At 71.5% G+C, this 57,368-nt stretch carries 52 protein-coding genes (1 of these 52 running past the window's edge); 27 read left to right on the top strand and 25 right to left on the bottom strand.

Features of this window, described 5'->3' with window-relative positions:
- Window positions 1–276, top strand: the final stretch of a protein-coding gene (locus ABT001_RS01950; RefSeq protein WP_351270900.1) for an ABC transporter ATP-binding protein. Its footprint begins 441 nt before the window's first position; only the last 276 of its 717 coding nucleotides appear in the window; the start codon falls outside the window, past its left edge; the stop codon is at window positions 274–276.
- Between the two features lie 37 nt (window positions 277–313).
- Here ABT001_RS01950 and ABT001_RS01945 read toward each other — a convergent pair whose 3' ends face one another.
- Entirely contained in the window at window positions 314–2,083 is a 1,770-nt protein-coding gene (locus ABT001_RS01945; RefSeq protein WP_351270898.1) for a glycoside hydrolase family 35 protein, read from the bottom strand.
- A 123-nt stretch (window positions 2,084–2,206) separates the two neighbouring features.
- Between ABT001_RS01945 and ABT001_RS01940 the strand changes: the two genes are divergently transcribed.
- The 11 genes from ABT001_RS01940 to ABT001_RS01890 all read left to right on the top strand — a co-directional run bounded on the left by ABT001_RS01940 (window position 2,207) and on the right by ABT001_RS01890 (window position 13,527).
- On the top strand, window positions 2,207–3,175 hold the full coding sequence (locus tag ABT001_RS01940) for a helix-turn-helix domain-containing protein (protein WP_351270895.1): 969 nt from the start codon (window positions 2,207–2,209) through the stop codon (window positions 3,173–3,175).
- A gap of 74 nt (window positions 3,176–3,249) precedes the next feature.
- On the top strand, window positions 3,250–3,975 hold the full coding sequence (locus tag ABT001_RS01935) for a response regulator transcription factor (RefSeq protein WP_351270892.1): 726 nt from the start codon (window positions 3,250–3,252) through the stop codon (window positions 3,973–3,975).
- A 132-nt stretch (window positions 3,976–4,107) separates the two neighbouring features.
- On the top strand, window positions 4,108–5,337 hold the full coding sequence (locus ABT001_RS01930) for a cytochrome P450 (RefSeq protein ID WP_351270889.1): 1,230 nt from the start codon (window positions 4,108–4,110) through the stop codon (window positions 5,335–5,337).
- 20 nt (window positions 5,338–5,357) lie between these two features.
- Window positions 5,358–5,555, top strand: coding sequence for a ferredoxin (locus tag ABT001_RS01925; protein ID WP_351271527.1), 198 nt, complete (start codon window positions 5,358–5,360; stop codon window positions 5,553–5,555).
- Window positions 5,552–6,697 (top strand): NAD(P)/FAD-dependent oxidoreductase, encoded by a 1,146-nt coding sequence (locus tag ABT001_RS01920; protein WP_351270887.1) that lies wholly within the window; start codon window positions 5,552–5,554, stop codon window positions 6,695–6,697. The genes ABT001_RS01925 and ABT001_RS01920 overlap by 4 nt, the downstream gene beginning before the upstream one ends.
- Window positions 6,694–7,515: an SDR family oxidoreductase gene (locus tag ABT001_RS01915; RefSeq protein WP_351270885.1), complete on the top strand. Its 822-nt coding sequence runs from the start codon at window positions 6,694–6,696 to the stop codon at window positions 7,513–7,515. Before ABT001_RS01920 ends, ABT001_RS01915 begins: the two co-directional genes overlap by 4 nt.
- Window positions 7,516–7,763: 248 nt before the next feature.
- Window positions 7,764–8,987 carry an oxygenase MpaB family protein gene (locus ABT001_RS01910; RefSeq protein ID WP_351270882.1) on the top strand — a complete coding sequence of 408 codons (1,224 nt, stop codon included), beginning with the start codon at window positions 7,764–7,766 and terminating at the stop codon, window positions 8,985–8,987.
- Between the two features lie 207 nt (window positions 8,988–9,194).
- Window positions 9,195–11,501: a molybdopterin cofactor-binding domain-containing protein gene (locus ABT001_RS01905; protein WP_351270879.1), complete on the top strand. Its 2,307-nt coding sequence runs from the start codon at window positions 9,195–9,197 to the stop codon at window positions 11,499–11,501.
- A gap of 14 nt (window positions 11,502–11,515) precedes the next feature.
- A complete protein-coding gene (locus tag ABT001_RS01900) occupies window positions 11,516–11,992 on the top strand; it encodes a (2Fe-2S)-binding protein (protein ID WP_351270876.1) in 477 nt (158 codons plus the stop codon).
- Between the two features lie 136 nt (window positions 11,993–12,128).
- Complete coding sequence (locus ABT001_RS01895) at window positions 12,129–12,965, top strand: alpha/beta fold hydrolase (protein ID WP_351270873.1); 837 nt, start codon at window positions 12,129–12,131, stop codon at window positions 12,963–12,965.
- A 22-nt stretch (window positions 12,966–12,987) separates the two neighbouring features.
- Window positions 12,988–13,527 carry a TetR/AcrR family transcriptional regulator gene (locus tag ABT001_RS01890; protein ID WP_351271524.1) on the top strand — a complete coding sequence of 180 codons (540 nt, stop codon included), beginning with the start codon at window positions 12,988–12,990 and terminating at the stop codon, window positions 13,525–13,527.
- Window positions 13,528–13,566: 39 nt separating this feature from the next.
- On the opposite strand, the gene ABT001_RS01885 is transcribed toward ABT001_RS01890, so the two are convergent.
- The 7 genes from ABT001_RS01885 to ABT001_RS01855 form a co-directional block, all read right to left on the bottom strand.
- Window positions 13,567–14,076: a hypothetical protein gene (locus ABT001_RS01885; protein ID WP_351270870.1), complete on the bottom strand. Its 510-nt coding sequence runs from the start codon at window positions 14,074–14,076 to the stop codon at window positions 13,567–13,569.
- Window positions 14,077–14,095: 19 nt separating this feature from the next.
- The gene (locus ABT001_RS01880) at window positions 14,096–15,166 is read right to left on the bottom strand and encodes a DNA polymerase III subunit beta family protein (RefSeq protein WP_351270869.1); all 1,071 of its coding nucleotides are present in this window, start codon (window positions 15,164–15,166) and stop codon (window positions 14,096–14,098) included.
- 312 nt (window positions 15,167–15,478) lie between these two features.
- Entirely contained in the window at window positions 15,479–16,693 is a 1,215-nt protein-coding gene (gene manD, locus ABT001_RS01875; protein WP_351270866.1) for a D-mannonate dehydratase ManD, read from the bottom strand.
- 42 nt (window positions 16,694–16,735) lie between these two features.
- Window positions 16,736–17,590 carry a carbohydrate ABC transporter permease gene (locus ABT001_RS01870; protein ID WP_351270863.1) on the bottom strand — a complete coding sequence of 285 codons (855 nt, stop codon included), beginning with the start codon at window positions 17,588–17,590 and terminating at the stop codon, window positions 16,736–16,738.
- The gene (locus ABT001_RS01865) at window positions 17,587–18,546 is read right to left on the bottom strand and encodes a carbohydrate ABC transporter permease (RefSeq protein ID WP_351270861.1); all 960 of its coding nucleotides are present in this window, start codon (window positions 18,544–18,546) and stop codon (window positions 17,587–17,589) included. Before ABT001_RS01865 ends, ABT001_RS01870 begins: the two co-directional genes overlap by 4 nt.
- Complete coding sequence (locus tag ABT001_RS01860) at window positions 18,546–19,865, bottom strand: ABC transporter substrate-binding protein (protein ID WP_351270858.1); 1,320 nt, start codon at window positions 19,863–19,865, stop codon at window positions 18,546–18,548. The genes ABT001_RS01865 and ABT001_RS01860 overlap by 1 nt, the downstream gene beginning before the upstream one ends.
- Window positions 19,866–20,102: 237 nt before the next feature.
- A complete protein-coding gene (locus tag ABT001_RS01855) occupies window positions 20,103–20,918 on the bottom strand; it encodes a FadR/GntR family transcriptional regulator (protein WP_351270856.1) in 816 nt (271 codons plus the stop codon).
- A 347-nt stretch (window positions 20,919–21,265) separates the two neighbouring features.
- Here ABT001_RS01855 and ABT001_RS01850 point away from each other — a divergent pair, with 347 nt between their 5' ends.
- Window positions 21,266–24,274, top strand: a complete 3,009-nt coding sequence (locus ABT001_RS01850; RefSeq protein ID WP_351270853.1) for a 3-keto-alpha-glucoside-1,2-lyase-like domain-containing protein — start codon at window positions 21,266–21,268, stop codon at window positions 24,272–24,274.
- 76 nt (window positions 24,275–24,350) lie between these two features.
- On the opposite strand, the gene ABT001_RS01845 is transcribed toward ABT001_RS01850, so the two are convergent.
- The 3 genes from ABT001_RS01845 to ABT001_RS01835 form a co-directional block, all read right to left on the bottom strand.
- A complete protein-coding gene (locus tag ABT001_RS01845; protein WP_351270852.1) occupies window positions 24,351–25,007 on the bottom strand; it encodes a hypothetical protein in 657 nt (218 codons plus the stop codon).
- Window positions 25,008–25,210: 203 nt separating this feature from the next.
- Window positions 25,211–26,554 (bottom strand): MFS transporter, encoded by a 1,344-nt coding sequence (locus ABT001_RS01840; RefSeq protein WP_351270849.1) that lies wholly within the window; start codon window positions 26,552–26,554, stop codon window positions 25,211–25,213.
- Window positions 26,555–26,748: 194 nt separating this feature from the next.
- Complete coding sequence (locus tag ABT001_RS01835; protein ID WP_351270846.1) at window positions 26,749–27,921, bottom strand: 4-hydroxybenzoate 3-monooxygenase; 1,173 nt, start codon at window positions 27,919–27,921, stop codon at window positions 26,749–26,751.
- Window positions 27,922–28,316: 395 nt separating this feature from the next.
- Here ABT001_RS01835 and ABT001_RS01830 point away from each other — a divergent pair, with 395 nt between their 5' ends.
- The 6 genes from ABT001_RS01830 to ABT001_RS01805 all read left to right on the top strand — a co-directional run bounded on the left by ABT001_RS01830 (window position 28,317) and on the right by ABT001_RS01805 (window position 35,464).
- Entirely contained in the window at window positions 28,317–29,609 is a 1,293-nt protein-coding gene (locus ABT001_RS01830; protein ID WP_351270844.1) for a YeeE/YedE family protein, read from the top strand.
- A 75-nt stretch (window positions 29,610–29,684) separates the two neighbouring features.
- Entirely contained in the window at window positions 29,685–30,407 is a 723-nt protein-coding gene (locus ABT001_RS01825) for a response regulator transcription factor (protein WP_351270841.1), read from the top strand.
- Window positions 30,391–32,418, top strand: a complete 2,028-nt coding sequence (locus ABT001_RS01820; RefSeq protein ID WP_351270838.1) for a sensor histidine kinase — start codon at window positions 30,391–30,393, stop codon at window positions 32,416–32,418. Before ABT001_RS01825 ends, ABT001_RS01820 begins: the two co-directional genes overlap by 17 nt.
- Before the next feature lie 101 nt (window positions 32,419–32,519).
- Complete coding sequence (locus tag ABT001_RS01815; RefSeq protein ID WP_351270835.1) at window positions 32,520–32,921, top strand: hypothetical protein; 402 nt, start codon at window positions 32,520–32,522, stop codon at window positions 32,919–32,921.
- A 91-nt stretch (window positions 32,922–33,012) separates the two neighbouring features.
- Entirely contained in the window at window positions 33,013–33,621 is a 609-nt protein-coding gene (locus tag ABT001_RS01810; RefSeq protein WP_351270833.1) for a class F sortase, read from the top strand.
- A 304-nt stretch (window positions 33,622–33,925) separates the two neighbouring features.
- Entirely contained in the window at window positions 33,926–35,464 is a 1,539-nt protein-coding gene (locus ABT001_RS01805) for a glycoside hydrolase family 43 protein (RefSeq protein ID WP_351270830.1), read from the top strand.
- 22 nt (window positions 35,465–35,486) lie between these two features.
- Here ABT001_RS01805 and ABT001_RS01800 read toward each other — a convergent pair whose 3' ends face one another.
- Both ABT001_RS01800 and ABT001_RS01795 read right to left on the bottom strand, forming a co-directional pair.
- Entirely contained in the window at window positions 35,487–35,825 is a 339-nt protein-coding gene (locus tag ABT001_RS01800; protein ID WP_351270827.1) for a GNAT family N-acetyltransferase, read from the bottom strand.
- Window positions 35,822–36,760 carry a pirin family protein gene (locus ABT001_RS01795; RefSeq protein ID WP_351270824.1) on the bottom strand — a complete coding sequence of 313 codons (939 nt, stop codon included), beginning with the start codon at window positions 36,758–36,760 and terminating at the stop codon, window positions 35,822–35,824. The genes ABT001_RS01800 and ABT001_RS01795 overlap by 4 nt, the downstream gene beginning before the upstream one ends.
- 123 nt (window positions 36,761–36,883) lie before the next feature.
- Between ABT001_RS01795 and ABT001_RS01790 the strand changes: the two genes are divergently transcribed.
- From ABT001_RS01790 to ABT001_RS01770, 5 genes are all read left to right on the top strand, one after another.
- A complete protein-coding gene (locus ABT001_RS01790) occupies window positions 36,884–37,372 on the top strand; it encodes a carboxymuconolactone decarboxylase family protein (protein ID WP_351270821.1) in 489 nt (162 codons plus the stop codon).
- A gap of 161 nt (window positions 37,373–37,533) precedes the next feature.
- Window positions 37,534–38,709 carry a polyprenyl synthetase family protein gene (locus ABT001_RS01785; RefSeq protein WP_351270818.1) on the top strand — a complete coding sequence of 392 codons (1,176 nt, stop codon included), beginning with the start codon at window positions 37,534–37,536 and terminating at the stop codon, window positions 38,707–38,709.
- The gene (gene crtI / locus ABT001_RS01780) at window positions 38,706–40,241 is read left to right on the top strand and encodes a phytoene desaturase family protein (RefSeq protein WP_351270816.1); all 1,536 of its coding nucleotides are present in this window, start codon (window positions 38,706–38,708) and stop codon (window positions 40,239–40,241) included. The genes ABT001_RS01785 and crtI overlap by 4 nt, the downstream gene beginning before the upstream one ends.
- Complete coding sequence (locus ABT001_RS01775; protein WP_351270813.1) at window positions 40,238–41,221, top strand: phytoene/squalene synthase family protein; 984 nt, start codon at window positions 40,238–40,240, stop codon at window positions 41,219–41,221. The genes crtI and ABT001_RS01775 overlap by 4 nt, the downstream gene beginning before the upstream one ends.
- Window positions 41,218–42,225 (top strand): DUF5914 domain-containing protein, encoded by a 1,008-nt coding sequence (locus ABT001_RS01770; protein ID WP_351270806.1) that lies wholly within the window; start codon window positions 41,218–41,220, stop codon window positions 42,223–42,225. Before ABT001_RS01775 ends, ABT001_RS01770 begins: the two co-directional genes overlap by 4 nt.
- A gap of 3 nt (window positions 42,226–42,228) precedes the next feature.
- Here ABT001_RS01770 and ABT001_RS01765 read toward each other — a convergent pair whose 3' ends face one another.
- The 6 genes from ABT001_RS01765 to ABT001_RS01740 form a co-directional block, all read right to left on the bottom strand.
- Window positions 42,229–43,791, bottom strand: coding sequence for an FAD-dependent oxidoreductase (locus ABT001_RS01765; RefSeq protein WP_351270803.1), 1,563 nt, complete (start codon window positions 43,789–43,791; stop codon window positions 42,229–42,231).
- The gene (locus ABT001_RS01760) at window positions 43,788–44,522 is read right to left on the bottom strand and encodes a class I SAM-dependent methyltransferase (protein ID WP_351270800.1); all 735 of its coding nucleotides are present in this window, start codon (window positions 44,520–44,522) and stop codon (window positions 43,788–43,790) included. Before ABT001_RS01760 ends, ABT001_RS01765 begins: the two co-directional genes overlap by 4 nt.
- Window positions 44,519–45,727 carry a lycopene cyclase family protein gene (locus ABT001_RS01755; protein ID WP_351270798.1) on the bottom strand — a complete coding sequence of 403 codons (1,209 nt, stop codon included), beginning with the start codon at window positions 45,725–45,727 and terminating at the stop codon, window positions 44,519–44,521. Before ABT001_RS01755 ends, ABT001_RS01760 begins: the two co-directional genes overlap by 4 nt.
- Entirely contained in the window at window positions 45,724–46,989 is a 1,266-nt protein-coding gene (locus tag ABT001_RS01750; RefSeq protein WP_351270795.1) for an NAD(P)/FAD-dependent oxidoreductase, read from the bottom strand. The genes ABT001_RS01755 and ABT001_RS01750 overlap by 4 nt, the downstream gene beginning before the upstream one ends.
- A 142-nt stretch (window positions 46,990–47,131) precedes the next feature.
- Window positions 47,132–47,323: a hypervirulence associated TUDOR domain-containing protein gene (locus tag ABT001_RS01745; RefSeq protein WP_351270793.1), complete on the bottom strand. Its 192-nt coding sequence runs from the start codon at window positions 47,321–47,323 to the stop codon at window positions 47,132–47,134.
- 133 nt (window positions 47,324–47,456) lie between these two features.
- Entirely contained in the window at window positions 47,457–48,974 is a 1,518-nt protein-coding gene (locus ABT001_RS01740) for an alpha/beta hydrolase (protein WP_351270791.1), read from the bottom strand.
- Between the two features lie 91 nt (window positions 48,975–49,065).
- Between ABT001_RS01740 and ABT001_RS01735 the strand changes: the two genes are divergently transcribed.
- Window positions 49,066–50,031, top strand: a complete 966-nt coding sequence (locus ABT001_RS01735) for a MerR family transcriptional regulator (RefSeq protein ID WP_351270789.1) — start codon at window positions 49,066–49,068, stop codon at window positions 50,029–50,031.
- A 24-nt stretch (window positions 50,032–50,055) separates the two neighbouring features.
- On the opposite strand, the gene ABT001_RS01730 is transcribed toward ABT001_RS01735, so the two are convergent.
- The 6 genes from ABT001_RS01730 to ABT001_RS01705 all read right to left on the bottom strand — a co-directional run bounded on the left by ABT001_RS01730 (window position 50,056) and on the right by ABT001_RS01705 (window position 55,533).
- A complete protein-coding gene (locus tag ABT001_RS01730) occupies window positions 50,056–50,484 on the bottom strand; it encodes a GvpU-like protein (protein ID WP_351270787.1) in 429 nt (142 codons plus the stop codon).
- Window positions 50,485–50,653: 169 nt separating this feature from the next.
- A complete protein-coding gene (locus ABT001_RS01725; protein WP_351270785.1) occupies window positions 50,654–51,865 on the bottom strand; it encodes a phospholipase D-like domain-containing protein in 1,212 nt (403 codons plus the stop codon).
- 220 nt (window positions 51,866–52,085) lie between these two features.
- Entirely contained in the window at window positions 52,086–52,622 is a 537-nt protein-coding gene (locus tag ABT001_RS01720) for a cysteine hydrolase family protein (RefSeq protein ID WP_351270782.1), read from the bottom strand.
- 74 nt (window positions 52,623–52,696) lie between these two features.
- A complete protein-coding gene (locus ABT001_RS01715) occupies window positions 52,697–53,068 on the bottom strand; it encodes a VOC family protein (RefSeq protein WP_351270779.1) in 372 nt (123 codons plus the stop codon).
- A gap of 49 nt (window positions 53,069–53,117) precedes the next feature.
- Window positions 53,118–54,605 carry an aminotransferase class I/II-fold pyridoxal phosphate-dependent enzyme gene (locus ABT001_RS01710; RefSeq protein WP_351270776.1) on the bottom strand — a complete coding sequence of 496 codons (1,488 nt, stop codon included), beginning with the start codon at window positions 54,603–54,605 and terminating at the stop codon, window positions 53,118–53,120.
- A 40-nt stretch (window positions 54,606–54,645) separates the two neighbouring features.
- Entirely contained in the window at window positions 54,646–55,533 is an 888-nt protein-coding gene (locus ABT001_RS01705) for an SDR family oxidoreductase (RefSeq protein WP_351270773.1), read from the bottom strand.
- A 153-nt stretch (window positions 55,534–55,686) separates the two neighbouring features.
- On the opposite strand from ABT001_RS01705, the gene ABT001_RS01700 reads away from it, so the two are divergent.
- Window positions 55,687–56,586: a metallophosphoesterase family protein gene (locus tag ABT001_RS01700; RefSeq protein WP_351270770.1), complete on the top strand. Its 900-nt coding sequence runs from the start codon at window positions 55,687–55,689 to the stop codon at window positions 56,584–56,586.
- Window positions 56,583–57,254, top strand: a complete 672-nt coding sequence (locus ABT001_RS01695) for a 4'-phosphopantetheinyl transferase family protein (RefSeq protein WP_351270767.1) — start codon at window positions 56,583–56,585, stop codon at window positions 57,252–57,254. The genes ABT001_RS01700 and ABT001_RS01695 overlap by 4 nt, the downstream gene beginning before the upstream one ends.
- The last annotated feature ends 114 nt before the right edge of the window (window positions 57,255–57,368 follow it).

The following is a 57,368-nucleotide window of genomic DNA, read 5'->3' as shown; positions in this document are numbered from 1 at the left end:
GCCTGCCTCGCCCGTGCACTGGTCCTTCGTCCCCGATGGCTGGTCTGCGACGAAGTGGCCGCCATGCTGGACGCGTCGACGACGGCCGCGCTCGTCGAGGTCATCGAGCACTACCGCACGACGACCGGCGCGGGACTGCTCGCCGTCGGTCACGACCCCGCACTTCTGCGCCGCTGGTGCGACCGCACGGTTCACTGGGAGTCCCTGGCGGCACCGCCCCGACCACCCGAGGACCGCCCCTCGACGCTCGTCCACGACAAGGAGGGCCGGTCCTGACCGGGGGCCGGGCGCACGCGGCTCCGGGCACAGACCCTCAGCCGAGGGCGAGCAGACGGTCGCCGGAGCGCTCCAGCTCCAGGACCCACACCTCGTTCACACCCTCACGCAGCACGGTCCCCGGAACGTGGAGCGACTGCTGGGGCCCCACGTTCCAGTACCGTCCCAGGCAGAAGCCGTTCACCCACACGAATCCGCGCTCCCACCCCGGCAGGGCGACCCCGGCGTCGCCCGCCCCGCGCACGTCGAACGTTCCGCGGAACAGACCTGCGGCTCCCGCTTCCGGGGCGCGGAACGGGACCTCGCCGAGTGCGTCCGTACCCTCGAACGCGTCCAGGGCCAGCCCTCGCGCCCGTACTCCGTGCAGGTACTGCCGCTCGTGCAGCACGCCCCCCGTGATCCCCTTCCGCTCGGCCGTGCGAGGCCCGTAGTTGACCCGCCCCAGCGACTCCACCCACAGCTCCACCGCCGCAGGCCCCGCGACCGGCTCGTCCAGCGCCGTGTACGAGCCCGCCTCGGCCGGGCCGCCGCCCAGCACCCCGGCCCGCACCCCGTCGACGTACACCACCGCCAGGTCCCGGAGTCCGGTCACTCCCAGCGGATACGGGGGACGCGGCCCCGGCACCTCCACCCTGTAGCGGACCACCCCCCGGTCCACCCCCAGCTCCTCGAACGACGGCGGCATCGCCCACTCGGCCTCCGGGCCGCCGAGGGTGTCCATCACATCACCCAGCGGCGCCCATTCCACGAGCTCGGCACGGACCGGACCGGCCGACGCGGCGGGTGGGGCCGGTACGTCGGGCAGAGGGGCACCACCCGCCTGGTACCGCGCGAGGATGTCCCGGAACAGCCGGAACTTCTCCGTCGGGCGGCCGTACTCGTCGACGGGGGCGCCGTAGTCGTACGACGTGACAGTCGGCAGGAGCTCCCCGTCGTGCAGCTCTCCGGCGCGGTTCGCCCCCGACCAGCCGCCGAAGCTCGTGCCGCCGTGCGCCATGTAGATGTTGACGGACGCGCCGCACCGGAGGATCTCCTCCAACGCCGAAGCGGCGTCGGCCGGGGTCCGCACCACCGGCTCCGCACCCCACTGCCCGAACCATCCGCACCAGAACTCCATGCACATCAGCGGCCCGTCCGGACGGTGCCGCCGCAGCGTCTCGAAGGCCTCCAGGGCCCCCGATCCGAAGTTCGCCGTCGCCAGCAGCCCCGGCACCGACCCGCCCGTCAGCATGTGGTCCTCCGGTCCGTCGGAGGTGAACAGCGGTACCGTCAGACCGAGTTCGCGCAGCAGCTCCGCGAGACGGCGCAGATACACCTGGTCGGAGCCGTAACTGCCGTACTCGTTCTCGACCTGCACCATGATCACCGGACCACCCCGGTCGATCTGCCGCCGCACCACCTGCGGCAGCAGCCGCCGGAACCACCGCTCCACCGGCCCGAGGTATTCCGGATCGCGGCTCCGCACCTGATTGCCCAGCGCCCCGGTCAGCCAGTGCGGCAGGCCCCCGTTCTCCCACTCGGCACAGATGTACGGTCCCGGGCGCACGATCGCCCAGAGCCCCGCCGCCTCCGCCGCGTCCAGGAACCGGCCCAGCGCCTCCACGTCCCGGTGGTGCCCCTCCTGCGGCTCGTGCAGATTCCACGGGACGTACGTCTCCACACAGTTCAGCCCCATGGCACGCAGCATCGCCAGTCGGTGCCCCCACTGGGGCTCGTGCACCCGGAAATAGTGCAGCGCACCCGACAACAGCCGCACCGGGCGCCCGTCCAGCTCGAAATCCCGCTCACCCACCGCGAACTCAGCCACGTCTACCTGCCTCTCGGTCCACCCCCACCTCACCCTCTGGCGGTGGCACAGTCCATGGACAAAGATCAGCGTTGTTTGGACACAACGGAGCGCCGGCGATCGGGCGGGGAGGAACAGAAGCGGATGTACCACACCTGGATGCGCTATTTCACGCCCGGCCCGACCCACCACGAGCTGGGCCTGGTCTGCCTCGGAGTCGGTCTCCAGCACGGCACGTTGCCCACCGTCGGACCGCGCACTCTCGACCACCACGTCGCCGTCGTCATCAGCGCGGGCAGCGGGTGGTACCGCCGCCCCGACGGCGGACGCACCACGGTGGCTGCCCCCGCACTGATCTGGCTCGTACCGGGCATCCCGCATCACTACGGTCCCGACCCCGCCACCGGATGGGACGAGGGCTTCGTCGACTTCACCGGCCCGGCCACCGTCCCGTACACCGAGCTCGGCTACATCGAACCCGACCGCCCTGTCGTCCCCCTCGCGGACACCACGTCCGCCAGGGCCGCCGTGAGCCGCATCGCCCGTGCCGCCCGCCGCGGCAATCCACTCCTCGAAGTCGAGACCGGCGCAGCCGTGCACGAACTGCTCGTCGCCCTGCGCCGTGCCCGCGCGGGGACCGGAGCCGATGGGGACCCCGTACTCAGCGCCCTCGCCCGGGACGCCTTCCAGCCCCTGTCCGTCGCCGAACACGCCTCCCGCCACGGCATGACCTCCGCCGAACTGCGCGTCGCGGTACGCCGGGGCGCCGGATGCAGTCCCAAGGAGTACCTCCTCGGAATCCGCCTCGGCCGAGCCAGGGAACTCCTCGCCGCCACCGAGCTTCCCGTCGCCGCCGTGGCCCGCCGCGTCGGGTACGACGACCCCGCCTACTTCTCCCGCCTCTTCACCCGCCGCGTCGGCATGCCCCCCGTCCGTTTCCGTGAGCAGCAGAGCGGGGTGGTGCCCGGCGGCTGGAGTCACCGGATCCCGGACCCCGACCGTCCGCCGACCGTCGACGCCCCGCCGGCGTCGTCCCCTTGCGGGAGCGACGGTGTTCACTCGCCGATGCCCGCGTATCGTGGAGGAGTTCGCCGCTCGGGGGGAAGGGAATGAACTGGCGATGACTCCGTCACCCCGCGCAGCCGGTGTAGTGGGACGTGCCGGCGTCCGGCCGACCCAGACATCCGATGCGAGTGGATGACGTGCGTCCGACCTGTCACGAGGAACGGTCCAGGTACGGCCGTCGCCTGCTCGCGGCGATTCCCGAGCCCGGTCTCCGCCGGTCGCTGGCCGCGCGTCTGGGTTCCTCGGGTTACCTCGTCGAAGCGGTGGGAACCGGCGCTGCCGCCGTGGGGTACCTGGGCGAGCGGCGCTTCGATCTGATCATCGTGGACATGGACATCCCCGACCTGTGGGATCTCGCCCACCATCGGCCCGCCCTGGTCGAGCGGCCACCCATCCTGTGCGTCACCTCGTGCGAGTCGCTGGACCGACTGGTGCCCGAGATCGGCACCGAGGTGGACGACTACGTCACCAAGCCGTGCCGCGTCGCCGAACTGCTCGCGCGTGTCCAGGTCCTCCTGCGGGCGGGAAACGCCGCGCACGGATCGGGGTTGCGCCACGAGGACCTCAGGCTCGACGAGATCGTCTATCAGGCGTGGCGCGGTGAGCGGAGGCTGGACGTGACGGCGGCCGAGTACCGGTTGCTGCGTCATCTACTGCTCAACGCGGGGCAGGTGCTGTCCAAGGAGCAGTTGGCGTGGCAGGTGTGGGGTGAGTCGCGTGCCACCAACACCGTGGAGCGGCTCATGTCCCGGCTTCGGCAGAAGGTCGACAGGACGCGGCCCGCGCTCATTCACACCCGGCGCGGATTCGGTTACTGGCTGGGAGACGAAACAGCCCCCAAGGTGTGACCCGCATCACGTCAGCTTGTTGTCAGGTTGCTGTCCGGAGTCGGTCAGACAGCTCTGTTTGCATGCGCTTGTCGATGTTTCCCGTCGTCCGGGGCCCGTGGTGGCACCGGTGGCGACGAACTGAGGAGGCCCATGTCCGAGACCCTGAAGCCCGCCGACCGTATCCCCGGGTATCCGATGCGGCGGGACCCGCAGTGTCCGTTCGCACCCGCGGCGACGGTGCGTGAGATGACCCGCGACGAGCCGGTGGGCAAGGTCCGGATCTGGGACGGCAGCACACCCTGGTTCATCACCCGGCACGCCGACCAGCGCGCACTGCTGAACGATCCGCGGCTGAGCATCGACGAGAAGCGCGCCGGCTATCCGCACATGACGCGCAGCCGTGCAGCGGGAGCCCCGCATCACCCGGCGCTGATCACCAACACCGACCCGCCCGAGCACACCCGGCTGCGCCGGACCGTCAACGCCCCGTTCATGGTCAAGCGGGTAGAGGCGCTGCGGCCCCGCATCCAGGAAGTCCTGGACGGGCTCATCGACGACATGCTCGCCGGGCCGAACCCGGTCGACCTGGTCCAGGCGATCGGCCTTCCGGTACCCACGCTGGTGATCACCGAGATCCTCGGCGCGCCCTACGAGGATCATGCGTTCTTCCAGACCACCAGTCACGTGCTGATCAGCCACGAGTCCACGCCCGAGCAGGCCCAGGAAGCCGGCGGCGCACTGGGCAACTACCTCGGAGAGCTGTTCGCCAAGAAAATGGCCGAGCCCGGCGACGACGTGATGTCGGAGATGGCGGGACGGGTCAAGGCCGGAGAGATGTCGGCCGAGGAAGCCATCACCATGTCCAGCGCGATCCTCATCGCCGGACACGAGACCAGCGCCAGCATGATCTCGCTGGGCACCCTCGCCCTGCTGCAGAACCCGGACCAGCTCCAACTGCTGCGCGAACGCGGCGACGACCCCAAGTTCGTCGCCAACGCGGTCGAGGAGCTGCTGCGTTACCTGACGATCGTGCACTCCGGGATCCGGCGCATAGCCAACGAGGACATCCCTGTACGGGACAAGGTCATCAAGGCCGGCGACGGGGTCATCTTCGAACTGGCCGGGGCCGACTACGACGCCGAGGAGTTCCCCGACCCCGAGAAGCTGGACCTGACCCGGCCCGCCCGCCGACACCACGCGTTCGGATACGGCGCCCACCAGTGCCTGGGCCAGTCCCTCGCCCGGGTGGAACTCCAGGTCGTCTACGCCACCCTCTACCGGCGCATCCCCACCCTCGCGCTCGCCGTCCCGTTCGAGGAGGTGCCGTTCGCGATGGAAGGCGTCGCCTACGGCCTCAAGTCCCTGCCGGTCACCTGGTGAAGAAAGCAGCAACGATGAGCATGCACATCGAGTTCGACGAGCCCAAGTGTGTCGCCGCGGGACAGTGCGCGATGGTCGCCCCCGACATCTTCGACCAACGCGACGAGGACGGCGTCGCCATCGTTCTCGAGGCCGACCCGGGCCCTGAACACCACGACGAGGTCCGCGAAGCGGCGGCCGTATGCCCCGCGGCGGCCCTCCGCCTGGTCGAACAGTGAACCGCGTCGTCATCGTGGGCGCCTCGGCCGCGGGCCTTGCCGCAGCCGAGACCCTGCGCCGCGAAGGTCATACGGGCACGCTCACCCTGATCGGTGAGGAGTCGGCCACACCGTACGACCGCCCACCGCTGTCCAAACAGATCCTCGCCGGCGCATGGGAGACGGAGCGGCTGTCCCTGCGCACCGAGGAACAGATCGACGAGCTGAAGCTGGACCTGCGGCCCGGCACCGCCGCCACCGGCCTGGACACGGACGCCCGCCTCGTGGACCTGGCCGACGGCGACCAGGTCGGCTACGACGGGCTGATCGTGGCCACCGGGGTCCGCCCACGCCGGCTTCCCGGCAGGGGCGGCCATGTGCTTCGGACCCTGAATGACGCCCTGGGCCTGCGGGAACGGCTCGGCCCCGGGAAGCGGCTCGTCGTGGTCGGCGCCGGATTCCTCGGCGCCGAGGCCGCCGCAGTCGCCCGGGCGCTCGGCTGCGAGGTGACCCTACTCGAACCCGCGCCGGTGCCACTGGCCCACGCCGTGGGGGAACGGGTGGGACGGGTGCTGTCGCAGGCGCACCGCGAACACGGCGTCGATCTGCGCACCGGCGTCGCGGTCACCGAGGTGATCGACGACGGCGTGACGCTCGTGGACGGCACCCGGATCGAGGCCGACGAGGTACTGGTGGCGATCGGCTCCCGGCCCAACACCGAATGGCTGACCGGCAGCGGCCTGGACATCACCGACGGACTGGTCTGCGACCAGTACAGCGAGGCCGCCCCCGGTGTCTACGGCGCCGGGGACGTCGCCCGGTGGCACAACCCGCTCTTCGGCGTCGACATGAGGATCGAGCACCGCACCAACGCCGCCGAGCAGGGCATGGCGGCGGCGCGCAACCTGCTGCACCCGGACGCGCGCAAAGCGTTCGCCCCGGTGCCGTACTTCTGGTCCGACCAGTACGACATGAAGATCCACGCCTACGGCTACCCGCGCGGCCACGACACCGTCGACATCGCCGAAGGCGACCTCGAACAGCGACGGTTCCTGGCGACGTACCGCAAGGAAGGCCGCCTGGTCGGCGCCCTCGCGGTCGGCATGCCCCCCAAAGCCATCCGCCCGTGGCGGCAGGCCCTTCTCGACACGGAGGAACGATGAGAGAACCCGACGTCGTCGTGGTCACGGGCGCGGGAGGCATGGGCCTGGCAATCGCTCGGCGCATCGGCAGCGGCCGGACCGTGATCCTGGCCGATGCCTCCGCCGAAGCCCTCGACCGCGCGGTCACCGCGCTGCGCGCCGAAGGCCACGCCGCCCGAGGGCAGCTCACCGACGTCTCCGACGCCCGGGCCGTGGTCGAACTCGCCGAGGGGGCAGGCGAGAAGGGCCGCGTGACCGCGGTGGTACACACCGCCGGAGTCTCCCCCGCCACCTCCACGGCGCAGAGGATCATGCGGATCGACCTGGCCGGCACCGCGCACGTCATCGACGCCTTCACGACGGTCGCGACCCGCGGCACCTCACTGGTCTGCGTCGCCAGCATGGCCGGACACTACGCGACACTCACCCGTGCGGAGGAGAACGCGCTCGCGACGGCTCCCACCGAGGACCTGCTGACACTCGACGTGGTCACCTCGGTGGGAGACGACCCGATAGCGGCCTACATCATCGCCAAGCGTGCCAACCAGGTCCGTGTGGAGGCCGCAGCCCTGGCGTGGAACCGCCTCGGCGCCCGCATCAACACCATCAGCCCCGGCGTCATTTCCACCCCCATGGCCACGTCCGAAGCGGAAGTCTCCTCGGGCGACCACATGATGGCCATGCTCGACGTCTGCGGCGCCGGCCGCACCGGGACGCCCGGCGAAGTCGCCGAGGTGGCGGCGTTCCTGACCGGACCAGGATCCCTCTACATCACCGGCACCGACCTCCTCATCGACGGCGGGCAGGCCGCCTGGCTGCGCCGGCACCGCCCGCGGTAACGACGTGCGGCCTGCGCGCCGTACGCGTGCGGTCCGGCGTCGGACCCGGACATGGAGACGGCCTCGGAAGGCCCGGGGCCGGTCCGACAGGTTCCGCGATCGTCGCTCCGATTCCGTGAGGGCTCTGGCGTCGAGGTCCCGATTGTGCTCCCCTGGGATACAGAGATGCTCGATCTGTTTCACCGTATCAAAGCGGCGTCGTGGGACCACAGGTCTCCACCGCAGGGCTCGAGGAGGAGTTCAGAACGATGGACGGACTCAGCAGGCGCAAGATGTTGATGACGGGTGGGGCGCTGGGAGCGCTCGGAGCCCTCGGGGCGGCCTCGCCGGCCCAGGCGCGCTCCGTGTGGACCTGGGCGCCGAGCGGTTCGGTGGCGGGGGAGGGGGCGGGGCTCGACCCCGAGTGGGTGTGGGACGACGAGGCCGACCCGGTCCTCGCCGCGGTGATCGAGCGGGGTGAAGTGGCCAAGGTCAACGCGGCGTTGCGGCAGTGGACCCGCAACGACCAGGCCCTCCCGGCCGGTCTCCCCACGGACCTCCGGGACTTCATGGAGCAGGCCCGGAAGATGCCGGCCTGGACGGACAAGGGCAAGCTCGCCGCCGCTGCCAGGTTCACCACGAAGAAGGGGATCTACACCGGTGCCCTGTACGGGCTGGGCAGCGGAATGATGAGCACGGCCATCCCCAGGGAGGCGCGCGCCGTCTACTACTCGAAGGGCGGTGCGGACATGAAGGACCGCATCGCCAAAACCGCCCAACTGGGCTACGACGTCGGTGACCTCGACGCCTATCAGCCTCAGGGCGGGATGGTCGTCACCGCCGTGAAGACACGACTGGTGCACGCGGCGGTCCGTCACCTGCTGCCGCAGTCCCCCGGATGGAACAGGTCCGGCGACGGTCAGACCATCCCGATCAGCCAGGCCGACATGATGGTCACCTGGCACAGCCTGCCCACGTTTGTCATGCGCAAGCTAATCGACTGGAGGGTGCCGATCACCTCGGCGGAGTCGGCGGGGTTTCTGCACGTGTGGCAGGTGACCGCGCACCTGATGGGCATCAGGGACGAGTACATCCCCGCCACCTGGGACGATGCCAACGCCCAGGCCAGGCAGGCACTCGACCCGGTTCTCGCCTCCACCCCCGAGGGCGAGGAACTGACCGACGTACTCCTCGACATCGTCGCCGAACTCGACGCCGGCCTGACCCGACCCCTGATCAACGCCTTCGCCAGGTACACGCTCGGGGACCGGACCGGTGACCTGGTCGGCCTGGACAAGGAACCGTTCTGGCAGCCACTGATCAGCGCCGCCTGGCCGTTGCTGGTGGCCTTCCGTGAGGGGCTGATACCGCTGCCGCTCGTGCCCGCGGGCGCGTGGGCCGTGGAGGAGGCCCTCCGCAAGTTCGTCCTGCTCTTCCTCTCCGAAGGGAGGGGGATCCACCTCGAGATCCCCGACGGCAACCGCCCGTCCTGAGACGCCGTCGACACAGGCGGCATCGGCGGAGCGTGCGGGGTCGTGCCACCGGCGCGGCCCCGCACTGCCGGACCCATGTCTGAAACGAGCTCAGGAGGGGAATTCCCCCTGTTGCCCGTGATCCACACGCTGACATCCATGACTGCTGCGGCAGCACACATCCCGGCGACACCGTCGGTCCGGCGGCCGAGCCGGGGAAGGAGCGCCATGACCGGCACTGATCATGCGGCGGAGCGGGGAGTTGATCCGCGTACCGTCGGGAGGCGTCGGTTCCTCGGATACGTACTGGCTGCTCCCACCCTCATGGCCGCCGCGGAACTCGTCACCGCTCCCGACGCCCGGGCGGACATCCCCTCGCCCGAGATCACGGAACTGATCGACCTCAACGACGTGATGACCGCGGCGGCTCTGCCGACCTCCGGGCTGATCACGGTCGAGGTCCACCACGACGGAACCGTCTCCTTCGCGCTGCCGCGCGCCGAAGTGGGGCAGGGCATCACCACGTCGACGGCCATGCTCATCGCCGAAGAGCTCGACGTGCCGCTGGAGCGGGTACGCGTCACCCTGGCCGACGCGCGGCCGGAGCTGCTGTTCAACCAGCTCACCGGTGCGTCCAACACGACGATCTCGACCTACACCCCGGTCCGGGTCGCCGCGGCCGTCGCCCGCGGCCGCCTGCTCGAAGCCGCGGCCGTCCGGCTCGGGGCTTCCGTCGGTGAGCTGACCCTGAAGGCTGGGGTGGTCACCGGCCCGGCGGGCAGGAGCGTCGGCATCGGCGAACTGTCCGCGAAGGCCGCGGGGGCCCGGACACAGCAGGTGGCCGTCGACCTCAAACCGCGCGAACAGTTCACCGTCATCGGGAAGCCGCACGGCCGCGTCGACGCGCTCGCCGCGGTCACCGGCCGCAAGCAGTTCGCCATGGACCTCGCCGTCCCGGACGCCGAACCGACCATGGTGTGCCGTCCGCCCACGATCAACGGCACGGTGGGGTCGGTGGCCAACATCGCCGAGGTCCGCGGCATGTCGGGTGTCACCGACGTGGTCACGATCTCCACCGGGGTGGCTGTACGCGCGAAGACCTTCGGCCAGTGCATCGACGGGGTGCGCGCGCTGCGCGTGTCCTGGGAGCCGGGCAGCGCGGAGGGCGCGTCCGACGAGACCGTGCTCAAGAGGCTGCGGGCCGCCGAACTGCCGCTCGGGCTGCCACCGCTCACGTCGAGCGTGGAAGGCGACTTCACCTTCTACTTCCGCAGCAACAGCGCGCTGGAGACCAACTGCGCGGTGGCCGACGTGCGGCCCGACCGCGCCGAGATCTGGTCGAGCCTGAAGGCACCGATCGTCGCGAAGGAAGCGATCGCCGCGAAGCTCGGTCTGCCACTCGGCGCGGTCACGGTGCATGTCACCGAAGGGGGCGGCTCCTTCGGCCGGAAGCTCTTCTTCGACGCCGCACTGGAGGCCGTCGAGATCTCACGGAAGATCGGCAAACCGGTCAAGCTCATGTGGCACCGCGCGGACGACTCCCGCCAGGGGCGCGTCCACCCGATGGCCACCTCTCGCGTACGCATCGCCCATCTCGGCAACACCGTCCTCAGCTACAAGCAACGGCACACGAGCGTGTCCACCGACCTCAGCCACGGGCTCGGCGAGATCTTCACCGCCCTGGCCGCGAAGCTGCCCGTGGGCGACATCGGATTCTCCCAGACGTTCTTCCAGCTCTCCCAGTCGATGCCCTACGACTTCGGTGCCAACAGCCGGCTTCTGAGCGAGACCGACAAGAGTTTCAACACGGGCAGCATGCGCAGCGTCTACTCGCCGGACGCCACCTGCGCACGAGAGCTCGTCGTCGACCGGCTCGCCACGAAGCTGGGCAAGGACCCCTACAGGTTCCGGCGGGACTTCCTCCGGGACGACAGGTCCCGGGCGGTGCTGGAGAAGGTCGCCGAGGTGGGGGAGTGGGGTCGTCCGATGCCGGCCGGGACGGCGCAGGGGATCGCGTTCCACAGCGAGTACCACGCCGTCAGCGCGGTGCTGGTGGAGATCGACTGCAGGCCCGAAACGGTCGACCGTCCCATCCGCGACGGTGTGGCAGGACCGCGCGTGACCAGAGCCGTCGCCGCCGTGGACGTCGGCCTCGCGGTCAATCCGCGCGGGCTGGAGGCGCAGATGATGGGCTGTGTCATGGACGGCATCGCCATGACCCTGACATCCAGCCTGCACCTGCGTGACGGACACTTCCTGGAGGCGAGCTGGGACAACTACTTCTACACCCGGCAGTGGAACACGCCGCCCCGGCTGGACATCATCATCATGCCGACCACCACGGGCAAGCCCGGTGGCGCCGGAGAGCTGGGCGTCGCGGCGTCGATGGCCGCGGTCGCCTGCGCCTACGGCCGGGCCACCGGAACCATGCCGACGAGCTTCCCGATCAACCACGGCACACTCTCCTTCGACCCCAAACCGACCGTGCCCCCCATCCCGGACTCGCCCACCGACGGCCTGGACCACGTCCGCTGACGTAAGGAGAAACCGTGCCCGAGCACACATTCCGCCTCAACGGCGAGACGGTCACCGTCGATATCGACGACGACGTGCGCCTCCTGTGGGTGCTGCGTGACGTCCTGGGCGTCACCGGACCGAAGTACGGTTGCGGCATCAACGTCTGCAAGGCGTGCACCAGCCACCTCAACGGCAGGGCGGTCAACCCCTGCGCGATACCGGTGAGTGCCCTCGGGCCGACCGACGAGATCACCACGATCGAAGGCCTCCCGGCCACGGTGGGGGCGGACCTTCATCCGATGCAGCAGGCGTGGATCGATCAGGACGTCGCCCAGTGCGGGTACTGCCAGCCCGGCCAGATCATGGCCGCGGTGGCACTCGTCCGCCGTGTGGCCGAAGAAGGACGGGGGATCACCGACGCCGACCTCGACGGCATCCGCAACATCTGCCGCTGCGGTACCTACGTCCGCATCCGCGAAGCGATCAGGGCAGGCGCCGAGGAGATGTGAGCGGTCCGGGATCCCGGCGGCGGCCGACGGCGGGTGCGGCGCCCGGAACGTGAACGTCCCGGGTGTCGAGTGATTGACAGACAGGGCTAATGTCATTAGCTTATAGCTAACACACTTAGCCAACTTGGGGGCTGTCATGACCGAATACCTCGCCGTCGACGGCGGCACGCTCGCATACGAAGTGACGGGGTCCGGACCGCTGGTGGTCCTCGCGCACGGCATGGGGGACAGCCGGGCCGCCTACCGGGCCGTGATCCCGTCGCTGGTGTCGGCGGGCTACCGGGTCGCCGCGGTCGATCTGCGCGGCTGCGGCGAGTCCGGTGTCGACTGGCCGGACTGGAGCCGCACCGCCGTCGCGGGCGACCTGCTCGCCGTGATCCGCCACCTGGGCGGCCCGGCCGTACTCGTCGGCCACTCGCTCTCCGGCGGAGCCGCCACCATCGCCGCGGCGCAGGAGCCCTCGCTGGTCACCGCCGTCGTCGAACTGGCGCCGTTCACCCGCAAGCAGTCGATCCGCCTCGGTGACCTGCGGGTCGGACGCTACCGGCGCGGAATGCTGCGGCTGCTCGGCGCAGGCGTGTTCGGCAGCGTGCCGCTCTGGCGTTCGTACCTCGACGAGGCCTACCCCGGCGCGAAGCCGGCCGACTGGGCCGAGCGGCTGGGGCGCATCGACACACTGATGCGCGAACCGGGCCGGATGAAGGCCATGCAGGGCATGGGCCGCAGCGCCCCGACCGACGCCGGCGCGCAACTCGGCAACGTGCGCTGCCCGGTGCTGATCGTGATGGGCACGCTCGACCCCGACTGGGCCGACCCGCACGCCGAGGGTTCCGCGATCGTCGACGCCCTGCCGCCCGGCACCGGCCACCTGGAGATGATCAAGGGTGCGGGGCACTATCCGCATGACCAGTTCCCCGACCAGGTGGTGTCCCTCGTGCTGGCCTTCCTCCGGGCGGACGCGGCCCGTGCCTAGGGCGGGCCTGGACCCCACTGCCGTGGTCGCGGCCGGTGCCGCCCTCGCAGACGAGGTCGGCCTCGCCCAGCTGACGATGGGTTCGCTGGCCGCGCGGCTGGGCGTGCGCACCCCCTCGCTCTACAAGCACGTGGGCGGTCAGGAGGACCTCAACCGGCGTATCGCGGCCCTGGCGTTGAGCGAGGCGGCCGAAGCCGTCGGCGGCGCGGTCCAGGGGTACGCCGGCCGTGACGCCCTGGCTGCCGCGGCGCGCGCCTTCCGCACCTTCGTCCTGGAACACCCCGGCCGGTACGCCGCGACACTCGGCGTGGAACCGTCCGGTCCGGACGACCCGCTGGCCACCGCGGGCCAGCGGCTGCTCGACGCCTTCACGGCCGTCCTGCGCGGCTACGAGATCGGGGAACACGACGTGGACCACGCCCTGCGCATGCTCCGCAGCCTCTTCCACGGCTTCGCCACGCTGCAGTCGGCCGGCGGATTCCGGTGGAGAGTCGACATCGACGAGAGCTTCGAGTGGCTGATCGCCTTCGCCGACCGGGGGCTGGGCGCGCTGCGCGGATGAGTGACACGCTCCGCCACGTGCGCAGGCCGGACAGGTGCCTCACCCGGGAGAACCGGGTGCGGACGCCCGCCGTGCACGGTCCCGGCGGGTGATGGCTTCGGCGACCTCTCCGACCGCGGCACGAAGAAGGTCGCCGTAGGAATCCTGCGGCAGGGACGGGGCGTGCGTCCTCGCCGCCTCGATGTGCCCGGTGGCGGCCTCGAAGGAGCCGAGCCGGCGGTAGTCGTCGGCGAGGTTGAGGTGCAGGGAGGGGTAGAAGCCGGCGACGTGCAGGCCGGCATGGTGATCCTGGACGCGCTGCTCGGTCACGGCGTCGGTGGCGTCCAGCGCCCGGATGTCCCAGGCGAGGGCCTGGGCGGGATCCTCGTGGAGGTCCGCCAGGTGGTGAGCGAGTGTGCAGCGGTGCAAAGGGTCGCCGGTGACACCGATCGTGGACCACAGGTCCAGGAGTTCCCGGCGGGCGGCGGGGGCGTCTCCGGATCGGCCCCGGGTGACTGCCCGGCCGATGGCTTCCATGGTCGGGTCGGGGACGGCGGGTGCGGTGGTCATGTGTTCCTCGTCTGCTTTCTCAGGCGGAGTGGCCGGGTCCGACCGGCATGGCCAGGGTGGTGAGATCGCCGCGGTCTGCGGAGCGGATCGTGACGGGCTGGTCATGTCCTCTCAGGTCGAGCATCACGTCGGGGCCGATCGCGGTGCTCACGGCGGGGTAGAGCGTGGTCAGCTCGAAACAGATCCGGAGGGCCGGCCCCGACGAGGTGGCCGGGAGCGGGAGGCCGGGGTGTCCGTCATCGGAGGGCCGGACGGTCATTCCGTCGGCGGAGACGTGCAGCGCGATGCGTCGGCCGGGGTGTTCCTCCATCGCCCGCAGGAACAGATTCTTCGAGACCGTCACACGGGTGGTGACCTCACCCAGCGATGCCAGCATCAGCCGGTGGTCGGGGAACTCCCCGGGCAGCAGTCGGCAGTGCCGGTGCTCCCTCCCGGCCACCCGGAGCCAGATTCCGTGCGGCACCGCTTCGAGGGACACCAGCGCACTGCGGCGGATCTCGGTGACCGCTGCCCGCAGCTCGTCGCCGTCGACCGTACCGGCCCAGGACCGGTCCGGTGGTTCGGCAGGGACCAGGGTGCGGGTGGAGAGCCGGTACCGGTCGGTGGCGGTCAGGGTGAGCGCCTCGCCGCTCGCCTCGACGCGCAGGCCGGCGAGCACCGGCAACCCCGGCTCGTGCGCGGTCGCTGTCAGGACCTGCTCGACCGCGTCCGCCAGCACCGGGCCCTTGAGCGCCGCGATAGGCAGACTCGGCACATCACCGAGCCCGTACTTGATGAGTGCGGCCTTCTGCCGTGCCGCTGCGGCGTCCCCGACGACCTTGGCGACGTGCTCGTCCACCAGCCGGGACGCCTCGACCGCCTCCGCGTCGAGGACGGCCCCGGCCGCGGCGAGGGGCATGGCGATCTCGCGGAGCCGACGCAGCAGAGCGGCCCGGGCCACCTGGTCGGCGTCGTAGTAGCGGTAGCCCGAGACCGGGTCGGTCTCCGCGGGCCGGAGCAGCCCGGAGTCGGCGTAGAACCGCAACGCGCTGGAGGTCAGACCACTGCGTCGGGCGAAATCCCCGATCGGCATCAGTTCGGAATTCGGCACGTCGCCATCATCGGGCTTCAACCAGCTCGAAGGTCAACACCATGAGCGGGTGGCCGCACCGGGCACGGGACCGCGGACGCGGGTCGAGATCGTGAGGGCGGAAGGGGCGTGCACGGTGTACGGCATCGGCCGGACCGGGCCCGATCACGCGCCGAAGCCGTCATCCGGAGCGTCGGTTACGGCAGCGTGGAACACCCACGGTCCTGGCCGGCCGGGGGAGCGGTGCGGCCCGGCACGGGTCTTCCACGACACACGTCATGGAAGACCCGTGGCCCCGGCCCGGGGGAGCGCCGCACGCTCGCCCCGGTGAGATCACCAGTCGTGGACCGTCCCGTCGTGCAGCCGGTTGACCGGGAGGTACGCCGCTTCGTAGGGGTGGGCGGCGGCCAGTTCCTCGTCCAGATCCACCCCGATGCCCGGCGCTTCGCCCGGGTGCAGATAGCCGTTCTCGAAGGTGTACGCGTGGCGGAACACCTCCTCGGTGAGGGGCGTGTGGCCCGAGTACTCCTGGATACCGAAATTGTGTACGGCGAGGTCGAGGTGGACGGCGGCCGCCATGCCGACCGGGGAGATGTCCTCCGGCCCGTGGATCGCGCTCTTGATCTGGTACTGCGCGGCGAAGTCGAAGAGCTTGCGCAGCGGGGTGACCCCTCCGAAGTGCGTGACGGCGGAACGCACGTAGTCGATCAACTGCTCGGTGATCAGGGTCTGGTAGTCGTACACCGTGTTGAAGACCTCGCCGATGGCCAGCGGCGTGGTGGTGTGGTGGCGGACCGTGCGCAGAGCCTCCTGGTTCTCCGCGGGCGTGCAGTCCTCGAGCCAGAAGAGGCGGTAGGGCTCCAGGTCCTTGCCGAGGCGGGCGGCCTGGAGGGGGGTGAGCCGGTGGTGCGCGTCGTGCAGGAGGGGCAGGTCGGGGCCGAACTCGGCGCGTACGGCCTCCAGCACGTCCGGCATGTGACGCAGATAGGCGTCGGTGTCCCAGTCCTCGACCAACGGCCGGACCTGCTGGTGCAGGACGGGGGCGCCGTCGGCGTCCGTGCTCGACACGCCGTAGACAGCCTTCAGTCCCGGGATGCCGGACTGGACGCGGACCGCGGGGTACCCCTCGGCGAGCCGGGCCCGGACCGAATCGAGGAGCTCGGGTATGTCGCGGCCGTTGGCATGGCCGTAGGTGCCCACGCGGTCCCGGCTGGCACCGCCGAGGAGCTGGTAGAGCGGAAGGCCCGCGGCCTTCGCCTTGATGTCCCACAGGGCGACGTCGACGGCGGCGATGGCGGCCATCGTCACCGGTCCGCGCCGCCAGTAGGCGCCTCGGTAGAGGTACTGCCAGGTGTCCTCGACACGGTGCGGGTCGAGCCCGATCAGGAGGGGCACGACGTGGTCCTCGAGATAGCTGACCACGGCCAGTTCCCGGCCGTTGAGCGTGGCGTCGCCGAGGCCGGTGAGTCCCTCGTCGGTCGTCAGTTTGAGAGTGACGAAGTTGCGTCCGGGGCTGGTGACGACAACCTTCGCGTCGACAATTTTCATGCGGGGTACTTTCTCTCCGAAGGCGGTGATGAGGGGGGTTGTTCAGCCCTTGGTGGCGCCCGAGGTCAAGCCGGCCACCAGGTACTTCTGCCCGAGGAGGGCGGCCAGGACGACGGGCACGGTGATGAGCGTCGCGGCGGCCATCAGACCGCCCCAGTCGGTGCTCGCGTACGAGATGAAGTTGAAGAGGGTCACCGGCACGGTCTGCGTACGGTCGTCGGCGAAGATCAGCGCGAACATGAAGTTGTTCCAGCTGAAGACGAAGGCCAGCAGCGAGGCGGTCGCCGTCCCGGGGGCCGCGAGGGGCAGCGCGATGCGCCAGAAGGCGCCGAAGGCGCTCAGCCCGTCGGTGCGCGCGGCTTCCTCGAGTTCGACCGGCAGGCCGGCGAAGAAGCTGATCATGATCCACATGATGAGCGGGACGGAGACGAACATCTGACTGAGGATCAGCACGGTGTAGGAGCCTACGAGGCCCATCTGCGCGAACAGGTAGTACCAGGGGACGAGCAGGGAGATCGCCGGGACGATGCGCGCGACCAGGATCAGAGATCCGGTGCGATGCATCCCGAACCGTCCGACCGCCCAGGCCGCGGGCACCGCGATGACGGCCGAGAGCACGGTGGAGACCACGCCGACCAGCAGCGAGTTGCCCATGGACCGAAGGATCTGCCCGGCCTCCACGATGTTCCGGAAGTTCTCGAGGGTCGGGCTGAACCACAGTCCGACGGACGGGTCGGTCACCTGGACGTTGGTCTTGAACGCGGCGGCGAACATCCACACCAGGGGCAGCGCGAAGACGAGCGTCACCAGGGCGATCGCTATGCCGCGCAGCCAGGAGCGGGCGGCGCGCCGGCGCAGATGCGCCGGGACGGGGACGGGGGTGACGGTGGCACTCATGCGGTCTTCCTTCCGCCCCGGCGGCGCAGCAGCACCACGACGCCGATGATGAAGAGCGTGAACAGGACCAGGACGGCGGCGGCCAGGCCGTACTCCTGGTAGTCGAAGGTGAGCCCGTAGGCGTAGACGTTCAGGGTCTCCACCTCGAAGTCCGAGCCGCCGCCCGCACCCTTGGTGGCGTAGAGGATGTCGAAGGTCTTGAGTGCGTCCACGGCGCGCAGTACCAGGGCGGTGGCGAGCGTCGGACCGAGCATCGGCAGCACGACGTGCCGGAACCGCTGCCAGCTGTTCGCCCCGTCGACGCGGGCCGCCTCCTCCGGCTCCTCGGGCAGCGTGGTCAGCCCGGCGAGCAGCAGCAGGGTCATCATGGGCGTCCACTGCCAGACGTCGATGAGCATCAGGGTCGGCAGCGACTGGCTGACGGAGCCGAGGAACTCCTGCCGGGGGATGCCGACCCCGGCGAGGAGGTGGTTGGCGATGCCGTTGGTGGGATCGAGGATCAGCAGCCAGAGGATGCCGATGGCCACGGGTGTGGTGAGCAGCGGGATGATCAGGACCGTGCGCACCCACCGCATGCCCCGGAACGGCTTGCGCATGAGCATGGCCAGGGCGAGACCGAGCACCGTCTCCAGGACCACGGCCCCCACGGTGAAGACCACCGTGCGCTGGGCGGCGGGCCAGAACCGGCGGGTGTCACCGAGGGCGTCGGTGAAGTTCCTCAGGCCGACGTGCTCCTTGCCCGCGTTCACCGCGCCGAACGCGTCGGTCAGGCTGAGGCTGACGGTGTAGACCAGCGGGAAGACGATCATCAGGCCGACGAAGAGCAGGGCCGGGGTGAGCATCGTCCACTTCAGCCGCCGGTTGGCCTGCTCGAAGGTGCGGGACCGGCGCGGGGCAGGCGATCCTTCACCCGGTGCGAGGGCCGGGCGGGTCGGGGAGACCTCTGTGGTGGACATCAGGACTCCTTGTGGCGGTTGTCGCGGACGAGGAAATCGGCGAACTCCGCATGGGCGTCACGAGCCACCGGACGTACGTCGCCGCCCAGGATCCCCGCGACGAGCGGCCGCCCGACGATGTCCCTGGCCCGCCCGACCTGCAGGACCCGGGGCCGGTCGTAGCCGAGGCCCCGCTCCGCGTTGAGCCGCATGGCCTCGGCGAGATCGGGAGGGAAGGACTTCAGGGACGCCGGGTCGGCCCACACCGAGCTGCGGGCGCCGGGGATGCCGTCCTTCTGGAGGGCGGCCGTCATCTCGGGGCTCGCGGCCCACTTGATGAACTCCCAGGCGTCGTCGCGCAGCAGACTGAAGGTGCTGATACCGAGGCTCCAGGACGGGATGTTGTGCGGTCGCGCTCCGGCGGGTCCGGCCGGGAAAGGCGCGAAGCCGACGGTTTCGCGCACGGTCGACACCTGCGGGTCGAGCATGCTGCTGTAGATCGCGTCGGCGTCGACGTAGAAGGCCGCCTTGCCCTGCGCGAAGATCGGCATGGCCTGTTCGAGGCTCATGTTGGTGGCGCCGGGCGGACCCGTCCTCGAAAGGAGGCCGCCGTAGTACTCGTACGCGGCGAGAGCCTCGGGCGTACCGATGCCGGACCTGCCCCGCACCACGAAGTCGCCGCCGTGCGAGTACAGGAAACTCGACCACTGGGACACGGCGCCGCTGCGCTGTCCCCGGCCGACGAAGCCGTAGAAGCCCTTCTTCCTGTCGGTGAGCTCCTGGGCGGCCGCCATCAGCTCCGCCAGGGTGCGCGGCGGTCCTCCGAGGTCCTCCACGAGGTCCTTGCGGTAGTACAGCGCGGGGCGTTCGGTCACCACGGGGACGCTCAGCACCTTGCCCGCCGTCACGGAAGCCTCGCGCGGGGCCTTCTGGAAGTCCGACCACGCGAACTGTCCGTCCTGGGAGACGCGGTCACTCAGATCGGTGAGCCAGCCGTTGTGCGCGAAGAGGAGCTGCTCCTGCAGCGCACGGACCATCATGACGTCCACGTCGGTGCCCGAGGCGTTGAGCTTCACGTTGTAGCTGCTCGCCAGCTGGTCCGCGGTGAGCAGGGTCATGGAGACTCGCCGGCCGATGCGCTCCTCGAACTCCTCGGTCCGGCGCCGGATCGCCTGTGACCAGACGTGGTTGATCGCCATGATCCGCAAGGGCGCGTCGGCGGACGGCCGCGCGCCCCCGGTCGTACACGCGCCGAGCGCCCCCATCCCGGCGGCTCCCGCGACTCCTGCCGCCAGCCTGCCGAAGGAGCGCCGGCTGAGGAGCTGGCTGCTCGTGGACATCGTCGTCCTCGTCTCTCTGCTGTGTCGTCCGTCTTGCTCACCGACGGACGAGTTGCCTCCGCGGGAGCACCGGTTCACTCCTGGTCCAACTGGTAGTACCAGTTGGACCAGAGGGACGTTAGCAGGAGAGTGATGCGCCGAACAGCCCTTTCGCGGGCCGAATCCACCGCGGTGCGCGGTCGGCCCCGCCGGGACGCACGGCGTGCCACGCGTCGTGCCCAGGGGGGGCGCCGGAAGCTACCCGGTCGTCCTGCCGTTGCCCGACCGGTCCCCGGTCTCGTCCAGCAGTGCTTCGATGTGGTTGCGCGCCATGATGTCGACCTGGACGTCGAGATCCTTGCCGTAGGTACGCAGACCGAGCATCAGGTGCTCCCGCATCCGTTCACAGGCCAGTCCCGCGTCCCTCGCCTCGATCGCCTCGAAGATCTCAGGGTGATGCGGAACCCCGGGCTCGCCGATCGAGGGGTCGGAGTTGGAGCGGAGCATCATCTCGAACATCATCCCGCTGATCGACGACAGCATGATCCTCAGGACCGGGTTCTTGCTCGCCTCGGCGACGGCGTCATGAAAGGCCATGTCGGCCCGGGCCTTGACGACGACGTCGCTCGCCGACTCCAGGGCGTCCCGGGCGGACCGCATCGCCTCGATGTCCTCGTCCGTGGCGCGCTCGGTCGCCAGACGCACCGTCTCGATCTCCAGCGGCAGCCGCGCTTCGATCAGCTGCCGAACGGTGGGCCGGCCGGCCCGGTACAACGCGTCGTACCCCCTGGCCTGCCCTGAGGTCTGCTCGCGCACAAACGAACCGCGGCCGGGAGCGACCTCGATCAGGTGCTGGGCCTCGAGCCGCCGCAGAACCTCACGTACGACGTTCCTGCTGGCACCGAACTGAGCCGCGAGCTCGCGCTCCGAAGGAAGCTTCGTTCCGACGGGGATGTCACCGGACCGGATGTCGTGCTCGAGTTCCCTTGCGATCCGTTCCGTCACGAGCCCGCGTTGGGCGGGGGCCGCGGTCCGGCCGGACCGCGCGGAAGGGGAAGAGGCGGACGGCTGCATCCGAGCAGCGTACAGGCTGGTCGGGAGCGGTACAGCGGCTCCGGATCCGAACGCGTTCACCTCGGACCACGGCGGTCTCCACCGTGCCCGCGGCGGGCACGGCGTCGGCGAAGCCGATACGGCGGACAGGGGCCCTCGGGCCCCCGTCCGCCGCGTGGGGTGACGCGGGTGCCGTGCCGGGGCTGTCAATGGGCCACCAAGGCCAACACCCCACTTTGAACTCGCAGATGACAAAGTATGGACTTCCTCAGCGGAAGTCCCCTAGCGTGGCGGCGCAACCCAGGCCTGTTGCTCTTTTCGCGGATCCGTACAGCCCGACCGGAGTGCCACCCCGTTCTGGAGGACCGATGCATCCACGGCTGTTCCCACGTGCCCGAAGACACCTCGCTGCCCTGCTCGTCGGGGGGTTCCTCGCGGGAGGCGTCTGGGCCGCCCCTCCGGCCGCAGCGGCACCGGACGACATCCCACCCCAGGAGCCGGGCGTCACGCTGCGCGTCTTCGACACGCAGGTGCCACTCAGCAAGCTGTGTACGCTCAAACCGGGTCAGACCCCGAACCACGACAAGCTGATGCCGACGGTGGACTGGTCCACGGCCGGTGACTTCGGCGGCTTCGCCGACAACTTCGTGGCCGAGGCCTCCGGTTATCTGGTCGTCCCCGCCGGCGGCACGTACACCTTCCGTCTCAACAGCGACGACGGCTCGCGGCTCACCGTCGACGACCAGGTGGTCATCGACCACGACGGTCTGCACGGCGCCGAGCCCAAGGACGGAGCCGTCCAACTCGACGCGGGCACACACCCGTTCCGGGTCGACTACTTCGAGCGGGGCGGCGAGCAGCAGCTGACGCTCTCGTGGAGGCCGCCGGGGGCCGACGGCTTCGGCGTCGTACCGACCGAGGCGCTGAGCACCGACGCCGGGGTCGTCCGGGTCACCGCTCCGGGCCGCAAGGAGTGCGAATCGGGAGCGGACAGCCCCGGCGACGGCCTGCCGCTCGCCGATGTGCGCCCCGACCTCGACCTCACCGACCTGCGTCCGGACGGATTCGAACCGCAGGTCAGCGGGATGGACTGGCTGCCCGACGGGCGTCTGGCCCTCTCCACCTGGGGAGGCAGCGACAACGTGACCGGCGAGGTGTACCTCCTCGACAACGTCACGGGGGACACCAGCCGCGACAAGGTGACGGTGAAGAAGGTCGCCGAGGGCCTGCGCGAGCCGATGGGCATCAAGTACGTCGACGGTTCGCTGTACGTCTCGCAGAAGCACGAGCTGACGCAGCTCGTCGACAAGGACAAGGACTTCGTCACCGACGAGTACCGCACGGTCGCGACCTGGCCGTACAGCGGTAACTTCCACGAGTTCGCGTTCGGGCTGCTCTACCGCAAGGGTCACTTCTACGTGAACCTGTCAGTCGCCATCAACTACGGCGGTGCCACGACCACCCCGCAGCCCGCGCCGGGCCGCGGTACGACGTACAGGATCAGTAAGAAGACGGGCAAGATCCATCCGGTCGCGGGCGGTCTGCGGACCCCGAACGGGATCGGCTGGGGACCCGGCGGTGACATCTTCACCACGGACAACCAGGGCGGCTGGCTGCCCGCGTCGAAGCTCGTTCAGATCAAGCAGGACCGCTTCTTCAACCACTACACCGAGCCGTTGGGCCCGTTCGACGACCGGCCCGTCACCCAGCCGGTGGTCTGGCTGCCCCAGAACGAGATAGGCAACTCACCGAGCACGCCGCTGCACCTGCAGGAAGGCCGGTTCGCCGGTCAGATGCTGATCGGCGACGTCACCTACGGCGGTCTCCAGCGTGCCTACCTGGAGAAGGTGAAGGGTCAGTACCAGGGTGCCGTCTTCCGTTACACGCAGGGGCTCGAAGCGGGCGTCAACCGCATCACCATGGGTCCCGACGGTGCGATATACGCGGGCGGTCTCGGCGCCGACGGCAACTGGGGCCAGGAAGGGAAGCTGAAGTTCGGCCTGCAGAAGCTCACGCCGAACGGCGGCAACACCTTCGACATCAAGGAGATGCGCGCCGTCCCCGGCGGCTTCGACCTGGAGTACACGCAGCCGGTGTCGGAGGCCACCGCGGCGGAGCTGGCGTCCCGCTACCAGGCGGACCAGTGGCGCTACACCCCGACGTCCGACTACGGCGGCCCGAAGATCGGAGAGGAGCAGCTCGCCGTGTCCTCGGCGACACTCTCCGACGACAGCCGCACCGTGCGGCTGCGACTCGACGGACTCAAGCCCGGCCGGGTCGTACACCTCCGCTCACCGCGCCCCTTCGCGTCCGAGTCCGGCGAGACGCTGTGGAGCACGGAGGCCTGGTACACGCTCAACGCCCTGCCGGGCAAGCAGCCCCCGCCCGCCACGTCGTACGAGGCGGAGGAGGCCCGGCTCACCGGGACGGCCGGTGTCCACACCGACCACACCGGCTACTCCGGCAGTGGTTTCGTCGACCGCTACAACACGGAGGGCAAGGCGGCCACGACCTTCGACGTGACCGTCCCCAAGGCCGGCGACTACGACGTGAACCTGCGCTACGCCAACGGCCCCGACCCGTTCGTGGGCACCAAGAAGCTCTCCCTCCACGTCAACGGGAAGAAGCTCAGACAGACCGCACTCGCCTCGACCGGAACCTGGGACGACTGGTCGACCAAGACCGAACGGATCCGGCTGCACGCGGGGCCCAACACCCTCTCCTACCGCTTCGACGCGGGCGACACCGGGCATGTCAACCTCGACATGATCACCGTGCGGAGGCACGGCACCCCCGTCGCGCTCTTCGACGGTACGGCCGCCTCCCAGGGGCAGTGGCAGCACACGGACGGGCGGCGTCTCGAATGGCCGTTGTCGGCCGAGCAGTCGATGGAGGTCTGCTGCGGTGACATCCGCACCAAGGACGCCTACCAGGACTTCAAGATGCAACTGGAGTTCCGGGTGCCGCAGCTTCCGGACGACGTGACCGGTCAGAACCGCGGCAACAGCGGCATCTACCTCCAGGACCGCTACGAGCTGCAGATCCTCGACTCCTTCGGCGACACCACTCCCGCAACGAACGAGGCCGGGGCGATCTACGAGAAGAAGGCACCGGACGTCAACGCGGCCACGGCCCCGGAGACATGGCAGAAGTACGACATCACCTTCCGGGCGGCGCGCTTCGACGACAGCGGCCGCAAGACCGCCGACGCGCGGGTGACGGTGGTGTGGAACGGCCGGAAGATCCACGACGACGTCGCGATCGACGGCCCGACCGGTGCGGGCAGAGCGGAGGGCCCTTCGGCCGGAGCGATCCGTCTCCAGGACCACGGGAACGCGGTGCGGTTCCGTAACATCCGCATCGAACCGCTGAGCTGAGGCACGGGCTCCACCGATCACACGGTGCACCTGCGATTTGGCAGGTGCACCGTGTCGTCCCGCCCCGGCACGGACGTCAGCCGGCGGCGGTCTCCGACGCGTGCCAGGCCGTGGCGAGCCCTTCCAGCCACGCCGGGGGCAGTTCGGCGTGCTCCCACTCCGACCGGAGGGCGGCCGGAACCGCGGTGATGCGTTCGAGTACGGCGATGCTCGTGGGGGAGTGGAGGAGGGAGTAGCGGCCGTGGACGGCGGTGCGGCTGCCCGGCCCGTACCGCGCGTACAGCCCGGTCAGCCGCTGCCGATGGGACTCGGTGAACCGCTCCAGCTGTCCGGGGTACCCGACCCGGCCCACGACGCCCATGGTGCCGAGCACGGCGGTGAGGACCTCGTCCGACACCTCGGGGTCGAGATCCGAGGAGTCACTGAACGCGAGATAGAGGGGCGACACGGCGACCTTCGCGCGCTCCACGTCCACCCTCCCGACGGGATGACGGCCCCGCGCGGAGTCTCCCGCCGAGCCGGGCACCCCCTGTCCGACGGCACGTTCGAGGGCCCGCTCGGCCACCCGGTCGAGCGCGTCGCCGACGGCGCGGGCGCCGTCGTGCCAGCCGGTGCAGTACCGCTCCCCGCTCCCGGCCGGGTCACCCGCCGCCTTACCGGCCTCGCCGCGCGCGCCGGCGATCGCACCGGCCTCCACGATCGCGATCAGCTCCTCGGCTTCGTCGCGGAGCATTCCCGCACGGCTCAGGAGCTGGAAGAGGGTCTCCTTCGCGTTCAGGACGCTGGCGGAGTCGAGCGGGTGCCGCCCCGTTTCGGCGCTGTTGATCGTGTCCTCCTCGTCGGCCTCGGTCTTCCACCGGCGGCTGCGACCGCCCGGCTTCCCAAGTCTCCACGATTCGACCGGTCATCGCCGCAACCCGGGCCGGTTCCGGACCCTCAGTCCGTCGCCGGGGTGAGTGCCGGGGCCGGGTCCGTGCCGCGCCCGCGGCGCCCGCGCGTGGCCGACGGGACCAGGGAGATCGCCACGGCGCCGAGGACGGCGGTCACGGCGAACGTCGTGAAACCGAGGCCCGCGTCGCCGCCGGCGAGGACCGCACCGCCGAGGGCCGGGCCGACCACCGCGCCGGTGCGGCCGATGCCGGTGACCCAGCCCAGGCCGGTGGCGCGTTCGCGGGGCGCGTAGACGCGGGACGTGGCGGCGTACACCATCACCTGGGCGCTGAACAGCCAGATGCCGGTGACGAAGACGACCACGTACGCGGCGCCGAGCGGCAGTTGTGCCCTCAGCAGGAAGGTGCCGACCGCGGTCAGTACGAACCAGAGCGCGGAGACTTTCACCGGGCCGAACCTGTCCGCCGTACGGCCCGCTATCAGCATGCCGACGATGCCGCCCGCGTTGATCACCAGCAGGAAGGTGACCGAGGAGGAGAGGGAGTAACCCGTGGCGCGCATCAGCTCGGGAAGCCAGGTGGAGACGCCGTAGACGAGGAGGAGGCCCGCGAAGGACGCGATCCACAGCAGCGGGGTCACCCAGCGGGTACCGGGTGCGAACAGGGCGGTGATCGCGGCGATACGGCCCTTCGCGCCGGCCTGGGGGACCTCCCGCACGCCCGGGCGCTCCAGCCGGTAGCGGTCGGCGACGGCGTGCGCCTCCTCGGTGCGTCCGCGGGCGAAGAGCACCCCGGGGGACTCCGGAAGCCACTTCTGCACCAGTGGCACCGCGATCACGGCGGGCAGCACGCCCGCCCAGAACACCCAGCGCCAGCCGTGCTCGGGGGCCACGACGAGGCCGATGCCCGTGGCGGTCATCCCTCCGGCGTGGTAGGAGGTCATCATCAGGCCGGTGGCGAGGGCGGCCCGGCGGGGCGGTGCGAACTCGGCGACGATCGCGAGGCCGATCGGCATGAGGCCGCCCAGGCCGAGGCCGGAGAGGAAGCGGCCTGCGCCGAACAGGGTGGCGTCGGGGGCGACGGCACACAGCGCGGATCCCGCCGAGAACAGCACGACGCTGCCCACGACCAGCGGCTTCCGGCCCAGCCAGTCGGTGAGGGTGCCTGCGGCCAGTGCGCCGATCAGCATGCCGAAGGTGGTCCAGCTGCCGATGGTGCCGGCCAGCGCGGGCGTGAAGCCGAGACCTTCGTCGGCAAGGAGGTGCGGCATGGTCGCGCCGTAGATGTTGACGTCCATGCCGTCGAAGAACACGGCGAGCCAGCACAGGGCGATGACCGGGGCGACCACACGGAAGGAGCGGTCGGGTGGAGAAGCGTGCGAGGAAGCCACGGGGCACTCGCTTTCTGCCACGGCGTCGTGGCGGAGGGGCCTCCCGTACGAGGGAACAACGCCACGGCGGGAGCAATTGTTCGCGAGGTGAAAATAATTCCACTGTCGGGCCGTGTGAGTTTCTCCCCGGCCTCCGCCCGTGTCAATGGTGGGGAGGGCCCGCAGGCGCATGTCTGCGGGCCGTCGGCGCGCCGTCAGGGCAACGGCAGCCCGGCGTAGTTCATGGCGAGTTCCGCCGCCGCGTGCGGTGATGCGGCGATGCGGTCGAGCTGGGCGATCTGCAGCCGGGTGTCGAACGGGCTCTGGGACGGATCGGTGTGCAGCGCCGTGGTCATGAAGTACGAGAAGTGCTCGGCGCGCCACACGCGGCGCAGGCACGTGTCCGAGTAGGTGTCGAGCAGATCGGACGCGCCCGTCTCGTGCTGCCGGATCAGTGCCCGGCCCAGCACCACCACGTCGGCCACGGCCAGATTGAGTCCCTTCGCGCCGGTGGGCGGCACGATGTGCGCGGCGTCGCCGGCCAGGAACACGCGGCCGAACCGCATCGGCTCGGTGACCGAACTCCGCATCGGCAGAACGCTTCTCGAGGTGATCGGGCCGCGTTCCAGCGTCCAGTCGTCGAGTGCGAACCTGGCGTCCAGCTCGTCCCAGATCCGCTCGTCCGGCCAGTCCGCCGGATCCGTGCCGTTGGGCACCTGCAGATACATCCGGCTCACCTCGGGTGACCGCATGCTGTGCAGGGCGAAGCCGCGCGGGGAGTGGGCGTATATCAACTCGTCGCAGGACGGTGCCACATCGGCCATGATGCCGAGCCACGAGTAGGGGTACACCCGCTCGTAGGTGCGCCGGACCCCCTCGGGAACGGCCGCCCGGGCCACCCCGTGAGAGCCGTCGCAACCGACCACGTAATCGCATGTGAGGGTCCTGTTCCGGCCGTCCTGCGCGTAGTGGACCGTCGGGCGTTCGGTGTCCGCGCCCTCGACGGAACGGACCTCGGCCCCGAAGTGGAGGGCCGCGCCGTCGGCGAGCCGCAGGGCTATGAGGTCCTTGACGACCTCGGTCTGCGCGTACACCCACACGCGGCGACCGCCCGTCAGTGACGGGAAGTCGATCCGGTGCGCCCGGCCGTCCCAGCGCAGCTCGACGCCGTCGTGGACCAGCCCTTCGGTGTCCAGCCGTTCCGCCGCTCCGGCCTCGCGCAGGGCGTCGACGGTGGACTGCTCGAGGATGCCCGCCCGCTGCCGCTGTTCGACATAGGCCCGGTCGCGGCTCTCCAGGACGACGCAGTCGACGCCCGCCCGGTGGAGCAGTCGTGACAGCAGCAGCCCGGCCGGGCCGCCCCCGATGATTCCCACGGTCGTGTGCACCGCTCGTTCTCCTTCTGCTTCGGGGCGTTCGCACCCCTGGGGCGAGCCCGTGCCGACATCTCATAGGTGTTCGCAAGGTGAAGAATTGTTCACAGATCGCCGTGAGTTTGTCGCTCGGACCGTGGCCCTGTCAATGGTTCCGAGGGGGCTCCGGTGCTCCCTCGACGTCTCGGAAGGCTTCCGCATGGCGAGACGGTCGAGCATCCGGAGCGGGCCCGTCCGTATATTCGTACGCATGTCTGCATCGGCCCTGTCACTGTGCCTCGCGCTGTTCGCGCACTCGGCGTGGTGCGTCGACGACGGACTCTGAAGCGGCTGAGTCACGCGTCGGCGATGCATGCCGCGCCGTCGACACCGACCGCCGCCGTCCGTCGAGCACCATCCGGAGACCACTCGTGACCACCGCGCCACCCGCCGGGCCGGCCGCGCCGCCGCGCGCACTGCCCGCCCTCCTCGTTCCCTCTCCCACCTCGGCCCCGCGCCCCGAGGCGCCGCCCCTGCCCCCGGTCCGCCGGGCGCCCCTCGTCGTGGCGGGCCTGCTCGCCGTGGCCCTGACCGCGTACGTGTGGTCCGCGCACGGCGCCCGACCTGGAGTCCTGCTCCTGCTGGGGCTCGGCCTCGGCGTCGCACTCTTCCACTCCCGCTTCGGCTTCACCTCCGCATGGCGGCAGCTCGTCGCGGTCGGCAACGGCACCGGGCTGAGGGCTCACGCGCTGCTGCTCGGGACCACGGCCACCCTGTTCGCGCTGATCATCGGCACGAGCACCGGGCTGTTCGGATCGCAGCCCGCACCGTCCGCCGGGTCGATCGGAGTCGGCCTGATCGTCGGATCGCTGCTCTTCGCGATCGGGATGCAGCTCGGTGGTGCCTGCGCCTCGGGGACCCTGTTCGCGGTCGGCTCGGGGCAGACCTCGGTCGTCCTGACCCTCGGCGGGTTCATCGCGGGTGCCACGCTCGCCGCCTGGCAGTTCGACCTGTGGAAGGACCTGCCGGCCTGGGAGCCGGTCGTACTCTCCGACCACATCGGGTGGTTCGGCTCCTGGGCGGTGACGATCGCCGCACTGCTGCTCGTCGTCGTGGTCTCCCGGCGCGTCCAGGCGCGCCGCAACCCGCCGCCGCTCGGCGCGGTGCCGTCGGCGCGCACGGCGGCCGTACGGGCCCTCCGCGGCTCATGGCCGCTGGCCGCCGGCGCCCTGGTGCTGGCCCTGCTCGGCGCGGGCGTGCTGCTGGTGTCCGGCGGAGCCTGGGGCGTCACCAGCGCGTTCAGTCTGTGGGGCTCGGAACTGGTGGGCGCGCTCGGTGGCACCCCGGAGAACTGGAGCTGGTGGCAGCAGCCCGGCAACAAGGAGATGCTCGCGGGGCCCGTGCTGGCCGACAAGACCAGCCTCACCGACATCGGCATCATGATCGGTGCGGCGGTGGCAGCCGCCCTGGGCGGCACCTGGGCCCTGCACCGCGGCATCCCGTGGCGTACGGCCGTCGCCGCGGTGCTCGGCGGTGTGCTGATGGGCGTCGGCGCCCGGCTGGCCGGAGGCTGCAACATCGGTGCCTATCTGGCGGGCGTCTCGTCCGGCAGCCTGAGCGGCTGGCTGTGGGGCGCGGTCGCGCTCATCGGCACCTGGGCCGGACTCAAGCTGCGCCCGTTGTTCGGCCTGGGCAACCCCAAGCCCGGCGACGGCGTCTGCTGACCACCCCGGGCCGGGCCACCGGCCGATTCCGCTGCGGAGGAACGCTGTTCGCACACCTCCTCTACGATCATCCGCGTGTGCGCAAACGTCATAGTCGCTGAAGACGACGCGAAACAGGCCGAGCTGGTCCGGCGCTACCTCGAACGCGAAGGCCACGTGGTCACGGTGGTGCCGGACGGCCTCGCCGCCCTCGACCAGGCACGCCACGGGGCGCCGGACCTGCTGGTCCTCGACGTGATGATGCCGAAGGCCGACGGGCTCGACGTCATCCGCATACTGCGCGCCGAGCAGAGGGAGTTGGCGGTCCTCATGCTGACCGCCCGCGCCACCGAGGACGACCTGCTGCTCGGTCTGGACCTGGGCGCGGACGACTACATGACCAAGCCCTACAGTCCGCGGGAGCTCATGGCACGGGTACGCACGCTCCTGCGGCGCACCCGGCGGGACGAGGGCCGCGATGACCACCACATGCTGCGGGTGGGGACTCTCACCGTGGACTCCGTACGCCACGAGGTGGCGGTCGACGGCGTGGGGGTGGAGTGCACGCCAGGGGAGTTCCGGCTCCTGTCGGCCATGGCCGCCGAACCCGAACGAGTCTTCACCCGGGAGCAGTTGCTCGCCGAACTCCACGGTTTCGACCGGTACATCAGCACCCGTACCGTGGACGTGCACATCATGAACCTCCGCAAGAAGATCGAGCGCGCGCCCCGGCGGCCGGTCCGGCTGCTCACCGTCTTCGGAGTGGGCTACAAACTCATGGACCCGCTGAAGGGGACCCCGCGTGCGCAGGCGCGCTGAGCGCGAAGGGCAGCGCCTGCGGCTGCCGCTGCGCAAGAGTCTGCTCGGCCGGCTGCTGGCCGTGTCGGCGCTCGTCGCGGCCTGTTCGGTCGCCGCGACCGCGTGGCTGGCCGCGCAGACCACGTCCGGCGCGATCGAACAGGAGCAGGGCCGCAATCTCGCGGCCGACACCCGTGTCCTCGACGCCCTGCTCGCCTACGCGGCCGAACACCCCACCTGGGAGGGGGTGGGGGCGACCGTGGACGAGCTGGCCGACGCCTCCGACCGGCGGATCACGCTGACGACGCAGACCCGGGACGTACTCGCGGACTCCGCCGGCTCCTCCCCGCAGCCACCCGCGCTGCCACCGCAGGCGTCAGCGGTCGTGGACCCGCTGTCCGTGGCCGCCGTGGCCTCCGGTCCTGACACGGGCTCCGATTCCTCCGCTTCCGGCTCCGGTTCCGGTTCCGTGACGGTCGCGGAGCCGGGGACGGACGGGCAGCAGCGCACCGGGAGCGACCGGGTGGACCCGCGTGCGGTCGGACCGTTCAGACTGCCGCAGACGGAGCGCACGTCGCTGCGGCGCACCGCTGAGGAGATGGTGCGGTGCCTCAGCCGGTCCGGGATCGCCTCGGACGTCGTCGAGAGCCCGAGCGGCCGGCCCCGTATCCAGGTCGTGGGCAACGATCCGGACCGAATGCGTGGCAGCCGGTGCTCGACGGACGCCTTGGACAGCCCCACCGAAACGGAGACGAAGGCGCTCACCGCTCTCAACGTGCTCGTCAACGCCTGCCTGGACCGGCAGGGGCGCGACGCCGTACGGCTCGACCTCGACCTCTCGTGGAACACGGAGGACGAGGCCGTGGCGGTGCCCTCGCCCGTGCCCACCGTCGCCGTGCCGCAGGAGTCCCCGCCTACCGCGCCCCCCACCCCCGCGGCACTCGACAGCGAGAACGACCGCGACATCGCCTCGTGCGTCGGCATCGCCCGCCAGGAGCAGCTCAGTTCGTACGTCGCCTCGCCGGCACTGCTGTTCATCGGCGACCCGGGTGGCGGTGCCGTTCCCGGCTTCGAGCTGTCCGCCGGGAACACGGCGAAGCTCATCGGGGTCGCGGCACTCGTCCTCGCGCTCACCGTCGGCGCCTCGATCCTCGCCGGAGTCAGGCTCGTGCGGCCCCTGCACGCGCTCACGGGCGCCGCCCAGCGCATGAGGGACGGAGAAGGCCCCTCCCCCGTGGTCGTCGCCGCGGACAACGAGATCGGCCGGCTCGCCGCCGCCTTCAACGACATGTCGGCCCATCGCGCACGCATGGAGGAACAGCGCAAGGTGATGGTCAGCGATGTGGCGCACGAACTGCGTACCCCGCTGAGCAACATCCGCGGATGGCTGGAGGGAGCCCAGGACGGCATCGCCGACACGGACGCCCAGTTCGTCTCCTCGCTCCTGGAGGAGGCGCTGCAGCTCCAGCACATCATCGACGACCTCCAGGACCTGTCGGCGGCCGACGCCGGCGCCCTGCGGCTGCACCCCGAGCCCGTACGGATCGACGACCTGCTCGCCCACGTCGTGGCGGCCCATCAGGCCCAGGCCGATGCCGCCGGGGTCGCCCTCGCGGTGGCCGTTCCGGAGGGGCACGAGACGGTACCCGAGCTGACCGCCGACCCGGTACGGCTTCGGCAGGCGATCGGGAACCTGGTCTCGAACGCCGTGCGCCACACACCGGCGGGAGGACGGGTGACGCTGCGGGCCCACTCCGCCGGGGGAGCGGAGGACGAGGTAGTGGTGGAAGTCGCCGACACCGGCAGCGGTATGGCCCCCGAGGACCTGCCGTACGTCTTCGACCGGTTCTGGCGCGCGGAGAAGTCACGCAGCCGCCGCACCGGGGGCAGTGGTCTGGGCCTGGCGATCGTCCGCAAGCTCGTCGAGGCCCACGGCGGGACGACGGCCGTGGCCAGCACCGTGGGCGAGGGATCCGTGTTCACCCTTCGGCTGCCACCGGCCGGACCTGATCCGATGAACACAGCGGTCTGACAGCTTCCTCATAACTTCACTCCAGTCTGTGGGCAAGCCCGGCGCCCGACGCGCATCCGTGCGCGGGCACCATCAACGCCGAGCTGGAATCGGAGTTCTTCATGTCCCTTCGCCCGACCCTGCGTACCGCGGTCCTCGCAGCCGCCGCCCTCGGTGCGGTCCTGCTGCCCTCCGGCACGGCCGTCGCCGACGACACCCCCACGCCGGTACCCACCGAAGCCGCCCCCAGCGCCGTCCCGACCCCCGCACCCACCGAAGCCGCGTCCAGCGCCGCCCCCACCCCCGCACCCGAAGGAGCCGAGCCGACCGAGGCCCCGACCCCGGTTCCGGCCGAGTCCGTCCCGGCGGGAACGATGCCGCGGGGCGGCGTCGCCGCCGGGGAGCGTCCGGCCGGGCAGGCCGGAGACACCGCGCTCTACGGTTCCGCGGCCGGCACGCTGCTGCTCGCGGGCGCCGGAGCCTTCGTGCTGCGCCGCCGGGCGGCCGCACAGCGCAACGGCTGATCCCGCACGGTGGCGCCGCTCCCCGAAAGGGGGCGGCGCCACCCGCCGTTCCCCCGTCCCGCCCCTCGCCCAGCGCACCGGAGTACCACTCATGTCCCTCGCACCGAACACGTCATGGCGCTCAGCCCTGTCCATGGCGGCAGCCGCCCTGCTGCTCGCCTCCGTCACCGGCTGCGGCGCGTCCGACGCGCCCGACGCTTCCGCGCCCTCCGCCGAGACCTCCTCGTCGGAGGCCCGGCCCCCGGAAGCGCCGAAGGCGCCGGCACCGACGCGGCTGGCGGTCCCGTCGCTCGGGATAGACAGCACGCTGCTGAGGCTGGGACTCAACGAGGACGGCACGGTCGAGGTACCGCCGGCCGAGCAGGGCATGACGGCGGGCTGGTACGCGGGCGGTGCCGTCCCCGGCGAGCCCGGCCCGGCCGTGCTCATCGGCCACAACGACACGCGGTTCGGCAAGGCCGTCTTCCACGACCTGCACAGGATCGCCAAGGGCGCGGACATCGCCGTCTCCGGCGGGGGAGGAAAGAAGGCGCACTTCACGGTCACCGGCACGGAGACGGTCCGCAAGAACGCCTTCCCCACCGCGAAGGTGTACGGAGCCACTGACGAGCGGGTGCTCCGACTGATCACCTGTGACGGAGGCTACGACGCAGCGGGCCACCCCGTGGACAACCTCATCGTGTACGCGACGCTGCGCTGACCCGACGGCGCCCCGTGCCGACGCGGCACGGGGCACGACCGGCCACCAGGCCGAACGGACCGGCCGGTCGAACCCGTCCCGACCTCCACCCTGACCACGGGCCCGCTCCGCCTCGCGATCCGCCGGAGGCGCAGTCGGACGTGACGGCGGAACGCCGAAGGGCCGCGGACACTGTCGAAGCGTTTCGACCCCATACTGGTTCCGGTAGGCCCATTGACACCTCTCCGCCCGGGTGCCATCTTCGAAGCGCTTCAATGATCACGGCCTGGGTGCCCCGTCCCGGCCTGAGCCCCGGGGGCGGACCATGGCGTACTTCGACAATCCCGTGATACCCGGCTTCAGCCCGGATCCGAGCATCTGCCGCGTGGGCGAGGACTATTACGTGGCGACGTCCAGCTTCGAGTACGTACCCGGGGTGCCGCTGTGGCACAGCCGGGACCTCGTGCACTGGCGGCTCGTCGGACACGCCCTGGACCGTCCGTCACAGTTGGAGCTGCCCGACACGGCCCCCTCCTCGTGCGGGGTGTACGCCCCCACCCTGCGGCACCACGACGGCCGTTACTGGATGATCACAACCGTGGTGGCCGGCGCGGACACCGTCCTGGTGACCGCGGAGGACCCCGCCGGCCCGTGGTCGGACCCCGTACCGGTCGGCATCCCCGGCATCGACCCCGATCTGGCCTGGGACGAGGAGGGGAACTGCTGGTGCGTGTTCTCCCACGACGGGATCCGCGCGGTGCGCATCGACCCGGCGACGGGTGAACTGCTCGGCGAGCCGGTGCGGATGTGGTCGGGAAGCGGACTCAAGTACCCCGAGGGCCCGCACCTGTACAGGATCGGCGAGTGGTGGTACCTGCTGCTGTCGGAAGGCGGAACGGAGAGCGGGCACGCGATGTCCGTGGCCAGGGCCCGCACGCTGCCGGGGCCCTTCGAGCCGCACCCGGACAACCCCGTGCTGTCGCACCGCAGCACCGCTCACCCGGTGCAGAACACCGGTCACGGCGATCTGGTGCAGGCCCACGACGGCACCTGGTGGATGGTGCTGCTGGGCACCCGGCCCCGCGGCGACACTCCCGGGTTCCACGGACTGGGCCGGGAGACGTTCCTGGTGCCGGTGCGCTGGGAGGACGGGTGGCCGCTGCCCGGACCGCTGGAACTGCGTGCCGAGGCACCGGCACTGACCCCGCACCCCTGGCCCGACGAGCCGTGCCGCGACGATTTCGACTCCACCGAGCTCGCCCCGTGCTGGGTGTCGCCGAGGCGGCGTGATCCGGCGGCGGTACGCCTGGACGAGCGGCCGGGCCACCTGGTCCTGCACGCCCGCGCGGACGGCCTGGACCAGCCCGGCGCACTCTTCGTGGGCCGGCGCCAGCACGACCCCGACTGCAGCGCGCGGGTGCGTGCGGACGCGGGCGAAGGCGGCCGGGGCGGGCTTGCCGTACGGCTCGACGAGGCGCACCACTACCAGGTGGAGACGGAGGACGGCACGGTGCGTGCCGTCGCCCGCATCGGCCCGCTGCGTCAGACGATCGCCGAACGAGCCCTGCCTCCGGGCCCTCTGACACTACGGATCGACGTGACCACCGAGGACATCCTGCCGCCCACCGTCACGGTGCGTCCTGAGGACCCCGGAACCGCGGCGCCCTCCGGGCTCCGCGTCGGCGGCCCCGACACCCTGCGCCTGGGGTACGAGACCGACGAGGGACACTTCGAGGTCCTCGCCGAACTCGACGGCCGTTACCTCACCACCGAGGTCGCGGGCGGCTTCACCGGCCGCGTCATCGGCATGTACGCGACCCGGGGCGCTCCGGCCTTCGACTGGTTCGAGCTGCGGCCGGCCTGACGCCCCGACCTTCGAAGGGGCCTCAGCGGGCCAGGGTGGTCTCCAGCCACTGCAGGACCTCGGGGGTGACGGGGTCGGTGATGTCGGCGAACTCCTCGTGCTTCTTGAGGAACTTCGCCACATACGGGCAGACCGGCACGATCCGCTTGCCCGAGGCCCGTACCTGGGTCAGCGCCTCCTGCACGAGGACGGAGGCCAGCCCCTGGCCGGCGAAGGCGTCGTCGATCTCGGTGTGGAAGAAGACGCGCTGCCCGTCGCGGTCGCGGTAGGCGGTGAACCCGGCGGCGACCTCGTCGACCAGGATCTCGTAGCGGTGCCTGACGTCGACCTCACGGACGAGGGGGGCGGTGGACCGGGTCATCGTGTGCTGCCTTTCGAGCGTGTCGGGTTGCCGCGCGGTGCGATGGTGGCGTTGGGGAGGGCGGGGGCGGGAATCCGTTCGCCGGGGTAACCGTCGACCTGGCCGAACCGTTCGGAGGCGGCCTCCCAGTCCTGGCGTGCCACGACGATGTCCTCGTGGCTGCGGCCCACGAAATTCCACCACATGACGATACGTTCCTCGAACGGCGTGCCGCCCACGAGCACGGCCCGGGCGGGGGCATCCGTCTCGTTGGTCAGGGTCAGCTGCTCGGTCCCCGGGCCGAGGTAGCCCAGCTCGGCCCGGTGCAGCGTCGTTCCGGCCATCCGCATGGTGCCCTGGTCGACGAGGAGACCGTGCTCGAAGGAAGGGTCCGTGCCGAGCGTCGTCGTCGCGTGCGGATCGAGGACGATCTCGGCCCCGAGCAGCGGTGTGAACGTCGGGACAGGTGAGGTGTCCCCGGCGAGGGAGCCGAGGAACACCCTGAGCACGGCCCCGTCCCGGCGTACCGGGCCCGGTGCGTGGTGCCGGAAGTCGCGCCCCGTGTTCCGGTGCTCCTCGGGCAGGGCCACCCACAGCTGGACGCCGTGCAGGACCGAGGTGTCCGGGGTGGACACCTCGGTGTGGCTGATCCCGTGGCCACCGGTCATCAGGTTCAGCTCGCCGGGGCGCACGAAGGCGTGGCTGCCCAGACTGTCGCGGTGCTCGATCTCCCCGCTGAACAGCCAGCTGACCGTCTGCAGGCCGATGTGCGGATGCGGAGCCACGTCCATCCCGCCGGTCCCCGCGACGTCGTCGGGACCGTAGTGGTCGATGAAGCACCAGGCTCCGATGAGCGTGCGGGCCCTCTGCGGCAGGGTGCGCCGTACCGTCATCGCCCTCGGGCCGCCCAGGGGAACGTCCCGCGCCGTCAGCACATCGACGTGGACACCGCTCATCGTGGACCCTCCGGTGAGACAAAGGTGCTTATATGTTCAACGATCATGCTCGATAATAAGCCGTCGTCACTCGGACGCTCGGCACGACGTGGGGCGGCGGCAAGCCCCGGTGAGGAACCCAGGGTGCACGGTACGCAGGCGGGCCATGCGGAGAAGCGGGTCTACATCGACAAGCAGAGTCCGAAGGCCTATCACGCGCTGACCGCCACGGCCGAGGCGGTCCGCACGGTGGCCCAGGAGGCGGGGCTCTCGCGCACCCTCGTCGAACTGGTCAACCTCCGGGTGTCGCAGATCAACGGCTGCGCGTACTGCCTGGACGTCCACACCAGGGCCGCGGTGCGCGCGGGCGAGTCCACCCAGCGGCTGGGCGTGCTGGCGGCCTGGCGTGACACCGAGGTGTTCACCGCGCAGGAACGTGCCGCACTGGCCCTGGCCGAGGCGACCACGCACCCCGCCGACGCCTCCTTGCAGGAGGACGCCTACACCACGGCCCGCCGTGATCTCTCCGAGGACGAGATCTCCGCCGTGGTGTGGGTCGCCGTCACCATCAACGCCTTCAACCGGGTCTCGATCATGAGCAAGCATCCCGTGCGCGGTGTTCCCCGGCAGTGACGGGCCCACCGTCCCGGTCCGGTGCCGCCTTTCCGTCCGCCGTCCGGGTGAACTCCGCTCCGACCGGGCCGTACGCCGGGCAGGCATAGGGGTGGCCGCGTTCCTCGCGGTGGAAGCACCGGTGGACGCGGGAGCGGCCGGGCGGGCGAAAGGGGCTCTCCATGCTCGGTCCACGGACCACACGGTCAGGGGCGGGCGGAGGCGCCGGATCCCACCCCGGCACCGGCACGGGCACCGGCCGGGCCCCGCGGACGGCCGGTGAGGCGGCAGCGGCCGTCGGCACCGTCCTCGCGGAGCACCTGCACACCAGGCTCAGGGACGCCCGCCGGGTGGACGCCGTGTTCGCCGAGGAAGTGGCCACCCGGGTCGCCGGGTTCGTCCTGAACGGCGGCAAACGGCGCCGTACGGCCTTCGTGTGGTGCGGCTGGCTGGCCGCCGGAGGCACCGGCGACCCCAGGACACCGCTGCGGATCGGCGCCGCACTGGAACTGCTGCAGGCCTGCGCACTGGTGCACGACGACGTCATGGACGAGTCCCCGGTACGCCGGGGCGCGCCCGCCGTGCACGCCGACTTCGCGCGCACGCACCGGGAGGCCCGCATGCGCGGCTCCGCCGCCTCCTACTCGGCCACCGCCGCGGTGCTCGCCGGAGACCTGGCGCTGGCCTGGGCCGACGACCTGCTCACCGAGACCGCCGTGGCCTCCCCGTACGGCCTGCAGCTGCACCAGGAGTGGCAGGCCATGCGCGGCGAGATGGTCGCCGGGCAGTACCTGGACATGCGGGCACAGGCGACCGGTGCCTCCGACCTCGCCCAGGCCACGAAGATCGCGACGCTCAAGAGCGCGCTCTACACCGTGGAACGGCCGCTCGCCCTGGGCGCGGTCCTGGCGGGGGCCGACGCCCGGACCGCCGACGGGCTCCGGACCGCGGGACGGTGCGCGGGGCTCGCCTTCCAGCTCCGTGACGACCTGCTGGGCGCGTTCGGCGACCCGGCCGTCACGGGAAAGCCGGCCGACGAGGACCTGCGGGCACGCAAACTCACCTCGCTCCTCGCGGTCGCCCTCCGGCTCGCCGCCGATGCGGGCGACACCGAGGCTCTGGCGGTGCTGGGCCCGGAGGGCGCCGCACCCGGCGGGGCGACGGTGGACCGGATGCGCGAGGCCCTCGAACGCACGGGTGCGCGGGCCGTGGTGGAGAAGGAGATCGCCGCCCTCGCGGAGTCGAGCCTGCGTCACTTCGCGGCCTGCGGAGCGGATGACAGCGCCCGGAGCGAATTCGCCGCCCTCGTGGACAGGACCGTGGGCACCGGCCCCGCACGGAACGGGGAGGGCGCATGAGGACCGTGCAGGGCCCCACGGACCACGTCGTGGTGGTCGGAGCCGGCCTGTCCGGTCTGGCCGCCACCCTGCACCTCATCGGAGCGGGCCGCAGGGTGACCGTCGTCGAACGGGAGGCCGGACCCGGAGGCCGTGCGGGGCGGCTGGAGCTCGGCGGGTACCGGGTCGACACCGGGCCGACCGTGCTGACCATGCCGCACCTGGCCGACGAGGCATTCGCCGCCGTCGGGGACAGTCTCCACCGCCGGGTCGAGCTGATCCCCCTGCACCCGGCCTACCGGGCCCGGTTCGCGGACGGCAGCGGGCTGGACGTCCACACGGACGGTGACGCGATGGAGGCCGAGGTCCGGCGGTTCGCCGGGCCCTCGGAGGCCGCGGGATACCGCCGGCTGCGCAGCTGGCTGGAGCGGCTGTACCGGGCGCAGATGCACCGCTTCATCGACACCAACTTCGACTCACCCTTCCAGCTCCTGCACCCGGACCTCGCGCGGCTCGCGGTCCTGGGAGGCTTCGGCCGCCTCGATCCGCAGATCGGCAGATTCCTCGCCGACCCACGGCTGCGCCGGGTGTTCTCCTTCCAGTCGCTGTACGCGGGTGTCGCCCCCGCCCGAGCGCTCGCCGCCTATGCGGTCATCGCCTACATGGACACCGTCGCGGGCGTTTGGTTCCCGAAGGGCGGCATGTACGCGCTGCCCCGGGCGATGGCGGACGCGGCGGCCGACGCCGGGGCCCGGTTCCGGTGGTCCGCCGAGGTGAGCGCCCTGGAGCGCTCGGCGGGGCGGGTACGAGCCGTCCGGCTGGCGTCGGGCGAGCGGATCACCTGCGACGCGGTCGTCCTGACCCCGGACCTCCCGGTCGCCCACCGGCTCCTGGGCCGGGCGCCGCGCCGCCCCGTGCCGCTGTGCCACGCGCCGTCGGCCGTGATCCTGCACGCCGGCACGGACCGCACCTGGCCGGAGCTGGCGCACCACACCCTCTCCTTCGGCGCCGCATGGGAGCGCACCTTCGACGAACTCACCCGCACCGGGCAGTTGATGAGCGACCCGTCGCTGCTCATCACCCGCCCCACCACCCACGACCCGTCCCTCGCACCACCGGGCAGACACCTGCACTACGTCCTGGCCCCCTGCCCCAACACCACGACAGGCCCTTCCGCCTCCACCTGGCGCGGCCTGGGCCCCCGCTACCGGGACAGCCTGCTGGCCGAGCTGGAGCGCCGGGGGCTCCACGGGTTCGAGGCATCCATGGAGCGGGAGCTGCTGGTCACCCCGGTGGACTGGACGGACCGGGGCCACGGGGCGGGCACCCCCTTCTCCGTGTCGCACACCTTCGCGCAGACCGGCCCCTTCCGGCCGCGCAACCTCGTACGCGGCTACGACAACGTCGTCCTCGCCGGGTGCGGGACCACCCCCGGGGTGGGCGTGCCGACCGTCCTCGTGAGCGGCAAGCTCGCCGCGGCCCGCGTCACCGGGCTTCCCCGTACGACGGGCGTGCGCCGTCGTTCCCCCGTCCCGGAAGGGCAGAGCGCATGAACCGTCGAGAACTGGACGCCGCGGGGATCACCGGGCCCGCCCTGCGTGCTGCCTACGCCCGTTGCCGACGGCTCAACGCCCGGCACGGCCGGACGTACTTCCTGGCCACCCGGCTCCTGCCGGTCGAACACCGCTGCGCCGTACACGCGCTGTACGGCTTCGCCCGGTGGGCCGACGACATCGTGGACGACCTCGACAGCGGGCGGCCCCCCGGGGAGCGCGACCGGCTGCTCCGCGTGCTCGAGAGCGACCTGGCACACGAACTGACCACGGGAGGCGGCCACGAGCCCGTCGTCCGAGCCGTGGCGGACACCGCCGCGCGCTACGCCATCGACCACGGCCTGTTCGCCGACTTCCTGACGTCCATGCGCAGCGACCTGACCGTCACCGACTATCCGACGTACGCCGATCTGCGTGCCTACATGCACGGTTCGGCAGCGGTGATCGGCCTCCAGATGCTGCCCGTGCTCGGGACGGTCGTGCCCCGTGACGAGGCGGCCCCGCACGCGGCGGCCCTCGGTGTGGCCTTCCAGCTGACCAACTTCCTGCGGGACGTCGGCGAGGACCTGGATCGCGGGCGCGTCTACCTGCCGGCGGACCTGCTCGCCGCCCACGGTGTGCACCGTCCCCTGCTGGAATGGAGCCGCCGCACCGGGCGGCACGACCCGCGCGTCCGGGCCGCCTTCGCCGAAGCCGAAGCGATGATCCGGACGGTGTACCGGGAGGCGGAACCCGGCATCGCCATGCTGGAGCCACGCGTACGGCCCTGCATCCGCACGGCGTTCGTCCTGTACCGGGGGATCCTGGACGCCATCGCGTCCGACGGCTACCGGGTGCTGCACCGCCGCGCCGTGGTGCCGCGCCGGCGCCGGGCCGGCGTCGCCGCGGGCGGACTCGTACGGATCCTGGGAGCGCGGATGCGGACCCGTCCGGCCGCAACGGCGCCGGAAGCCGCCGGGGCGGAAGGCCTCCGGCGATGAACGATCCGCGCGGAAGGACGGCCTGGACCTCACCGCTGCGGCTGCGGCGCGCGCTTCGCTGGGAGCGGCAGCCCCCGACCTGGCGCGAGGCGAGGCCCACCGTGATCGCCGAGGCGCTGAAGCGGGCCACCGCCCGGCCCTCGGGCAACTGGTACGTCGTCGGGGCCTCCCGGACGATCGGGGCGCGGGACCGCCCGTACGGCCGGACGGTCGCCGGGGTCGAGGTCGTCCTGTGGCGGTCCGAGGACGGTGCGCTGCGCGCCGGCCCGGGGGAGTGCCCCCATCTGGGGGCGCCGTTGCGGGACAGCCGCGTGGTCTGCGGGACGCTCCTGTGCCACTGGCACGGTCTGGCCCTGGACGGCGGGCCGTTCGCCGGGTGGGAGCCGTACCCGGTGCACGACGACGGGGTGCTGGTCTGGGTGAGGCTCGACCGGGCCGGCGGTGAGGCACCGCTGGAGCGCCCGGTTGTCCCCGTGAGGCCGTCGGCGCGGGACGCGGTGGACGCGGTGTTCACGGCGGTGGGCCGGTGCGAACCCGAGGACGTGGTCGCCAACCGGCTCGATCCCTGGCACGGGTCCTGGTTCCATCCGTACGCGTTCGTGGGCCTCGACGTGGTCGGCACCCCCGAGGACGGTGGGGAGGACGCCTTCGCCGTCGACGTCTCGTTCAAGGTCGCGGGCCGCCTGGTGGTACCGGTGCGGGCGGAGTTCACCGCGCCCGGACCCCGCACGGTGGTCATGCGCATCACGGAGGGCGAGGGCGCCGGGTCGGTGGTGGAGACCCATGCCACGCCGCTCACCGCGTCCGGCGCCACGGACCCGCGGACCGCAGTGGTCGAGGCCGTCGTCGCGGCCTCGGACCGGCGGGGCTTCGCCCTGGCGCGCGCCGCCGCGCCCGCCCTCCGGCCGCTGATGCGCCGGACGGCGGGCCGCCTCTGGCGTGACGACCTGGCGTACGCCGAGCGGCGCCGGTCGCTGCGTGGCACCGGGCGCTTCCCCGGCTGAGCGTCAGTGCCTCGCGGCCAGGCCCGCGAGGGCGCGCAGCACCCGGGAGCGCCCGGTGCGCGGGACGGTCCAGAGCGTCTGGCCCCGGATGCCCCACTCGGCGAGCAGGGCGTTGGCCGCCAGGAACCCCGAGGTCGCGGCCCGCTCCATCAGGGCCACGGGGAGGCCGGTGCGGACCAGGTCGCCCGCCAGCGTGACGCGGGGGTGGGGGGAGCGTACGGCGGGCCGGCGGTGGTAATCGCCCACGGAGAAGACGGGACAGTCGGCACGCCATTCGTGGCGGGCGTCGACGACCCGGGCGCCCGCGGTCTCCGGGTAGACCTCGTGCAGCCGGCCGAGCAACCGGCGCCGGACCTCCTCCGGTTCGGCTCCCGCGTCGACGGCGTACGCGTGGAGTTCCACCACGGAGCCGCCCGTCCGCGCGGCCCACCGGGCCGACTCGCCCTCCCAGCGGTCCAGGACGCTGATGTTGTCGAGCCCGTCGTAGCCACTGGTGCCGAGGAACCCGGCACGGTCCCCGCGCACGGGGCGGTCGAGCCACAGCCGGGACACGAGGAACGGTGGCGCCGTGCGCAGGGCCGCGATGTCCGCCCGCCAGGAGGCGTCCCCCAACTCCTCGGAGGCGCCCACGACCTGGCGCAGGCCGCAGGTGTCCAGGGCGAGGACCACGGCCTGGTGGCGGTCGGAGGACCCCTCGGTCTCCACGGTCAGGTCTCCGTCCGCCGCCGGGCGGACGCGGTGGACCGGAGTGCCGGTGCGCACCTCGGCGCCGAGATGCCGCAGGTAGCCGCCGAGAGGCTCCCAGAGCGCCTGGGGGAAGGGCTCGCGCGGCACGTCGAAGAGGAGGCCCTCGGACGATCCGAGGAAGTAGATGTGGAACATCAGCAGCAGTTCGGCGGCGGACAGCTCGCGGGGATCGGCGAAGAAACTGCGGGAGAACACCTCGAAGGCCAGATGGCGGGCGGCTGCGGGGAAGTTGATCCGGCGCAGGAAGTCCTCGGCGCTGACCCCGTCGAACCGCTCGTACACCTGGGGGACCCGTACGTCGAGGAGGGGCAGGGCCTCGCGGGGATCCATCGCGGCGAGGTCGCGCCAGCCGAACGAGGGGCTGAGCGCGACGAATCCGAGCGCGCTCCACGGCGGGGTCCGTGGCACACGGGCGAATCCGTCCGTCATGCCGTCACGGTGCCGGAGCGGATAGTCCGGCAACGGGGTGAGCGCCGTGAGTCCGGGATCCGCACGACGCAGCAGTCCCCGCAGGTTGTAGTACTGGCGGAAGAAGGCGTGGAAGCCCCGGCTCATCGTCGCCCCTGACCCGTCGGCGAGCCGGACGGGCCACCCCGCCAGACGCCCGCCGAGGGTCTCCCCCTGTTCGTACAGCGTCACGCGAACACCGCGTTCGGCGAGCGCGGTCGCCGCGGCGAGGCCGGCGATACCGCCGCCGACCACCGCCGCCGAGGGCGCCTCGCCGGAGAAGCGCTCGCGTCCCGGTTCCGGCGTGAGCACCTCCGCCCGGCGGTCACGTCCGTGCCGAGTGGCCCCGGGGCGGGGTGGGCGGGCGTTCATGACGCCTCGGGACCGGTCGGCCCCACGCCGCTCCGGGCCAGGAACACGTGGACGATCCCGCTCTGCCAGCCCCCGACGGGAACGGTCCGCACGAAGGGGAATCCCGCCCCGGCGATCCTCCGCGCGAAGACGGGCGCCGTGTCGAACGCGAGGACACTGCGCCACAGATGGTGGTACAGCTCGCGGTCGCCGGTCAGCGTCCCCGCCGGGATGATCACGCCCCGGCACACCGTGTTCCACACCGCCCGGTGCACGGGCGAGCCGCTGAGGCTGTACTCGTGGACCAGCAGACGGCCGCCGGGCCGCAGGAGGGAGCGCACCGACGCGAGGACCCCGACCGGATCGGCGACGTTACGGAAGAGGTAGGCGGCGAAGACCGCGTCGTACGAGCCATCGTCGTCGGTGGCAGCGAGTTCCTCCGCCGAGCGGTGCACGAAACGGACGTTCGGGGGCCAGCGTTTCAGCCGCGCCCGCTCCAGCATCCCGGCGGACGCGTCGACGGCCGTGACCCGGGCGTACGGGGCCGCCCGGAGCAGTGCCCGCGTGGAGGTTCCGGTTCCGCAGCCGAGGTCGAGCACCCGCAGCCCCCTCCCGCCGCGGGGTAGCCGGAGGCGGTGCGCCGAGCGCAGGAGGTCGGAGCGGTAGCCCGGATTCAGTGAGGTGAGCCGGTCGTACGCGTGTGACGCGTGGTCGAAGGCGTGTGCCAGGTCCTGGTCCCGCAGCAGGGTCATCGGGGGCTCTCTTCGGATCGGCCGGCGGCCCGGCGGGCGAGAAAGGGGAGTTCGGCCGCGGTACGGAGCATCGGGCCCACCGGTGTGCGCAGCCCGATGCCGAACTCCTCCCACGGTGTGCTCCCGCCGTCGAGGAAACGCAGCAGCCGCTCCATGGGGACGCGCCGGAAGAGCCCGGTGAAGAAGCGCGGCCCGTCCACCCGCCCGGTGTCGAGGGCCCGGAGCAGTACGGCGTCCATGGCGAGCGCCCGGCGGCCGTGCGGCGGCGGGACGTCAGGAGAGCCGTGGTGGAGCGCGGCGGCGATGGCCCTGCTCTGGCGCTGCACGGCGGCGAACGTGTAGCCGGTGGCCGGACGGGTGGCGCCCCCGGCTGCGCCGACGCGGAAGACGGCGCGTCCGGTCCGGCGGGGGAAGCGGGCGTCGGTCATGGGGATGACGCCCTGTTCGGCCGACTCCACGGTGAACGGGCCGAGTCTCAGGACGTCGCCCGTGTACTGCCGCAGAGCGGCTTCGTACGCCGCTGTCGTGAGCGGGGCACGGGAGAACTCGGTGTACTCCACCAGTGCGTGGTCCGGTGCGAGCGGCAGGACGTAGCCGAACGCGAGCCCGTGGCGGGGCTGCGGGACGCGGAAGTCCATGAGGTCCGCCACCCCGGGCTCGAAGCGGGGCACCGGGGTGCGCACGAACCATCCCCGGAAGTGCTGCAGGAGCAGGGTGCGGTGCGGTGGGGTGGCGTGCACGGGCCGTGAGTCGAAGACGCGTCGGCCGCGCAGGACGAGGGGGTGACCGTCGGCCGTCGTGCAGCGGACCTCCGCGCCGTACGGTGCGTCGCGCACCTCGTGGGCGGTGGCACGCAGGACGCGGGCCGTCGGGGAAGCCGCGAGGCGGGAGTGGACCAGCCGTTCGAAGGGGGCCGAGCGGACCATGCGGTAGCGCAGGGGTGCGGGCTCAGACTCGATGACCTCGCCGTCCGGCCCCCGTACCCTCAGCCGCCGCCAGGAAGCGACGACGGCCTCCTCGAAGTCGCCGATGCCGGCTTCCCAGTAGCACCAGGTGCGCTCCGCCGGACGCAGCGGCCCGTCGGGGGCATCCACCAGCGTCACCGTCTCACCGGTCCTGGCGAGCAGGTGCGCCAGGCAGAGCCCGGCGGCTCCGCCGCCCACGACGACGGCGTCGTCCACCCGTCCCGGGACAGGGCCGGTCACGTCGCGGCGGTCCGCGCCGCCGCCCGGTCGGCCAGCAGCTCGCGGGCCGCCCGGCTGCCGGAGGCCAGGGCGCCCTGCACCGAGCCGGTGGCCCGGTGGTCCCCGCAGACGTAGCGCCCTCGCGCGAAACGCGTCGTGCGGCTCAGCGGCCAGGGAGGCCGCATGGCGGGAAGGGCACCCTCCACGGTGTAGGCGGCGACCGTGTCCCAGGTGCTGGTGTCCGTGTCGTACAGCTCGGCGAGCCGCGCGCGGACCGTCCGGTCCCCGCCGGGCGGACCCGCGCCGAGGAACGAGGTCGACACCAGAGCCGTGCCCGGGGGAGCGTAGGTGGGAGCCACCTCGGAGAGGACGCAGCTGTTCAGCACGGCGAGGCCGCTGTCCACCACCAGGGTCGGCTCGGTCAGCGGTGACCGCTCGGCCGCGTGGTAGTACGTCGTCACCGTACGGGTGTCGGGTACCGGCAGACCGGGAAGCAGCTTCGCCGCCGTGGCGCTGTCGGTGGCCACGACGACGCAGCCGGCCGGCCGCTCGCCGCCGTCGGTCAGGAGGACCCCGGAGTCCGTGACCTCCGCGACGGACGAGGCGAGCCGGAGCGTGCCGTCCGGCAGGCGGGCGGCGAGCTGGGCCGGCACGGCGCCGATGCCCCGGGCGGGCAGACAGAGCGTGCCGCGCGCCATGCTCCGCCAGACCAGGTGCAGGAATCGTGCCGAGGTCTCCAGCCCTTCCTCCAGGAACACCCCGGACAGGAACGGCCGGAGCAGGTCCTCGATCGCGCGTGGAGACAGCCCGGCGCGGACGAGCGCGTCCGCCGCGGAGCGGTCGGTCATACGTCCCAGCCGCCTCGCGGGGAGCAGGACGTCACGGGCGGTCAGTGCGGCGAGGGCGGCCAGGTCCCGGGCCGGCAGGACCCGCCCCGGCAGCAGCGAGCCCGCGTCCTCGGGCCGCCGGGTGGGGTCGGTGACGCGCACCCGCCCGGACGGTGTCCTGGCGATGAGACCGGGGGTGAACGGCCGCAGGCGCAGCGCCCGCAGGTCCAGGCGCTTCTTCACCTGGGGGTAGGAGGTGTTGAAGACCTGGAAGCCGCGGTCCAGGAGGAAGCCGTCCCTGCGGTCCGTGCGCATCCGCCCGCCGACCTCGTCGGACGCCTCCAGCAGCTCGACGCGGAGGCCCGCGCCGCAGAGGTCGAGTGCGCAGGCCAGGCCCGCCGGTCCGGCGCCCACGACGACGACATCCGGTGTCGACGGGTTCTGTCGGTTCGTCATCCGCGTCCTTCGGTTCGTTCCCCGGAAGCTGACGGGGTGTCAACCCGATCATGTTCCGGGGCCCGAAGCCAGCAGCCGCCACGGGATCCCTGCTACGTGTGACCCGTGTGCCCGTCGCCGGGTCCCGTTCACCCGAGGACGGTCAGGAGTCGTGGCGCCTCGTGCGCAGTGCGTCGGGCTTGTGCACGGCGGACCGGCCCGACGCGTCGCTCCTCACCTCGTACTGCGGATCCTCGTCCGAGGCGTCGACGGTCCGCCCGGCCGCACGGGTGCGGTCCGTGTGCTTCTTGGTGACCTTGCCCGCCACGTCCTGGCTGTGGCTCTTCCAGGACACCTTGTCGCCCTTGCCCAGGCTGTCGTTCTTTCGTCACGAGGATTTCCTCGAACGAGCGGTCGAATCCGCCGCGTATCTTCCAGCGTCGGACAGATCACCCGGCAGCGCACCCGGTGGCCGGACGCCCGCAGGCTCAGGCGGTCAGATGCCGCAGCACCGTGCGCATGGCCCGGTGCACGGCCTCGCGCGACTCGTCCGTCCGGTCGACCGCCTCGAAGTCATGGTGGCCGTTCGGCACGTCGATCACCTCGACAGCGGCGCCGTGCGCGTGCGCTGCGGCCAGGAACATTTCCACGGTGGACGCGACGGCGGCCGCCTCCAGCCCTGCCCGGACCAGCACGATCGGCAGGGAACCAGAGTGGGCGACCGCGTCAGCCGGGTGGAAGCGGCCGTCGAGCCGCCCCCAGTTCGGCAGCGCCGCCATGACGGGGTAGTTGGCCGCGAGACAGCGCAGCCACGGAGGGGGCCCGCCCAGCCAGTCCGCGGTGAGCGGACCGCTGCCCGAGAAGAACCACAGCGCGACCCGGTCCGCGTCCACCCGCGGATCGGCCCGTACCCGTTCCACCGCGTCCGCCAGGTCGGCGGCCGCCTGCTCGTAGTCGGTCAGGGCGTGGAGACGGTGGTCGAGAGTCACCCCCACCACCCCCCGCTCCGCCGCGAGACGGGCGTACCCCATCAGGCCCGGCCAGTCCCGTGGGGTCGGCCGGGCCTCACGGGGGACCGGGCCACCGTGCACGAAGAGCACCGCCGGGCGTGGACCACGGGCGTCGGGCGGCAGGTACAGATCGACGTTGTCCGTACGCTCACGGGGAAGGCCGGGCACGTCCAGCAGGAACGGCGGCGGTGGCGTGCCGCCCGCCGGACTCAGCCGATGGCCCCCGCCCGCCGCGGCCTCCAGCAGTGTCACCGCCAGTGACATGGGACCGGACAGCATCGGCCAGTGCCCTGTGGGCAGTTCGAAGAAGGTCACCCGAGGATCGGTCAGCCCCTGCAGTGAGGGTTCCCCGAAGTCCACCCGGGCCTGGACCATCGCGATGGTCGCCCCGTTGCCGGCGCACAGGACCCCCGCCATCGGCACCGTCGCCGCCGCGCCGGTCAGTCTCAGCGGCTGGAGCAGCGTGCCCAGCGGCTGCGGCGACGCGAGGGCCGTGAGCCGGTCGAGCGCCGGTCCGGGGACGTCCGCGGTGCTGCCCCAGAGCTGCCACGCGTCGCGAGCCGGAGGCGCCAGCGTCCCGCCCGCCTTCCCCGCGACCCCGGCGGCGGCCCGCAGCACCTCCTCGCGCACGCCCTGGTCGGGCACGGCCGCCAGAGCGGGGACACCGTCCTGGGGCAGCCCCGAGTCCAGGTAGACGATCCGGGCGATCGCCTCCGCCCGCCGGTCGGCGGCCCCCAGGACCGGATGGATGCCGTAGTCGTGGCCCACCAGCACGATCTCCCCGCCCCCCTCGCGCGCGACCGCGTCGATCACCGCGAGGACATCGGCGATGTGCCTCGCCAGGTCGATCTCCGCACCGTCCGCGGCGGGGGCTCCGGCGAGTCCGCTCAGGGCCACCGCCCGGACCTCGGCGCCCGCCGCGGTCAGACGCGCGGCCGTCTCCTCCCACACGTACGGTCCGGTGAACACACCGGACACCAGGATGAACGTGGTCATGATCTCTCCTCGATACGCCGTCGTCCTCGGCCGGCCGAAATCCCGGCCCCACTCGCGGGTACCGTAGGAACTCCCCCTGAGGGAGGTTCAAGTGTCCTCGTCGTACGACGGGCTGTGGGGCATCGGCGAACTGGCCGAGCGTGCGGGAGTCAGCGTCAAGACGGTCCGCTTCTACTCCGACGGTGGCCTGCTCCCCGAGGCGTCCCGCAGCGCGGGCGGGCACCGCAGGTACGGTCCCGACTCCCTCGAGCGGCTGCGGATGATCCGCTCCCTGCGCGCCTTGGACCTCCCGGTGCCTGCGGTGCGCCGCATCCTGGACGAGGAGGAGACGGCCGGGCGCCCCGGCGGCGCCCTGGAGGACGCCCTCGCCGGGCAGTTGCGCACGCTCGGGAACCAGCTGGCCGCGCTGCGCTGGAGGGAGGCGGCGCTCCGCGCGGTGCAGGAGTGCCCCGCGGCCGAACGCGCGAGCCGGCTGCGGCTGATCGGAGCGGTGACCGCCCCGCCGACCACCGCACCGCTGGCCCGTTTCTGGCGCGGCTGGCTTCCGCCGCGCATGCCGGCCCGGTCCGTCACCGCCTTCCTGGAGGCGGCGGTCCCGCAGCCGCCCGAGGACCCAGAGCCCGTCCACGTCCTGGCCTTCGCCCGCCTGTGCGCCCTGGTGTCCCGCCCCTGCGACGCACAGGAGCGGAGCCGGACCCAGCCCCATACGCACAAGGCCGCGGGAGCCCGTGCTTCGGCCGTGCTGTACGCGGGTCTGGCCGAGGCCTACGACCTGGCTGCCGCCGAGATGCGGCAGGCCAGGGGACCGCGCCCGGGAGAGGCGCTGGAAGCGTTCGTGGACGCGTACGCGCGCACCCGCGGTACCGCGGACACCCCCGGCTTCCGCCGGGTGCTCGCCCGGCGGCTGGCGGCCGATCCGCGCATCGACCGCTACTGGGAGCTGACGGCGGAGCTGGTCAGCCCTCCGGCCGGTCGGCCCGAGCCGACGCCCGGGTCCGCACACGACTGGCTCCTCGCCGCACTGCGGGACCAGGTGGGGGCGGTTCCGTCCGCGTAGGACCGGCCGGGCCCTGCGCCCCCGTCACTGCGGCCGGCCCAGCGACCAGCCCGACACGTCGGCCAGGCGGCCGCGCCACAGGGGAAGCCGCAGGTCGCCCGCACCGGCGAGGACCAGGGTGGCGTCCCTGAGATGGATCCAGCGCGGCAACTGCGCGGTGCCGTCACCGGGGCCCAGCTCCCGGATCCCCTGGTCCACCGTCTCCGGGAACTCCGCGATCAGATTCGCGCCCTCGCCCTCGACCTGGCGGAGACTGCGCGCCCAGTCGGCCTTCCACGCCTCGTGGCCGATCACATCCCCGTGAAGCACGCCACCGGCCAGGGTGAGTGTGATCGGCAGACCGGAGCGCAGCTCTCTGTCCAGCAGTTGGATCAGCAACTGGAGCTGCAGATCGGGCACGGGTTCCGTGATCACCGCAGTCGTATCCGGTCGTGTCTCGACGGACTCGCTCATGGATCCACTCCCTTCACCTGCCGAGCGGCAGGTGACAGCCCGTATGCCCCCGACGGGAGCCGCCACACTCCTGGGACCCGTGATGTCTCACCGTGGCAGTTCGACCACGGCCACTCCTGATCGCGGGAGGGCACGGGGAGCGCCGGTACGCGGAGCGGTGGCGCACCCGTCACAGCCAGCGGCGTATCGGCAGGACCGCCGCCTCCCGCATCCTCTGCACGGGCGAGCGGCGCTTCCACCGGGCCCCGTCGATCAGTGCGCTCCGCTCCAGATCCGCCTCGAAGTGCCCGTCCAGCGCGGCGGTGAACTCACGGTCGAGCACCGCGAGCATCACCTCCTCGTCGTGTTCGAGCGAGCGGCGGTTGAAATTCGTCGAGCCGATCAGCGAGGCGACCCCGTCCACCGTCAGCGCCTTGGTGTGGAGCATGGTCGGCTGGTACTGGTAGATCTTCACGCCGCAGGCGGTGAGCTCCTCGTAATGGTGCTGGCCGGCCAGCTGGCACACCCGCTTGTCCGTGTGAGGACCGGGAAGCAGGATCTCGACGGAGACGCCTCGCCGTGCGGCGCCGCACAGCAGCCCGATGAAGTAGGTGTCGGGAGCGAAGTAGGCGGTGGTGAGCCGAACCCGCTCCTCGGCGGACTCCAGGACGACGCGCAGCAAGGTCTGCATGTCCTGCCAGCCGAAGCCGGCCGACCCGCGCACCACCTGGACCACCGCGTCGCCGTGCTGCGTGGCCTCGATGAACCTGTCGCGTTCCGTGAACAGCTCGTCGTGGCACTCGGCCCAGTTCTGCGCGAAGGCGGCGGCGAGGCCGTCCACCGCCGGGCCCTGCACCCGCACATGGGTGTCCCGCCACTCGTTCTCGTCGCGGGCGTCACCGCACCACTCCTCGGCTATCCCGACCCCGCCGGTGAACGCGGTCTCCTCATCCGTGACGAGGACCTTGCGGTGACAGCGATGGTTCTGCTTGAGCGGTGAGAGGTACAGGGGCTTGCGGAACCACGCCACCTCCACGCCGGCGCCGTCCATCATCGCCAGCTGGTCCTTCTCGATGAGCCGGGCCCCGAACCCGTCCAGCAGCAGGCGCACCCGCACGCCGGCGCGAGCACGCTCCGACAGAGCCTCGGCGAAGTCGAGGGCGATGTCCCCGCGCCAGTACACGAAGGTCATCATGTCCACCGTGTGTTCCGCGCCACGGATGGCGGCGAGCATCGCGGCGAAGATCTGGTCCCCGTTGCGGAGCGGCACCAGACTGTTGCCCTCGGTCGCGGCGATGCCGATCAGTCGCTCCAGCCGTCGCCGCAGCCGCTGAGCGCGCCGGGCGTAGAGGCCGTCGTCGGGTACGGAGTGCGGGGGTCTCTGCTCTGTGTGGCTGGACATCTCTCACCTGGTGGACCGGGGGTGGTGGGGCAGAGGGTGACTGTACTCCTGGTGTGCCACGCACTCCCCGCCACCGCCCGGAGAGGCCCGAGCAGCCGTCAAGGACACCGGGAGCGGCCTGTCGGGGTGCCCCTGGTCTCTCCGGAGCGGGCCCGGTTCGGCAGGGCTTGCGGCGAGGATCGTGGAGGAGCTCCGTACGGGGTGGCTCGCGGGGTGGCTCTCAGAACACGACGCTCGCGGCCTTCCGGATCGACGCGTTCATGTTCCGTTCCATCATGCGCAGGGCCGCCTGCGCCAGATCCTGGTGGATATGGGCCACGGCGTCGTCGGGAACGGTCACGTCCAGATGACGGATATGGGCGTCGAGCGCCGAGTACAGGACGCACTGTTCGGTGACCTGACCGCACAGGACCACCCGGTCCACATCCAGCTGCGACAGGAGATAGCTCAGAGGCGTCTCGTAGAAGATCGAGTGCCTGGCCTTCACGACGAAGAGGGAATCGTCGTCCGGCAGCACGGGTTCCACCAGATCGCTGTGCGGCCCCGACAACGTCGTCTCGATGATCTCGCCGTGGTGCGACCGCCATTCCCCGAAGTTGTCGTTCACGTAGATCACCGGTACACCGTCGTTCCGCGCGCGTCCGATGAGGTCCACGATGCGGGGGAGCGCGTCGCGCACGGAGGGGACGAGGGCGTCGGCGTCGGGGTGGCCGTATGTGTTGATCATGTCGATGACGACGAGGGCACTTCGGCTCATGGCTCCACCATCGCATCATGCCGTGGGACGAGCGCCCGGAGGCCGCCCCCGGGAGGCGGCGGGCGGTACGGACGTCACAGGAGGCAGAGGCAGAACGGGTGCCCCGCCGGGTCGGCGTACACACGGAACTTGCGCTCACCGCCGCGGTCGTCGACGTCCAGAGGCGTCGCGCCGAGCGCCAGCACCGCCTCCTGGGCGCGCTCGATGTCCGGCACGTCGAGGTCGAGGTGCGCCTGCTGCGAATCGTGGTCCCCTCGGGGCCACTCCGGCGGCCGGTGGTCCGGCGCCCGCTGGAAGGCGATGCGGGATCCGCCCGGGACGTGGAGGACGTACCAGTCCTCGTCGTACGGCTTGACCTCACCTCCGAGAACGGCCTGGTAGAAGGCTGCCAGGGACCGTGGGTCGGGGCAGTCGAGAGCGACGAGGCCGTAGGTGGCGACGGGCATGTCCGGATCCTTCCGTCGGAGGCTTGTTCCACGTGCTGCCCGGCTGCGGTCACTCCCCGGGGGCCCGGCCGTCCGCGAGGACGCGGACCGTCCGCAGCGTGGGGTCGGCAGGATCGGGGACGTTCATTCCCGCCTCGATCCCCGACCGCAGATACCGCAACAGAGGTTCGGTGATGCGCTCACCCGGCAGCACGGTGGGGATGCCGGGCGGATAGGGGGTCATCATCTCGGCGGCGATGCGCCCCACGGCCTTCTCGGCCGGTACGTCCTCGGTTCCGGCGAAGTAGGCGTCCCGGGGCAGACACGTCTGGTCCGGGCGCAGTTCGTCCGGCCCCGGGAGCTCTACGACGGGCGCCGGGTCCAGGGTGTGGGCCTGTCGGGAGAGGTCACGCAGAGCGTCCAGCAGACGGCCGGCGGTGGTCTCGTCGTCGGCATGGGTGAACTGGGCGCTGATGCGGCGGTGGTCGACAAGGTGCATGTCGATCTGATGGTGCGCGCGGAGCCAGTCGGCCGCACGGTATCCGTTGGTGCCCAGTTCGCTGATGTCGATGATCACGGGGAGCGGGTCGAACTCCGCGGCCTTGCCCGGTCCGCAGAAGTCGTCGCGGTCGTTCACGTGCATCCCGTCGATCTTCTCGATCCGTTCCCGGACGTCTCCGGCCAGTTCGAGGGCCCGGGACAGCAGCTCGTGCCCGTGCAGGACCATCTGCCGCCGCCAGCCGTCGATGCCCGCGTACAGCAGGACCGACGGGCTCGTGGTCCCGAGCAGATCCGCGCGTGAGGCGAGCGTGTCGTGGTCGACGAGGTCGCCCTGGAGATGGAAGACCGAGCCTTGCTCCAGACCGCTTCCCATCTTGTGGATGCTGGTGACACAGACATCCGCTCCGGCGTCCATGGCCCAGGAGGGCAGGTCCGGGTGGAACGGCAGATGGGCGCCCCAGGCCTCGTCGACGATGACGGGCCTGGACCGGCGGTGGCACACCTCGGCGATGGCACGCAGATCCGCCGCGGAACCGTACGGGGTGGGGCTGGTGACCAGGGCGCCGCAGGCATCCGGATGCTGCTCGAACGCCTTCTCGAAGGAGTCCGCCGACGGTGCGTGGGCGAGGTGCCGCTCGGTGTCCCACTGCGGTTCCACCCACACGGGTTCGATGCCGGAGAGGATCAGACCGGCGACGACGGACTTGTGGGCGTCCCGGCCGACCAGGAGCTTGCGGTGCGGGGCGGCCACGCTGAGCATGGCGGCCTTGACCGACAGGGAGCTGCCGCAGGTGGAGAAGAACGTGTGCTCGGCGTGCACCGCGTCGGCCATCAACTGCTCGGCGCGTTGCAGGACATGGGAGGTCTGGCGGCGGTCGTCCAGCCCGCCGGAGGCCAGTACGTCGCCGAAGAACACCGCGTCCCCGAGGACGGCCCGCACGGCGGGTGCCGCACCGCGAGCCTGTTTGTGGCCGGGTGGGGAGAAGCCCAGCTGCCGCTTCTCCTTGTAGGCCGCCAGCGCATCGAGAACGGGTGCTTGATGATGGTCTGCGCGCATATGCTTCGCCTTCCCCTGCGGTGTGCGGATCAATCGCGCGTCAGGGCAACGGCGTGCCGCCGGTCGCGTTCATGATCTCGCCGGTGATGAACGACGCGTTCGACGAGGCGAGGAAGACGTAGGCGGGCGCCATCTCGGCCGGCTGGGCGGGCCGGCCCAGCGGGCTCTGTTTCCCGAACTCCGTGGTGTCGGGCAGGGTCGCGGGGATGAGGGGTGTCCAGACCGGCCCGGGCGCGACCGCGTTCACACGGATTCCGTCGGACGCCAGCATCTGGGCGAGTCCCTGGGTGAAGGTGACGATGGCGCCCTTGGTCATGGCGTAGTCCAGCAGGTGAGGACTGGGCTTGTAGGCCTGTACCGAGGTCGTGTTGATGATCGAGCCGCCTGCGGGGATGTGCGGCAGGGCGGCCTTGCACAGCCAGAACATTCCGTACAGGTTGGTCCGCACCACGCGGTCGAACTGGGATGTCGAGATGGCGGCGATGCCGTCGGGCTGGGACATCTGGTAGGCGGCGTTGTTCACCAGGATGTCGATCCGGCCGAACTCGGACACGGCCCGCTCGACGAGGGCCCCGCACTGCTTCTCGTCGCGGATGTCGCACTCCACGGAGACCGCCCTGCGGCCCGCCTGTTCGACGAGGCGGCACGTTTCCCGCGCCTCGCTCCGCTCCTCGGGCAGGTGGGTCAGGAGCACGTCCGCCCCTTCCCGCGCGAAGGCCAGGGCCACCGCCCGGCCGATGCCGGAATCGCCCCCGGTGACGACCGCCTTGCGGTCGACGAGGAGACCGCTGCCCTCGTACGAGTCCTCCCCGTGGTCCGGCGGCGGGTCCATCGGCCCGGTCCAGCCCGGATGCTCTTGGTCCTGCTGGGGGAAGTCAGGTCGCGGGTGGCGCCGCGTGGGGTCCTGGGGCTGTTCCGGGTGCGTCATCGACGTCTCCTCCGTCCGTTCCGGTCGCGGGCATGCTGCGTACGTGCCGTCGGGTGCCCCGAGGGCGTTCGGTCAATCATCCCGGGCGGACGAACGGTGGGCATGTTGAGCGGGGCGGCCCCGGTGGCGCCGCGGAGACGGTAAATTCGAACGATGAGTTCCCCCACCGAGCATGAGCACCCGCCGAGGGGCGGTGGCCGGCTCCTCGCGGTCAGCGATCTCCACGTCGGGATCGCCGACAACCGTCCCGTGGCCGACAGCCTGCGTCCGTCGTCCGACGAGGACTGGCTCATCGTCGCGGGGGACGTGGCGGAGCAGGCGGAAGAGGTCGAACGCGCGCTCGAACTGCTAGCGGGACGATTCGCGCATGTGGTGTGGACCCCCGGGAACCACGAACTGTGGACCGTGGACAAGGACCCCGTACGGCTGCGCGGGCGGGCGAGGTACGACCACCTGGTCGAGGTGTGCCGTGAGCTCGGCGTGACCACGCCTGAGGATCCCTACCCCCGGTGGCAGGGTGCAGGCGGCCCGGTGGCCGTGGCGCCCGTGTTCCTCCTGTACGACTACTCCTTCAGGGTGCCCGGGACGGCGACCAAGGAGGAGTCCCTGGCCCGTGCGCACGAGGCGGGTGTCGTGTGCACCGACGAGTACCTTCTGCACCCGGACCCCTATCCGGCCAGGGACGACTGGTGCCGGGCACGGGTGGCACTCACCGAGGAGCGGCTGGCCGCGCACGACCCGGAGGTCCCCCTCGTGATCGCCGGGCACTGGCCGCTGCTGAGGGAGCCCACGTCCGTGATGTGGTACCCGGAGTTCGCCCAGTGGTGCGGTACGGAACTCACCGCCGACTGGCACCGCCGCTTCAACGTCGCCGCCGTCGTCTACGGCCACCTCCACATCCCCCGTACGACCTGGCACGACGGTGTGCGGTTCGAGGAGGTCTCGATCGGCTACCCGAGGGAGTGGCGCAAGCGTGGCCACCCGCGCGGGCTGTTGCGGCAGATCCTTCCGTACGAGGGTCAGCAGGCGGCCACGGAAGGCGACGCCCGGTGATCGAGAGGCTTCTTCCCGCGAGCGTCGCGTGCGCGGACACCTTCGAGAAGGACGCTCCGGCAGGCAGCCTGTATCCCGAGGAGGCGCGGCTGGTGGCCACGAGCGTGGAGCGGCGCAGACAGGAGTTCGCCGCCGTGCGCGTCTGCGCGAGACGCGCCATGGCCGCTCTGGGGCTGCCCCCGTCACCGGTGCTGCGTGGGCACCGCGGAGTGCCGTTGTGGCCCGAGGGGACCGTCGGCAGCATGACGCACTGCGACGGATACCGGGCGGCGGCCCTGGCCAGGGCGTCCGAGGTGCGTGCGGTCGGTATCGATGCCGAGCCGAACGAACCGCTTCCGGACGGTGTGTGGGAGCTGATATCCGTGCCGTCGGAAAGGGCGCGTGTTCCCGCCGGTGCCGAGGGTTCGGCGGTCCACTGGGGGAGGCTGCTCTTCAGTGCCAAGGAGAGCGTCTTCAAGACGTGGTTTCCGCTCACCAGGATCGAGCTCGACTTCGACGAGGCGGACATCACCTTCCAGGCGGACCCGGGAACGGTTGCCGAAGGCACCTTCACCGCGGAACTTTCGCGCGCGGCCCCCGGGATGCCGAGCTCGTACGAGGGCAGGTGGCTGGTCGAAGGCGGCTTCGTGGTGACCGCGATCGTGCTGCCCGCGAACCCTTCCCCCTGACACCGGGCCCGGTGGGCGCCTAGCTTGATCTTTAACCTCGGGGTCCGAACGGTCCGTCGTACTTGATCACTCGGGCTGGTAACTGCGGTACACGCAGGCGGCCTTCGGCTGAGC

This window comes from Streptomyces sp. NPDC002793 (assembly GCF_040295485.1).
Lineage (GTDB): Bacteria > Actinomycetota > Actinomycetes > Streptomycetales > Streptomycetaceae > Streptomyces.
The sequence above is the reverse complement of the archived record's forward strand: the minus strand, read 5'-3'. Positions and strand labels throughout refer to the sequence as shown.

Bases quoted from the DNA above. Each gene is read 5' to 3' on its own strand.
- ABT001_RS01730 (WP_351270787.1), bottom strand. From the start codon at position 50,484: ATGAGCGAGTCCGTCGAGACACGACCGGATACGACTGCGGTGATCACG.
- ABT001_RS01725 (WP_351270785.1), bottom strand. From the start codon at position 51,865: ATGTCCAGCCACACAGAGCAGAGACCCCCGCACTCCGTACCCGACGAC.
- ABT001_RS01940 (WP_351270895.1), top strand. From the start codon at position 2,207: ATGTACCACACCTGGATGCGCTATTTCACGCCCGGCCCGACCCACCAC.
- ABT001_RS01775 (WP_351270813.1), top strand. From the start codon at position 40,238: ATGAACCGTCGAGAACTGGACGCCGCGGGGATCACCGGGCCCGCCCTG.
- ABT001_RS01765 (WP_351270803.1), bottom strand. From the start codon at position 43,791: ATGAACGCCCGCCCACCCCGCCCCGGGGCCACTCGGCACGGACGTGAC.
- ABT001_RS01925 (WP_351271527.1), top strand. From the start codon at position 5,358: ATGCACATCGAGTTCGACGAGCCCAAGTGTGTCGCCGCGGGACAGTGC.
- crtI (WP_351270816.1), top strand. From the start codon at position 38,706: ATGAGGACCGTGCAGGGCCCCACGGACCACGTCGTGGTGGTCGGAGCC.
- ABT001_RS01760 (WP_351270800.1), bottom strand. From the start codon at position 44,522: ATGACCCTGCTGCGGGACCAGGACCTGGCACACGCCTTCGACCACGCG.
- ABT001_RS01785 (WP_351270818.1), top strand. From the start codon at position 37,534: ATGCTCGGTCCACGGACCACACGGTCAGGGGCGGGCGGAGGCGCCGGA.
- ABT001_RS01715 (WP_351270779.1), bottom strand. From the start codon at position 53,068: ATGCCCGTCGCCACCTACGGCCTCGTCGCTCTCGACTGCCCCGACCCA.
- ABT001_RS01705 (WP_351270773.1), bottom strand. From the start codon at position 55,533: ATGACGCACCCGGAACAGCCCCAGGACCCCACGCGGCGCCACCCGCGA.
- ABT001_RS01710 (WP_351270776.1), bottom strand. From the start codon at position 54,605: ATGCGCGCAGACCATCATCAAGCACCCGTTCTCGATGCGCTGGCGGCC.
- ABT001_RS01895 (WP_351270873.1), top strand. From the start codon at position 12,129: ATGACCGAATACCTCGCCGTCGACGGCGGCACGCTCGCATACGAAGTG.
- ABT001_RS01860 (WP_351270858.1), bottom strand. From the start codon at position 19,865: ATGTCCACGAGCAGCCAGCTCCTCAGCCGGCGCTCCTTCGGCAGGCTG.
- ABT001_RS01805 (WP_351270830.1), top strand. From the start codon at position 33,926: ATGGCGTACTTCGACAATCCCGTGATACCCGGCTTCAGCCCGGATCCG.
- ABT001_RS01885 (WP_351270870.1), bottom strand. From the start codon at position 14,076: ATGACCACCGCACCCGCCGTCCCCGACCCGACCATGGAAGCCATCGGC.
- ABT001_RS01935 (WP_351270892.1), top strand. From the start codon at position 3,250: ATGCGAGTGGATGACGTGCGTCCGACCTGTCACGAGGAACGGTCCAGG.
- ABT001_RS01930 (WP_351270889.1), top strand. From the start codon at position 4,108: ATGTCCGAGACCCTGAAGCCCGCCGACCGTATCCCCGGGTATCCGATG.
- ABT001_RS01910 (WP_351270882.1), top strand. From the start codon at position 7,764: ATGGACGGACTCAGCAGGCGCAAGATGTTGATGACGGGTGGGGCGCTG.
- ABT001_RS01750 (WP_351270795.1), bottom strand. From the start codon at position 46,989: ATGACGAACCGACAGAACCCGTCGACACCGGATGTCGTCGTCGTGGGC.
- ABT001_RS01700 (WP_351270770.1), top strand. From the start codon at position 55,687: ATGAGTTCCCCCACCGAGCATGAGCACCCGCCGAGGGGCGGTGGCCGG.
- ABT001_RS01915 (WP_351270885.1), top strand. From the start codon at position 6,694: ATGAGAGAACCCGACGTCGTCGTGGTCACGGGCGCGGGAGGCATGGGC.
- ABT001_RS01810 (WP_351270833.1), top strand. From the start codon at position 33,013: ATGTCCCTCGCACCGAACACGTCATGGCGCTCAGCCCTGTCCATGGCG.
- ABT001_RS01870 (WP_351270863.1), bottom strand. From the start codon at position 17,590: ATGAGTGCCACCGTCACCCCCGTCCCCGTCCCGGCGCATCTGCGCCGG.
- ABT001_RS01795 (WP_351270824.1), bottom strand. From the start codon at position 36,760: ATGAGCGGTGTCCACGTCGATGTGCTGACGGCGCGGGACGTTCCCCTG.
- ABT001_RS01865 (WP_351270861.1), bottom strand. From the start codon at position 18,546: ATGTCCACCACAGAGGTCTCCCCGACCCGCCCGGCCCTCGCACCGGGT.
- ABT001_RS01845 (WP_351270852.1), bottom strand. From the start codon at position 25,007: ATGCTCCGCGACGAAGCCGAGGAGCTGATCGCGATCGTGGAGGCCGGT.
- ABT001_RS01770 (WP_351270806.1), top strand. From the start codon at position 41,218: ATGAACGATCCGCGCGGAAGGACGGCCTGGACCTCACCGCTGCGGCTG.
- ABT001_RS01815 (WP_351270835.1), top strand. From the start codon at position 32,520: ATGTCCCTTCGCCCGACCCTGCGTACCGCGGTCCTCGCAGCCGCCGCC.
- ABT001_RS01855 (WP_351270856.1), bottom strand. From the start codon at position 20,918: ATGCAGCCGTCCGCCTCTTCCCCTTCCGCGCGGTCCGGCCGGACCGCG.
- ABT001_RS01800 (WP_351270827.1), bottom strand. From the start codon at position 35,825: ATGACCCGGTCCACCGCCCCCCTCGTCCGTGAGGTCGACGTCAGGCAC.
- ABT001_RS01850 (WP_351270853.1), top strand. From the start codon at position 21,266: ATGCATCCACGGCTGTTCCCACGTGCCCGAAGACACCTCGCTGCCCTG.
- ABT001_RS01740 (WP_351270791.1), bottom strand. From the start codon at position 48,974: ATGACCACGTTCATCCTGGTGTCCGGTGTGTTCACCGGACCGTACGTG.
- manD (WP_351270866.1), bottom strand. From the start codon at position 16,693: ATGAAAATTGTCGACGCGAAGGTTGTCGTCACCAGCCCCGGACGCAAC.
- ABT001_RS01905 (WP_351270879.1), top strand. From the start codon at position 9,195: ATGACCGGCACTGATCATGCGGCGGAGCGGGGAGTTGATCCGCGTACC.
- ABT001_RS01720 (WP_351270782.1), bottom strand. From the start codon at position 52,622: ATGAGCCGAAGTGCCCTCGTCGTCATCGACATGATCAACACATACGGC.